General features: G+C 70.4%; 45 protein-coding genes and 1 tRNA gene (1 of these 46 only partly in view). 13 read left to right on the plus strand and 33 right to left on the minus strand.

The window, feature by feature from the left end:
- The 3 genes from ACFSNB_RS09060 to ACFSNB_RS09070 form a co-directional block, all read right to left on the minus strand.
- The coding region (locus ACFSNB_RS09060; protein ID WP_377315853.1) for an Hpt domain-containing protein at nt 1–427 on the minus strand (427 nt) is incomplete at its 3' end.
- On the minus strand, nt 427–792 hold the full coding sequence (locus ACFSNB_RS09065) for a response regulator (protein WP_377315854.1): 366 nt from the start codon (nt 790–792) through the stop codon (nt 427–429). The genes ACFSNB_RS09060 and ACFSNB_RS09065, both read right to left, overlap by 1 nt.
- Nucleotides 793–797: 5 nt before the next feature.
- The gene (locus ACFSNB_RS09070) at nt 798–1,118 is read right to left on the minus strand and encodes an STAS domain-containing protein (protein WP_377315855.1); all 321 of its coding nucleotides are present in this window, start codon (nt 1,116–1,118) and stop codon (nt 798–800) included.
- A gap of 969 nt (nt 1,119–2,087) precedes the next feature.
- Here ACFSNB_RS09070 and leuA point away from each other — a divergent pair.
- Complete coding sequence (gene leuA, locus ACFSNB_RS09075) at nt 2,088–3,752, plus strand: 2-isopropylmalate synthase (protein WP_377315856.1); 1,665 nt, start codon at nt 2,088–2,090, stop codon at nt 3,750–3,752.
- Nucleotides 3,753–3,890: 138 nt separating this feature from the next.
- Here the strand turns inward: leuA and ACFSNB_RS09080 are convergent, their stop codons facing one another.
- From ACFSNB_RS09080 to ACFSNB_RS09095, 4 genes are all read right to left on the minus strand, one after another.
- On the minus strand, nt 3,891–6,308 hold the full coding sequence (locus tag ACFSNB_RS09080; RefSeq protein ID WP_377315857.1) for a PAS domain-containing protein: 2,418 nt from the start codon (nt 6,306–6,308) through the stop codon (nt 3,891–3,893).
- Nucleotides 6,309–6,474: 166 nt separating this feature from the next.
- On the minus strand, nt 6,475–6,978 hold the full coding sequence (locus ACFSNB_RS09085) for a hemerythrin domain-containing protein (RefSeq protein WP_377315858.1): 504 nt from the start codon (nt 6,976–6,978) through the stop codon (nt 6,475–6,477).
- Entirely contained in the window at nt 6,975–8,306 is a 1,332-nt protein-coding gene (locus ACFSNB_RS09090) for a hypothetical protein (RefSeq protein ID WP_377315859.1), read from the minus strand. The genes ACFSNB_RS09085 and ACFSNB_RS09090 overlap by 4 nt, the downstream gene beginning before the upstream one ends.
- Nucleotides 8,282–8,827, minus strand: coding sequence for a DUF2249 domain-containing protein (locus ACFSNB_RS09095; protein ID WP_377315860.1), 546 nt, complete (start codon nt 8,825–8,827; stop codon nt 8,282–8,284). The genes ACFSNB_RS09090 and ACFSNB_RS09095 overlap by 25 nt, the downstream gene beginning before the upstream one ends.
- Nucleotides 8,828–9,038: 211 nt before the next feature.
- Here ACFSNB_RS09095 and nhaA point away from each other — a divergent pair, with 211 nt between their 5' ends.
- Entirely contained in the window at nt 9,039–10,214 is a 1,176-nt protein-coding gene (nhaA, locus tag ACFSNB_RS09100) for a Na+/H+ antiporter NhaA (protein ID WP_377315861.1), read from the plus strand.
- A 44-nt stretch (nt 10,215–10,258) separates the two neighbouring features.
- On the opposite strand, the gene ACFSNB_RS09105 is transcribed toward nhaA, so the two are convergent.
- The 3 genes from ACFSNB_RS09105 to ACFSNB_RS09115 all read right to left on the minus strand — a co-directional run bounded on the left by ACFSNB_RS09105 (nt 10,259) and on the right by ACFSNB_RS09115 (nt 15,686).
- Nucleotides 10,259–13,339 carry a class I SAM-dependent DNA methyltransferase gene (locus ACFSNB_RS09105; RefSeq protein ID WP_377315862.1) on the minus strand — a complete coding sequence of 1,027 codons (3,081 nt, stop codon included), beginning with the start codon at nt 13,337–13,339 and terminating at the stop codon, nt 10,259–10,261.
- A gap of 234 nt (nt 13,340–13,573) precedes the next feature.
- A tRNA-Thr gene (locus ACFSNB_RS09110) sits at nt 13,574–13,649 on the minus strand.
- Between the two features lie 72 nt (nt 13,650–13,721).
- The gene (locus ACFSNB_RS09115) at nt 13,722–15,686 is read right to left on the minus strand and encodes a sigma-54-dependent Fis family transcriptional regulator (RefSeq protein WP_377315863.1); all 1,965 of its coding nucleotides are present in this window, start codon (nt 15,684–15,686) and stop codon (nt 13,722–13,724) included.
- Between the two features lie 285 nt (nt 15,687–15,971).
- Between ACFSNB_RS09115 and adh the strand changes: the two genes are divergently transcribed.
- Nucleotides 15,972–17,495: an aldehyde dehydrogenase gene (gene adh / locus ACFSNB_RS09120; protein ID WP_377315864.1), complete on the plus strand. Its 1,524-nt coding sequence runs from the start codon at nt 15,972–15,974 to the stop codon at nt 17,493–17,495.
- Between the two features lie 32 nt (nt 17,496–17,527).
- On the plus strand, nt 17,528–18,679 hold the full coding sequence (yiaY, locus tag ACFSNB_RS09125; RefSeq protein WP_377315865.1) for an L-threonine dehydrogenase: 1,152 nt from the start codon (nt 17,528–17,530) through the stop codon (nt 18,677–18,679).
- 159 nt (nt 18,680–18,838) lie between these two features.
- Here the strand turns inward: yiaY and ftsY are convergent, their stop codons facing one another.
- Genes ftsY through dapF form a run of 3 tightly spaced genes read right to left on the minus strand, consistent with a single transcriptional unit; the run spans nt 18,839 to nt 22,571 of the window.
- Nucleotides 18,839–20,452, minus strand: coding sequence for a signal recognition particle-docking protein FtsY (ftsY, locus tag ACFSNB_RS09130; protein ID WP_377315866.1), 1,614 nt, complete (start codon nt 20,450–20,452; stop codon nt 18,839–18,841).
- A complete protein-coding gene (gene mtaB / locus ACFSNB_RS09135) occupies nt 20,449–21,708 on the minus strand; it encodes a tRNA (N(6)-L-threonylcarbamoyladenosine(37)-C(2))-methylthiotransferase MtaB (protein WP_377315867.1) in 1,260 nt (419 codons plus the stop codon). The genes ftsY and mtaB overlap by 4 nt, the downstream gene beginning before the upstream one ends.
- Nucleotides 21,705–22,571, minus strand: a complete 867-nt coding sequence (gene dapF / locus ACFSNB_RS09140) for a diaminopimelate epimerase (protein WP_377315868.1) — start codon at nt 22,569–22,571, stop codon at nt 21,705–21,707. Before dapF ends, mtaB begins: the two co-directional genes overlap by 4 nt.
- Before the next feature lie 472 nt (nt 22,572–23,043).
- Here dapF and ACFSNB_RS09145 point away from each other — a divergent pair, with 472 nt between their 5' ends.
- Nucleotides 23,044–23,514 carry a cache domain-containing protein gene (locus tag ACFSNB_RS09145; RefSeq protein WP_377315869.1) on the plus strand — a complete coding sequence of 157 codons (471 nt, stop codon included), beginning with the start codon at nt 23,044–23,046 and terminating at the stop codon, nt 23,512–23,514.
- 56 nt (nt 23,515–23,570) lie between these two features.
- Nucleotides 23,571–25,259 carry a methyl-accepting chemotaxis protein gene (locus ACFSNB_RS09150; RefSeq protein WP_377315870.1) on the plus strand — a complete coding sequence of 563 codons (1,689 nt, stop codon included), beginning with the start codon at nt 23,571–23,573 and terminating at the stop codon, nt 25,257–25,259.
- Nucleotides 25,260–25,278: 19 nt separating this feature from the next.
- On the opposite strand, the gene ACFSNB_RS09155 is transcribed toward ACFSNB_RS09150, so the two are convergent.
- Nucleotides 25,279–25,740: a hypothetical protein gene (locus tag ACFSNB_RS09155; RefSeq protein WP_377315871.1), complete on the minus strand. Its 462-nt coding sequence runs from the start codon at nt 25,738–25,740 to the stop codon at nt 25,279–25,281.
- Between the two features lie 203 nt (nt 25,741–25,943).
- Between ACFSNB_RS09155 and ACFSNB_RS09160 the strand changes: the two genes are divergently transcribed.
- Nucleotides 25,944–26,318 carry a hypothetical protein gene (locus tag ACFSNB_RS09160; RefSeq protein WP_377315872.1) on the plus strand — a complete coding sequence of 125 codons (375 nt, stop codon included), beginning with the start codon at nt 25,944–25,946 and terminating at the stop codon, nt 26,316–26,318.
- Between the two features lie 28 nt (nt 26,319–26,346).
- Here the strand turns inward: ACFSNB_RS09160 and parA are convergent, their stop codons facing one another.
- From parA to ACFSNB_RS09190, 6 genes are all read right to left on the minus strand, one after another.
- Nucleotides 26,347–26,994, minus strand: a complete 648-nt coding sequence (gene parA / locus ACFSNB_RS09165; protein WP_377315873.1) for a ParA family partition ATPase — start codon at nt 26,992–26,994, stop codon at nt 26,347–26,349.
- A 58-nt stretch (nt 26,995–27,052) separates the two neighbouring features.
- Entirely contained in the window at nt 27,053–28,645 is a 1,593-nt protein-coding gene (locus ACFSNB_RS09170; RefSeq protein WP_377315874.1) for a hypothetical protein, read from the minus strand.
- Nucleotides 28,642–29,337 (minus strand): class I SAM-dependent methyltransferase, encoded by a 696-nt coding sequence (locus ACFSNB_RS09175; protein ID WP_377315875.1) that lies wholly within the window; start codon nt 29,335–29,337, stop codon nt 28,642–28,644. The genes ACFSNB_RS09170 and ACFSNB_RS09175 overlap by 4 nt, the downstream gene beginning before the upstream one ends.
- A 75-nt stretch (nt 29,338–29,412) precedes the next feature.
- Nucleotides 29,413–29,820 (minus strand): bacteriohemerythrin, encoded by a 408-nt coding sequence (locus ACFSNB_RS09180; protein WP_377315876.1) that lies wholly within the window; start codon nt 29,818–29,820, stop codon nt 29,413–29,415.
- A gap of 59 nt (nt 29,821–29,879) precedes the next feature.
- Nucleotides 29,880–30,338 (minus strand): peroxiredoxin, encoded by a 459-nt coding sequence (locus tag ACFSNB_RS09185; protein WP_377315877.1) that lies wholly within the window; start codon nt 30,336–30,338, stop codon nt 29,880–29,882.
- Nucleotides 30,335–33,307, minus strand: a complete 2,973-nt coding sequence (locus tag ACFSNB_RS09190) for a bifunctional [glutamine synthetase] adenylyltransferase/[glutamine synthetase]-adenylyl-L-tyrosine phosphorylase (RefSeq protein ID WP_377315878.1) — start codon at nt 33,305–33,307, stop codon at nt 30,335–30,337. Before ACFSNB_RS09190 ends, ACFSNB_RS09185 begins: the two co-directional genes overlap by 4 nt.
- Before the next feature lie 127 nt (nt 33,308–33,434).
- On the opposite strand from ACFSNB_RS09190, the gene ACFSNB_RS09195 reads away from it, so the two are divergent.
- Complete coding sequence (locus ACFSNB_RS09195) at nt 33,435–36,569, plus strand: YhdP family protein (RefSeq protein ID WP_377315879.1); 3,135 nt, start codon at nt 33,435–33,437, stop codon at nt 36,567–36,569.
- 124 nt (nt 36,570–36,693) lie between these two features.
- Here the strand turns inward: ACFSNB_RS09195 and cobJ are convergent, their stop codons facing one another.
- The 3 genes from cobJ to ACFSNB_RS09210 are packed head-to-tail and all read right to left on the minus strand — an operon-like array spanning nt 36,694 to nt 39,260.
- Nucleotides 36,694–37,908 (minus strand): precorrin-3B C(17)-methyltransferase, encoded by a 1,215-nt coding sequence (gene cobJ / locus ACFSNB_RS09200; RefSeq protein WP_377315880.1) that lies wholly within the window; start codon nt 37,906–37,908, stop codon nt 36,694–36,696.
- Complete coding sequence (locus ACFSNB_RS09205; protein ID WP_377315881.1) at nt 37,908–38,633, minus strand: precorrin-2 C(20)-methyltransferase; 726 nt, start codon at nt 38,631–38,633, stop codon at nt 37,908–37,910. Before ACFSNB_RS09205 ends, cobJ begins: the two co-directional genes overlap by 1 nt.
- On the minus strand, nt 38,634–39,260 hold the full coding sequence (locus tag ACFSNB_RS09210) for a precorrin-8X methylmutase (RefSeq protein ID WP_377315882.1): 627 nt from the start codon (nt 39,258–39,260) through the stop codon (nt 38,634–38,636).
- A 209-nt stretch (nt 39,261–39,469) separates the two neighbouring features.
- Here ACFSNB_RS09210 and cbiE point away from each other — a divergent pair, with 209 nt between their 5' ends.
- From cbiE to ACFSNB_RS09225, 3 genes are all read left to right on the plus strand, one after another.
- Entirely contained in the window at nt 39,470–40,687 is a 1,218-nt protein-coding gene (cbiE, locus tag ACFSNB_RS09215; protein WP_377315883.1) for a precorrin-6y C5,15-methyltransferase (decarboxylating) subunit CbiE, read from the plus strand.
- A 95-nt stretch (nt 40,688–40,782) separates the two neighbouring features.
- Nucleotides 40,783–41,136 (plus strand): iron-sulfur cluster insertion protein ErpA, encoded by a 354-nt coding sequence (erpA, locus tag ACFSNB_RS09220; protein WP_377315884.1) that lies wholly within the window; start codon nt 40,783–40,785, stop codon nt 41,134–41,136.
- 18 nt (nt 41,137–41,154) lie between these two features.
- Nucleotides 41,155–41,526, plus strand: coding sequence for a response regulator (locus ACFSNB_RS09225; protein ID WP_377315885.1), 372 nt, complete (start codon nt 41,155–41,157; stop codon nt 41,524–41,526).
- A gap of 271 nt (nt 41,527–41,797) precedes the next feature.
- On the opposite strand, the gene dnaE is transcribed toward ACFSNB_RS09225, so the two are convergent.
- The 7 genes from dnaE to ACFSNB_RS09260 form a co-directional block, all read right to left on the minus strand.
- Nucleotides 41,798–45,268, minus strand: coding sequence for a DNA polymerase III subunit alpha (gene dnaE / locus ACFSNB_RS09230; RefSeq protein ID WP_377315886.1), 3,471 nt, complete (start codon nt 45,266–45,268; stop codon nt 41,798–41,800).
- A 41-nt stretch (nt 45,269–45,309) separates the two neighbouring features.
- On the minus strand, nt 45,310–45,792 hold the full coding sequence (locus ACFSNB_RS09235) for a flavin reductase family protein (RefSeq protein WP_377315887.1): 483 nt from the start codon (nt 45,790–45,792) through the stop codon (nt 45,310–45,312).
- Nucleotides 45,793–45,905: 113 nt separating this feature from the next.
- A complete protein-coding gene (gene rpoZ / locus ACFSNB_RS09240; RefSeq protein ID WP_377315888.1) occupies nt 45,906–46,289 on the minus strand; it encodes a DNA-directed RNA polymerase subunit omega in 384 nt (127 codons plus the stop codon).
- A 110-nt stretch (nt 46,290–46,399) separates the two neighbouring features.
- Complete coding sequence (locus tag ACFSNB_RS09245) at nt 46,400–46,732, minus strand: hypothetical protein (protein WP_377315889.1); 333 nt, start codon at nt 46,730–46,732, stop codon at nt 46,400–46,402.
- A gap of 2 nt (nt 46,733–46,734) precedes the next feature.
- Nucleotides 46,735–47,124, minus strand: coding sequence for a cyclophilin-like family protein (locus ACFSNB_RS09250; protein ID WP_377315890.1), 390 nt, complete (start codon nt 47,122–47,124; stop codon nt 46,735–46,737).
- 109 nt (nt 47,125–47,233) lie between these two features.
- The gene (locus ACFSNB_RS09255) at nt 47,234–48,445 is read right to left on the minus strand and encodes an acetate/propionate family kinase (protein WP_377315891.1); all 1,212 of its coding nucleotides are present in this window, start codon (nt 48,443–48,445) and stop codon (nt 47,234–47,236) included.
- Between the two features lie 66 nt (nt 48,446–48,511).
- Nucleotides 48,512–49,924, minus strand: coding sequence for a bifunctional enoyl-CoA hydratase/phosphate acetyltransferase (locus tag ACFSNB_RS09260; RefSeq protein WP_377315892.1), 1,413 nt, complete (start codon nt 49,922–49,924; stop codon nt 48,512–48,514).
- A gap of 247 nt (nt 49,925–50,171) precedes the next feature.
- Here ACFSNB_RS09260 and ACFSNB_RS09265 point away from each other — a divergent pair, with 247 nt between their 5' ends.
- Both ACFSNB_RS09265 and hcp read left to right on the plus strand, forming a co-directional pair.
- Nucleotides 50,172–52,874 (plus strand): bifunctional acetate--CoA ligase family protein/GNAT family N-acetyltransferase, encoded by a 2,703-nt coding sequence (locus ACFSNB_RS09265; RefSeq protein ID WP_377315893.1) that lies wholly within the window; start codon nt 50,172–50,174, stop codon nt 52,872–52,874.
- Nucleotides 52,875–53,036: 162 nt separating this feature from the next.
- Entirely contained in the window at nt 53,037–54,599 is a 1,563-nt protein-coding gene (gene hcp / locus ACFSNB_RS09270) for a hydroxylamine reductase (protein WP_377315894.1), read from the plus strand.
- A gap of 92 nt (nt 54,600–54,691) precedes the next feature.
- On the opposite strand, the gene ACFSNB_RS09275 is transcribed toward hcp, so the two are convergent.
- The 3 genes from ACFSNB_RS09275 to hpnC form a co-directional block, all read right to left on the minus strand.
- Nucleotides 54,692–55,288 (minus strand): superoxide dismutase, encoded by a 597-nt coding sequence (locus tag ACFSNB_RS09275; RefSeq protein WP_377315895.1) that lies wholly within the window; start codon nt 55,286–55,288, stop codon nt 54,692–54,694.
- A gap of 104 nt (nt 55,289–55,392) precedes the next feature.
- Nucleotides 55,393–56,637: a hydroxysqualene dehydroxylase gene (locus ACFSNB_RS09280; protein ID WP_377315896.1), complete on the minus strand. Its 1,245-nt coding sequence runs from the start codon at nt 56,635–56,637 to the stop codon at nt 55,393–55,395.
- 15 nt (nt 56,638–56,652) lie between these two features.
- Nucleotides 56,653–56,964: the 3' end of a squalene synthase HpnC gene (hpnC, locus tag ACFSNB_RS09285; RefSeq protein WP_377315897.1), read on the minus strand. The gene runs 531 nt beyond the window's last position; only the last 312 of its 843 coding nucleotides appear in the window; its start codon lies off the right edge, out of view — the gene reads right to left on this strand; the stop codon is at nt 56,653–56,655.

Raw genomic sequence — 56,964 nt, forward strand, 5'->3', positions numbered from 1 at the left:
CGGCGGCGGCCGGTCGCGCCGGGGGGGCGGCCGTGCCGGCGGTGGGGGCGCCGGCGGCGGTCAGGGCGGCGACCTCGGCCAGCAGCCGGTCGCCCAGCGCGGTGTCGGCCTCGGCCGGATGGTCGATCAGGGCGCGGATGTGGTCCCGCGCCGCCAGCGCCACCCCGATCAGGGCGGAATTGAGCGCGAACTCGCCGCGCCGGACCTGATCGAACGCGGTTTCGAGATGGTGGGTGAAGGCGGCAGCCGCCTCGAAGCCGAACATCGCCCCCGACCCCTTGAGGGTGTGCAGGGCGCGGAAGGCGCTGTCGAGCAGATCGCGGTCGTCCGGGCTCTGTTCCAGGCTGAGCAGCGCCGTTTCGAGCTCGACCAGCAGATCGGCCGCTTCCTCGCGGAAGACCTGGCCCGGATCGCTGCCGCCCGCCATCACCCCAGGACCTTTTTGACGACGCCGAGCAGCTGGCTTTCCTGGAACGGCTTGACGATCCAGCCGGTGGCGCCGGCGCTCTTGGCCTCCGCCTTCTTGCTCTCGTCCGACTCGGTGGTGAGGAAGATGATCGGCACCCCCTTGTAGGTCGGCAGGGCGCGCAGTTGGCGGATCAGGGTCAACCCGTCCATGTTGGGCATGTTGAGGTCGGTCAGCACCAGATTGACGGCGCCGGCGCGGGCCTTGTCGAGGGCGTCCCTGCCGTCGCAGGCCTCGATCACCTCGTATCCGGCCCCGTTCAGCGCCAGCTTGACCATCAGCCGCATGCTGGTGGAATCGTCGACGCAGAGAATCGTCTTCGCCATTGTGCTCACGTCCCTTCTGTCCAGAAGCTGGAATCCCCGCCGCCGGCGGGCAGGCCGGTCAGCCCGGCCGCCCGCAGGGCAGAGGCCAGGGGACCGTGCGCCGGGTGGCGCAGGCGCACCCGGCCGCCGCGCCGTTCCGCGCTTTGGCGGACGGCCAGGACCAGTTGAATGAAGCTGAGATCGACATCGGTGGCGGCGGAGCAATCGATCAGCAGATCGGGGCCATCCGCCAGCGCGGCCTGGAGCAGATCGCGCAGCTCGGCCGCTCGGGCCAGTCCAAGTGTGCCGGAACACACCACCACCTGTTCCTGACCGTTCTGGTCCATCGGGTCCGCCCCCCTGGTCTTTGCCCGGGGCGCCGTTCCGGCGCCGGGTATCGGCCCGCTCGGCCGTTCCGGGGGCGGGGCCGCTGCCGCGCCATTCGGAAAGGACCGCGTTTTCCTCGCCGGCTGCGGCGGGCCATGCCGCTGCCACTTCGGGCGAAGACACTATCCCCGCGCCCGACAACACCAAGCATCGACCCAATTCGCATCGGGTATCCGCCGGTATTCACTCAGATGTCGCCCAGGAAAGGCCATTTCAAGGGGGTAAGGTTCCCCACGGGCCGGCGACAAAATGTAAACAGGCCATATTCTCGTTTACAAAGTGTTCGCAATTATAGGGATTTGACCTGGGGTGAGTCAAGGAGATTGTGAAGTCATACACACAGAGCAATGGTTTACGGAAAGTAAAGATGGAGAGTCGGTTGGGATGGGCGAGGCTAAGTTTCCCCTTCCAGCGTCAGGGTTGCTGCTCCACTACCCGTTCAGACCGGCTTCTATACGATAGTTTATCAGTAATTAACGGTATCTTGATTCCTCAACGTGAAAAATTGACGACAAAAAACCAGGGCTGCGCGAAAGGGCCTGGTGCGGGACACGTCAGGAGGATCGCGGGAAACCCGGCCAAACTGGGCTTGACGCCGGCCGGCCGCATCGGGCACCATGCCGCCATGACCGCTTTCGTTGCATCCGTCCTGCTAGTGCTGCGCCGCCCGGTGTCGTAAATCGACGCCGGGGCTTGTGGTGTCGGTTCCGTCAGGGTTCGGGTGCGTGTCATGATCTCCTTTCCATCTTCGTCGTCCTGCCGCCGCGCGCCGCGCCGTGTTCCGGTGCCGCCGTCCGTCCTGCCGCCGCGCCTGCGACTAGGCCGCGGCCGCCGGGCCTGACCCCGCGTGGCCGCCCGGCGGCCGTGAACGGCGCCGCGCTGTTCCGAGATCCATCGCTGACATGCCTTTTTGACAGGAGGACGAGGCCATGATGCCCGCCGCCAAGGAAAAGTACCGTCCCTATCCCGCGCTCCGCCCCCAGACCCGCCGCTGGCCCGACGCCGAGATCACCCGTCCGCCGGTGTGGTGCAGCGTCGATCTGCGCGACGGCAACCAGGCCCTGATCGATCCGATGGGCACCGGCCGCAAGATGCAGATGTGGCAGACCCTGGTCGGGATCGGATTCAAGGAGATCGAGGTCGGCTTTCCCGCCGCGTCCCAGACCGATTACGACTTCATCCGGGTGTTGATCGAGGGCGGCCACATTCCCGAGGACGTCACCATTCAGGTGCTGGTCCAGTCGCGCCCCGAACTGATCGCCCGCACCTTCGAGGCGGTGCGCGGCGCCCCCCGGGTGATCGTCCATCTCTACAACTCGACCTCCGAGGTGCAGCGGCGGGTGGTGTTCGGCCTGGATCGCCAGGGCTGCATCGATCTCGCCCTCGCCGGCACCCGCCAGATCCGCGAATTGTCGGCGGCGCGGCCGGAGGGGGAGGTGGTGTTCCAGTATTCCCCGGAAAGCTTCACCGGCACCGAGCCCGATTTCGCGGTCGAGATCGTCGAGGCGGTGGCCCAGGCCTGGGGCGCCAGCCCGACCCGGCGGATGATCTGCAACCTGCCGGCCACGGTCGAGATGTCGACCCCCAACCATTACGCCGACGTGATCGAATGGTTCCTCGACAAGGTGTCGTGCCGGGACTCGCTGATCCTGTCGGTCCATCCCCACAATGATCGCGGCACCGGGGTCGCGGCGGCCGAGCTGGCGGTGATGGCCGGGGCCGACCGGGTCGAGGGCACCCTGTTCGGCAATGGCGAGCGCACCGGCAACGTCGATATCATCACCCTCGCCCTCAACCTGTTCACCCAGGGGGTCGATCCGCGCCTCGACCTGTCCGACATCGACGCGGTCCGCCACGTCGCCGAGGAATGTACCGGCCTGCCGGTCCATCCGCGCCATCCCTATGCCGGCGATCTGGTCTACACCGCCTTTTCCGGCTCGCATCAGGACGCGATCCGCAAGGGTTTCGCCGCCCGGCGCAAGGGCAACGACCCGGTGTGGGAGGTGCCCTACCTGCCGATCGACCCGGCCGATGTCGGCCGCAATTATCAGGCGGTGATCCGCATCAACAGCCAGTCGGGCAAGGGCGGCATCGCCGCGGTGCTCGAACGCGATTACGGCCTCGAACTGCCGCGTCCGTTGCAGGTCGAATTCGCCCAGGTGGTGCAGCGCATCGCCGACGCGGCCGGTCGCGAACTCGAACCGGCCGAGATCATGGCCGCCTTCACCGACACCTATCTCAGCCCCGGCCGGCTCGAACTGGTCGAATATTCGACCGTCCCGGTCGGCAACAAGGGCCAGAACCGGGCCCTGACCGCCACTCTGCTCAAGGATGGCGAGGAGCGGGTGTTGCAGGGCGTCGGCCCCGGCCCGGTGGCGGCGTTCGTCCAGGCGCTCGAAAAGGAACTCGGGGTGGCGCTGTCGCTGCGTGACTATCACGAGCACGCGCTCGGCAGCGGCGCCGACGCCCAGGCCGCCTGCTATGTCGAACTGGTGTTGCCCGACGGCACCGGCATCCACGGCGCCGCGGTCGAAGCCGGCATCACCATGGCCTCGCTGCGGGCGGTGGTCAGCGCGGTCAACCGGATGGGGTGAAAAAAGGGGACGTGGGCTCTGCCCACACCCGCCAAGGGCCGCAAGGCCCTTGGATCCCCTTGATGGTCGGGCGCGACGGATAGGGGAAGGGTTCCAAGGGCCCCCGGCCCTTGGCGGGTGTGGGCGGAGCCCACGTCCTCACCCTGCCGCCAGCAGCGGCCGCAGGGTCTGCTCCAGCGCATTGAATTCGGCTTCGAGTTCGGCGAAGCGGGTGGCGAGGGCCGGCGGCGGCGACTCGCTTGCCAGCATTTCCCCGATTTCGGCGCCGATCCGCCGCAGCGCGACGGCCCCGAGGGCGTCGGCGGCTTCGGTCAGGGCGCGGGCCCGGGCGCGGGCGGTGACGAGGTCGGCGGCGCCCAGGGCGTCGCGCAGCGCCTCGACCCCGCCGCTGGCGAGGAAATCGCCCAGCCGGGTCAGGAAGCGGCCGACCTCGCCATCGGCGGCGCGCAGGCCGGCGGCGAGATCGAGTCCGGCCGGCGCCTCGGGCGCGGGGGGCGGCGGCTCGGCGGCCGGCGTCGCCAGCCGGGCGAGCTGGATATGGCAGGCTTCAAGCTCGCGCGCCAGCCGGCGCTGGTCGGTGACGTCCTGCTCGAACGCGGCGTAATGGCTGACGGTGCCGTCGGGCCGGCGCAGCGGCAGGATCAGCGCGGCGAAGATCCGCTCCTCCCCGTCGCGGGTGCGGTTGATCAGCTCGCCCTGCCAGCTTTCGCCCCGGGCCAGGGCCTCCCACAGCGCCCGATGGGTCGCGGCCGGGGTCCGCCCCGAGCGCAGCAGGCGCGGGGTCTGCCCGATCGCGGCGTCACGGTCGAAGCCGGTGGCGGCGACGAAGGCGTCGTTGATTTCGACGATGGTGCCGTCGGGCGCGGTCACCAGCACCGCCAGCGGGCACTGCCCGACCAGTTGCGCCAGCCGGGCGATCTCGCCCTCGGCCGAATCCGTCTCGGCGCGGTCACGCCAGCTCGCCACCAGATAATCGCGGCCGTCGTGACGGGTGGGGGCCAGCCGCAGTTCGACCGGGATCAGGCCGCCGTCGCGGTGGCGGCGGCGGGTGTCGATCCGGGCCTCGCCCCGCGTCTGCGCCTCGCGGGCCAGTTCGGGCAAAGCGGCGGCGGTCGCCTCGTCGATGCTGTCGGCCAGCGGCCGCCCGGCCGGATCGGCGGGGTCCTGGCCGAGCGCGGCGGCGGCGGCCGGATTGGTCGCGGCCAGGGTCAGCGTCGCCGCGTCGATCAGTTCGAGCGGGCAGGGGGCGGCGGCGAACACCGCCGCCCGCAATTCCAGCTGGTCGCGGTCGCCGGCGCCGTCGTCCCGCCGCGCCAGGGTGCCGGCGAGGCGGTCGGCGATCGCCCCGAGCAGGGTGCGTTCCTCGGCCAGGAAGGCCGGTCCGGCCTCGGCCGGCACCGGGGCGCGATAGGCGGCGATCACCCGTCCCACCCCGCCGCCGGGGATCGGGAAGGGCACGGTCAGACGTTCGCCGTCGGCCGCTTCGCCCCAGCCGGCCTCGCCCAGTTCGATCCGTCCCGCCACCAGGGTGGGATGACGCAGCGCCGAGGGCAGACGCTCGGCGACGGCGGCAGCGAGCGCCTCGGGGGCGAGGTCGTCGCGTTCGGTCAGGCACACCACGTCATGCAGGCAGGCGATGTGGCGGATCCGGACATCGAGCGCGTCCTGGCTGCGGCGCCCGGCGGTCACCGCGCCCTGGAGCGCCAGCAGCCGCTCCGCCAGCGGCCGCAGCGGCGAGCCGCGCTCGCCGGCCAGGGCGGTTGCCGCCGCCTGGGCGGTGTCGGCGTCGCCGGCGGCCAGCGCGTCGAGCGCCCCGCTCGCCCGCCGCAGACGGGTATGCAGCCACCACGCCGCGCCGCCCCACAGCAACAGCAGCGCCGCCGCCAGCGCGGCGGCGATTGCGGCGTCGCGCCCCGCCAGCCGATGCCGCTCGGCCGCCGCGTCGTCGTCGCGTTGGCTGGCCTCGGCGGCCAGGGCCAGGGCGGCGGTGCGGGCCGCGTCATTGAGCCGGGCGGCGTTGGCGGCGGCGGCGGCGAGGAAACGGTCGCCCCGGGGCGGGGCGTTGCGGGCGGGGGCCCGGGTCGCCTGGAGCAGCGCGCTCCGGAAGCCGTCGAACAGGCGGGGGGCCTCGGCGCGCCCCGAGGCGGTGGCGATTTCGGCCAGCGCCCCCCGGTCCACCGCCGCCAGCCGTGCCACCAGGGCGGCATGCAGCCGGGCCAAGCCGGCGCGGTCCGTGCCGTTGCCGGCCTGGGCCAGCCCGTCCGAGGCCTGGAGCAGGATCTGGCCGATGTCCTGGCTGAAGCGGGCGATCCGGGTCTGTGCCGCCTGATCGGCCGCCTGACGCTGCTGGTCGAGGCGAAGGGCCTGCTCGGTCCGGGTCAGGGTGGCGAGACCGTGGCCGGCCCCGGCCAGGGCCAGCACCGCCGCCGGCACCAGGGCCAGCGCCAGCGGCGGCAGCGGGCGGGTGGGCCGCCAGGGAAATCTCAGGGAAAGCCGCTTCAGTTTCGGCAGGATGTGAACGTGGCGCGTCTCGTCCGGGCCGGGTTCCGGCGGCATCCTGTTCCCCCCTCGACGTCGATTCCGGGGCATTGTCGCATGGCGGTTGGGCCAATTCTAGCGCCGAGGTGGGCCCCGCCCGGTCCTGTCCGCGCCCGACCGTCGAAGGGATCCAAGGGCTCTGCGGTCCTTGGCCGGGGGGCGGGGGCGCCGCTCCCCGCGTTTCTCAGCCGCGCAGGGCGGCGAAGGCTTCGGCCAGCCGGCGGTCCTGGTCCGGGTCGAGCAGGGCGGCGATGCCGGCCAGCAGGCCCATCTCCTCCTTCTGGATATGGAACATCTCGCGCTCGATCAGTTCGCCGCCCAGGGCGCGGAAGGCGTCCCAGCCGGCCGGCTCGAACCGGCCGCTGGCCGTCGCCGCCTCGGCCAGCGCCGCCACCTGTTGCGCCAGCGGCAGGATGGTCTGGTGCTCCTGGCCGAGGATCTCGACGATCCCGGTCTGGCCGACCGCCAGGAACAGCGGGAACAGCCGGGTTTCCTCGAAGTCGAAATGCTCGGCGACCTCGCGCCGCAGCCGGGCGGCCAGATCGGCCAGCCACGCCGTCAGGGTCGGATCGAAGGCCGGCGGCTTGCGGTTCTTGCGCAGTAGCAATTCGAGTCCTTCCAGGGTCTCGACGGTGGCCATGTGGTCGCGGTGCAGCAGCCCGCCGACCTGGGTGGTGGCAACGTTCATCGCGGGGTTCCTTTGTGCGGAGGGGAGGAAAGGGCCGGACGCCGGGCCTGAAGGGCGCGCCAGGGTACCGCGGCGGCATAAAGAAGGAAGGCGGCGGCTCCGACCAGCCCGGCGGCCAGCCCGAGCCGGACCGCCAGCGTCAGGCCGCCGGCCAGCCCGAGGGCGAGCAGGACGACGGCGGCGAGGTGGCAGGCGCCGTGCAGGGTGGCGGCCCAGGCCGGGGCGAGGCGGGACGGCAGCAGCGGCGGCCGGCCGGCGCCGGCGGAATGCATCGCCGCCAGGAACGGCAGGATCCGTTGCAGGATGGCGAGGACGAAGCCGAGCAGCCAGCCGATCACCAGCACCAGCCCCCACAGCCCGGCCCACGGATCGGCCGGGGCGCCCAGCGCCAGGGCGAGGCCGAGGCCGAGGCTGAGCCCGAGCATCGCCCAGGCCGACACCAGCAGCAGGAAGAACGGTTCGAGCCGGCGCCGCATCCGCCGCCGCAGGCAGGCGGCGACGGCGCGCAGATGGAGCAGCAGGGCGGCGGCGCCCAGCCCCGCGCCGAGGGCGGCCAGCCAGGACAGGCCGGTGGCCGCCCCGATGGCACCGCAGGCGAGGGCGGGGGCGGCGAGGGCCAGCGCCCGCCGGCTGGCCGCCTCGGGGATCGCCGGGCCGAGCACGAACATCGGCAGCAGCAGGGTCGAGAAGCCGAAGGCCAGCATCCCCATGAAGCCATAGGCGCCGAGCACGGCATGGGCGGCGGCGACGGCGCGGTGGTCGCCCAGCCAGCCGGTGGAGAAATCGGCCAGCAAGGCGAGGCCGAGCCCGGCCAGCGCGGCCAGCGCGGCCAGGGCCAAAGCGAGGTGGCGGCCGAGCGCGTCGAGCCCCCCGCCCCGGCGCAGATGTCCGGCCACCAGCAGGGCGAACAGGGCCAGCGCGGCCGAGACCATCCCGCCGCCCGCCGCCATCAGGCGCGGCGCCGGCAGGGCCAGACCGGACGACAGCAGCGCCACCCCGCCGGCCTGGAGCCAGAACAGGCCGTGGCACAGCCCGACCCCGGCCAGCGGGCGGTTGGTGATCACCGGCAGCATCTGGATCGCCGCGCCGATCGCGGTCATCGCCAGGGTGCCGAGGGTGATCAGATGCAGGGCGGCGGCGACCGGCCCGGCCCCGCCGGAAAAGCCGATCAGTTCCTCGGGACCGGCCCAGGCCAGCAGGGCCCAGGCGGCGAGATGGAACAGCACGGCGGCGGCGAAGAAGCGGCCGGGCAGGGCCGGCGGCAGCAACTGGTCGGCGGCGCCCGGGGGCAGGCCGGGCAGCATCAGCGCCGCTCCGGTTCGAGCCACAGCCGCAGATCGGCCGGGGCCGGCGCGACCCGGACGATCCGCCAGCCGCGTTCGGCCAGTTCGGCCGGCAGGAACAGCGGGTCGCGGTCGTGATGGACCACCACCGGGCCGCCGGTCGGGCCCAGCGAGTCGATCAGGCCGAGGATCAGCCGCAGCGGCTCGGGCGGGGACAGGCGGCGGACGTCGAGATGGATCCCGTCCTCTTCCTGCCAGCGCATCGCCCCTTCCGGCAGCAGGGTGGTCTCGGCCTCGGCCGCCCAGTCGGCGGCGCCGTCACGGACGAAGCGCACCCGCCACCAATCGGTGGCGAGCCGGGCTGCCCGCGACGAAAAACCGTGGCGCGCCATCACCCGCCGCAGCGGGGTCGGATTGAACGGGGCGTCGATCTCCAGCGCGCCGCCCTCGGCGATCGCCTCGGCCAGCGCCAGCACGCTGTCATAGGGGTCGATGCCCTCGGCCAGCATCGGCCGCACGTCGAGGCGTGGCGGCGCGGCGGGGGATGGAAGCGGGGGTGCGGTCACGACATGGCCCTCCTGGTCGGCTGCGGCCAGTGTGGCAGGGCGCCGCCGCCGGGGCCTTGATCCTGGTCAAGACCCCGGCGGCATGCATTGAAACGGCGGGAGGCCGGGCGCATATCCTCAGCCGATGGACGTGTTTTGACCGCCTTGGTGCCGCCGCATTGTGCGGTCAGGCTGATCCGCCTCTTTCTTCGCCGTCACAGGAGCCCGGCCCGTGCCGTTATCGACCATCCGAGCCTTTCTCCGCCTCGAAGTCGCCGGCGGCGTGTGTCTGCTGGCGGCCTCGCTGGCGGCGCTGGCGCTGGCCAATTCCCCGGCCCAGCCGTTCTACCAATCCCTGCTCGACCTGCCGGTGTCGGTGCGGATCGGCGAGATCGGGCTGGGCAAGCCGCTGCTGCACTGGATCAATGACGGGCTGATGGCGGTGTTCTTCCTGCTGGTCGGGCTCGAGATCAAGCGCGAGGTGGTGCAGGGCGAGCTGTCGAGCCTGCGCCGCGCCACCCTGCCCGGGCTGGCGGCGCTGGGCGGGATGGTGGTGCCGGCGCTGGTCTATCTCGCCGCCACCTGGGGCGATCCGGTGCTGATGCGCGGCTGGGCGATCCCGGCGGCGACCGACATCGCCTTCGCCGTCGGGGTGCTGGCGCTGGCCGGCCGTCATGCCCCGCCCTCGCTCCGGATCTTCCTGCTGGCGCTGGCGATCATCGACGATCTGGGCGCGATCGTGATCATCGCCCTGTTCTACACCGACCAATTGTCGCTGCTGTCGCTGGGGCTGGCGGCGCTGGCGCTGGCCGGGCTGGTCGGGCTCAACCGCGCCGGGGTGGCGCGGACGGCGCCCTATGTCCTGCTCGGGGTGCTGCTGTGGCTGTTCGTGCTGAAATCGGGGGTGCATGCCACCCTGGCCGGGGTGGCGATCGGCTTCGCCCTGCCGCTGCGCACCAAGGATCCGGCGCGGCCCTCGCCGCTCAAGCGGCTCGAACACGCGCTGCATCCCTGGGTGACCTTCGCGATCCTGCCGCTGTTCGCCTTCGCCAATGCCGGGGTGCCGCTGGCCGGGGTCGGGCTCGGGCAACTGGCCGACCCGGTGACGCTGGGGGTGGGGCTCGGTCTGGTGTTGGGCAAGCCGCTTGGGGTGATGCTGGCGATCGGGGTGGCGGTGGGGCTGCGGGTGGCCCGGCTGCCGGCCGGCGCCTCGTGGCCGCAGGTTCAGGCGATGGCGGTGCTGACCGGGATCGGCTTCACCATGAGCCTGTTCATCGGCGGTCTGGCCTTTCCCGACGCCGGGCAGGACGTTGCGGTGCGGGTCGGGGTGCTGGGCGGCTCGCTGCTGTCGGCGCTGATCGGCATCGCCCTGCTGCGGCTGGCGCCGCCTGCGGCGGCGAAGCGGTAGGGCGGGAACCTGAGTGGAGGCTCGACATCGGCGGCGGGCCGGGATCAGGCCCGATGACGACGGCGAGGCCGGGTGGGCTCTTCCCGCGGTATCTTGGCGTCAGCGTCCTGTTCCAGCTGCCGGTCGTCGCTGGCTTTTCCTCCCTGCATCGGCAGGAGGAGGCTCCGTTGGCGCCGGTCCTGGGTGGCCATCCTCGCCAAGCGGTCTTCCGCTTCGGCACGGGCGCGGTTGAGGGCGAACAGACGCGCCAGCGCCTCGTCATCCGAGATGTCGGCGGTCCAGCCGTAGGCGCGGGCCACGGCCTGATCGAGTTCCCGATGGGCGTTGACCAGCCACGTCGGGCGCAGGTTGTAGAGGTTGGTCAAGGTCCGCGTTTTCAGTTCCGCCTCGGCCCTGCTGCTGACGGGGATCAGGCGATCGGGAAATCCCGGCACCACCTCGGGCACCACCTTGACCAGATCCGGCGGGTTCAACCAGTTGCGCCGCAGTTCGTCGAGTCGCCGCGCCGCAGCCGCGATCGCCTGGGCGCGCGGGTCGTCGGCGTAGGCGGTGGCAGGAATGTCGAGCGTCAGGCCCTCGGGGAAGGGGAACGTCTCGAAGGTCGTGCTTGGGGTGTAGCGGGGACGGTCTTCAAGGCTGGTGCCCAGGCGTAGAGCCCACGCTTCATGAAAGCGGCTGTGCAGGATGCCAAATGTTACGTTATCGTCGCGGGTTATAACTATTAGCTGATGATCTGGGCAGGCAGTTTTATCGATAAAAGAGAAAAATCTGTATTTTGATACGGTGTTTGTAACTATGAATTGAGATGAACCCCCTATAGCTCGCCACATCCCAGGTCGGGGTTCTGCATGACGCCACCAAAACTTTCGATAGAGATCTCTACGATTTTTTAACCTATCAGATTTAACCATCCGCTCGATATACGTGAATGGCGCTTCATATAATGCCGCATCATTCTCTTTCATCTCCCACCCGAAATTGATAATCCATTTGTCGGCGGGGCGGCGTGTCACATCCATGCCGTTGACCCAGGGGCGGAGCACATCGGCGTTGGGGCGGCCGTGAGGGTTCGAGGGAAGCTCCAGCCAAGCGCGGGCGAGGCTGCCGGGAATGTCGAAGGCTCCGCCTTTCGTATCGCCCATGAAGGCCACCCCAGCATTCTGGCGTAGGCGCCGCGCTCGGGTCAGATCGGTGGCGGCCGCAGTCAGGTCGGAGTGAATGCGCGGCACCGGGGATCCGTCGAGAATGGCGTCTTCCTTCGGCTGAGCCGCTGCAAACGCCACCAGGGAGACCCGCACCGCCGCGCCGTCGATTACCCAAGGCTCATCGCTCCAGGCGGAAAAAATCCTTCCTTGGGTGACGATCGAGTCCAGAACGCGGCGGTTCGCCCCGCCACGGATCGAGTTCGTTGCGACCAGTCCCGCCGCGTTGGCTGGCCCCTCCTGCACACGTTCCCAGGACCGCACGAACCAATAGGCCACCAGATCAGCCTCCGCCGGAACGCGGCCGCGATAGACCGAGAACAGGCGATCGACGTAGGCATCGCCGAGCGAGCCGCGCAGCTTCTTCCCGCCCAGGAATGGCGGGTTGCCGACGATCACATCGGCCTCGGGCCACGGGGCTTCCTTGCCGTTGTCGTCCAGCAGGGCGTCGCGGCATTCGATCGCGTCGAGCCGCCCCAGAACCGGCTCTCGAAAAAAGGCAAGATCCGAGGCATTTTTCAACTGCCATTGCAGCTCGCCGATCCAGATCGTCGTCCGGGCCAACTCGGCGGCATAGGGGTTTACCTCGATTCCACGCACCGCCTTGGTCGTCACCAGTTGACCGATGAGGGGCAAACCGAGTTCCCCTGCCTCCTTGATCAGGCTTTGCTCGAAGTCTTTCAGGTGCAGCAGCGCCAGATAGAGGAAGTTGCCCGAGCCGCAGGCGGGATCAAGGACCCGAAAATCCCCCAGCCGTTGGCGAAACCGGTGCCAGATCTCGCGAGCCTCGTTTTCGGCCCGGGTCCGGGCTGAATCAGAGGCCGCCTTGTCGCGGCTCTTGCGGTACCGCTCAATCTTCCCCCGCGCCTCTTGCCACTCTTGTCGCAACGGGTCCAGCACCACCGGCTCAATGATCTTCATGATCGTATCTGGGTCGGTGTAGTGGATGCCGATCCCCTTGTCGGTCTGCTCGACCGCGCCGGATGCCCCACCGGCGGGGGGATCGAACAGCGCCGCCATCAGGTCGCGTTTTTCGGGATTGAGCCCGGCCTCGAACAGGGTGCCGAAAATCGAGGGCTCGATGGCGCTCCAGTCCAGCAGGGAAGCTTGATGCAACTCCCTGATTTCCATCCAGCCGAGCGGGAGCACGTCGTCATCGTCGAACAGCCCGCCGTTGAACCAGCGGATGCTGACCATGCCGAACATGCCGCCCGGGCTCTTCATCGCGCCGAACAGGGTTTTCAGGCCCGGCTCGAACTTGTCCGGCACCTTGACACATTCTTCCAATATGTCGGCGAACAGCCGGTTCGGCAGCAGTTCCACATCCTGGACGAACAGGCAGAACACCAGCCGATTGAGGAAATGGGCCACCCGGCGTGGGTCATATCCTCGCGTGCGGAGGCGTCCCGCGATCGTTCCGAACGCCCGTGCCGCGTCGCGGGTCACGCTGACCCGCGTCAGGCTCTCTCGCCTCAACATCTCCGGCTTGGAGAAGCAGTGCCGCAAGAGTTGGCGTGCCTCGACGCTCATCAGATCGGGCAGGCGGATGCAATGGGTCTCGACGATCGCGTTGGTGAAGTTGGTGTGGACCCGAATCTCCTCCATGTCCGAAACGATGAGGAGGGGAGGGTTCTCCAGTGCGCCCGAATATTCCTTGAGCTGGGCGTAGGCGGCGACGAGGTTGCGCTTGTCGCGTTTGTATTCCCAGGCAAAACAGCCCTTTTTCCAGACATCGGCCCGTCCCGGCCGACCATTGGCCTTCGGGATGGTTTTCTCGAAAGTATAGAAATCGCCGCGTCTGTCCAGTTCCTGTGGCTTGGAGACGTCGAGCAACTCGCACAGATCGAGGAAGTGTTCGTGCGCCGCCGACTGCTCGGACCGGGAGGTTCCCCGCCACCGCTCGATGAACTGTTCTGGGGTCATGGCTGAGCCCGCGTCCCCAGGTGCCACCACGATTGCTCGCTATGTTCCTGTTTGCAATGCAACCCAGGCATCGCCTTCCCCCCTCAAGAGAGCGACCTTGGTTGATTTTTAACTCGTAAAGTAGAAAAGTAAATATACTTCAGCAGGCTAAAGCTGTGGCTGTGAACGTTTTACGGCTATCGACACCGGTCAGTTCTTCCAAGCCTGGACGGAGAGGACGTAGGGCGGGGGGGATGGTGCCGGTTGCAGGATTCGAACCCGCGGCCCCCTCATTACAAGTGAGGTGCTCTACCACCTGAGCTAAACCGGCGCTACCGCCTGAACCTAACGGGCGGGGCGGGCGGGCGCAAGAGGTCCGCGCGTCCCGCCCGCCCCGCCGCGATCACAATCGTGCCGGGCGGCGCTGGCCCAGCCGGCGGTACAGCGTGTTGCGGCTGATGCCGAGCCGGCGGGCCGCCTCCGACAGGTTGCCGCCGGCCGCCTCCAGCGTGTGTTCGATCACCGAGGCCATCGCCACCCGCAGCGGGGCCGGGTCAAGCCCGGCGGTCGGTGGCGGCGGCGGCGGGGCGGCCAGATCCTCCGCCAGATCCTCCGGCAGGTGGATCCAATCGATCTCGGTCTCGCCCGGGTCCAGCATCGCGCAGGCGAAGCGCAGGGCGTTGGCGAGCTGGCGCAGGTTGCCGGGCCAGCGGTAGCGGGCCAGCGCCACCGCCAGTCCGGGGGCAAGGCGCGGGGTGTTGCCCGGAGCGAACTCGGCCAGCAGGCGGGCGGCGAGGGCGGCGAAATCGCCGCGTTCCCGCAACGGCGGCAGGGTCAGGGTCAGGCCGTTGAGGCGGTAATAGAGATCGGCGCGGAAGCGTCCGGTGTCGATCTCGGCCTTCAGCGGACGATGGCTGGCGGCGATCAGGGCGAAATCGACCGCCACCGGCTTGCCGCCGCCCAGCGGCACCACCCGCCGCTCCTGCAACACCCGCAACAGCCGCCCTTGTAGGCTGAGCGGCATGTCGCCGATCTCGTCGAGGAACAGGGTGCCTCCGTCGGCCTCGCGGATCCGGCCGGGGGCGCCGTCCCGCCGCGCCCCGGTGAAGGCGCCGGGGGCATAGCCGAACAGTTCGGCCTCGATCAGCGGCTCGGGCAAGGCGGCGCAATTGACCGCCACCAGCGGCCGGTCGCGGCGGGGGCCGGCGGCATGGATGGCGGTGGCGAACAATTCCTTGCCGACGCCGGATTCGCCCTGGAGCAGGATCGGGATCGGCTTGCCCAGCACCCGGCGGGCGCGGTCGAGCAGGGTGCGCATCCGCGCGTCGCCGGTATCGAGCGCGGCCAGGGCGTCTTCCGGCGCCGACGCCACCGGCTGCGGCACCGGCGCGGGACGGGACGGGCGGGCGGCGGCCGGGCGCGGCGGCACCAGCGCCACCGCGTGCCGGCGCAGCGGATCGACCCGGACGAACAGCGGCCGCCCGGCGCGGGTCCGCCCGGTCAGCGGCCGGTCGGCCCCGGCCTGGGCCTGGTCGAGCAGCCGGGCGGCCGGCAGTCCCAGCAGCGGCTCGATCCGCGCCCGGCCGAGATCGCCGCAGCAGAGCCCGAGCAGCGTCCGTCCGGCCGGGGTGGCGGCGATCACCGTGCCGTCCTCGCTCAGCGCCACCAGTCCCTCGGCCAGGGTGCCGAGCCCCTCGGCCTGGGGATGCAGCCGCAACCGCACCGCCCCGGCCGCCTCGGCCTCGAACAGCGCCCGCTCGATCATCTGCCCGGCGGCGGCGATCAGCCCGAGGGCATGGGGCGGGCGGGCGCGGTGCGGACCGGAAATATCGATCACCCCGAGCAGGGTGCCGTCCGGTCCGGCCAGCGGGGCGGCGGCACAGGTCAGGAAACGGTGGGGGGCGAGGAAATGCTCGGCGCCATGCACCGATACCGGCGCCGCCTCGGCCAGGGCGGTGCCGATGGCGTTGGTGCCGCGCGCGGTCTCGTCCCAGCAGGCGCCCGGCCGCAGCGCCACCCGGTCGGCCCGTTCGAGGAAGGCGGCGTCGCCCAGCGCGTCGATCACCAGCCCGGACTGGTCGGCCAGCAGCACCACGCTGCCGGAATCGCGCAGATGGGCGTGCAGGTACTCCATCACCGGCCGCGCCCGCCGCAGCAGGTGGTGGCGGCGGTCGATCGCCCCGTCGAGGCCGAGACGGCTGCTTTCCCCGGCGGGGGCCGAGCCGGGATGCAGCCCGGCGGCGAGGCAGCGTTGCCAGGAACGGCAGACGGCGGGGTCGATCGTCCCCGGCGGCGGCAACTCGCCATGGTCGAGCAGGGCGCGGGCGTCGCGCAGCCGGGACGGTGCCCGGCCTCCGGTCTGGGTCATCGTCTGGAACCTCCCTGTGGGGTCGGGTCTTTGCCCTTCCCTCGTGCTTTGTCCGCCAGTTTCGGCAAGGAGGGGCGACCAAGGCAAGAAAAACCTGACCGCGTCGCCCGTTGTTCCGTTTTGCCACACTGTCCCGCGATGGAACGGCGCGCCCGGCGGCGCACTTGGGGGCCTGATTCTTGAAAAACAACGAAAAAAGCGTTTGGCACGCCGAGTGCTGTACGAAAGGGGCGCCCCCGGACCGATCACGGGGGCCAAGACCGAAAAAACAGGGAGGACCCCTTCATGACCCATCTGTCCCCCGCCACCGCCGCCGCCACGGTGGTGTCGATCAAGAGCCGCTACGACAATTTCATCGGCGGCGCCTGGCGCGCGCCGCTCGATGGCGCCTATTTCGACACCGTCACCCCGATCACCGGACAGGTGATCAGCCAGGTGGCGCGGTCGCAGGCCCATGACGTCGAACTGGCGCTCGATGCCGCCCACGCCGCCGCCGATGCCTGGGGCCGCACCAGCGTCGCCGAGCGGGCGCTGATCCTCAACCGCATCGCCGACCGGATGGAGGCCAACCTCGAAAAGCTGGCCACCGCCGAGACGATCGACAACGGCAAGCCGATCCGCGAGACCCTGGCCGCCGACATTCCGCTGGCGATCGATCATTTCCGCTACTTCGCCGCCTGCATCCGCGCCCAGGAAGGCACCCTGGCCCAGATCGACGAGAACACCGTCGCCTACCATTTCGCCGAGCCGCTCGGGGTGGTCGGCCAGATCATCCCGTGGAACTTCCCGATCCTGATGGCGTCGTGGAAGCTGGCCCCCGCTTTGGCCGCCGGCAATTGCGTGGTGATGAAGCCGGCCGAGCAGACCCCGGTCAGCATCCTGGTGCTGATGGAGTTGATCGCCGATCTGCTGCCGCCCGGGGTGCTCAACATCGTCAACGGCTTCGGGCTGGAGGCGGGCAAGCCGCTGGCCTCGAGCAGCCGCATCGCCAAGATCGCCTTCACCGGCGAAACCTCGACCGGGCGGCTGATCATGCAATATGCCAGCCAGAACCTGATCCCGGTGACGCTGGAGCTGGGCGGCAAGTCGCCCAACATCTTCTTCGCCGACGTCGCCGCCGAGGATGACGCCTTCCTCGACAAGGCGGTCGAGGGCTTCGTGCTGTTCGCCCTCAACCAGGGCGAGGTCTGCACCTGCCCGTCGCGCGCGCTGATCCAGGACAGCCTGTACGACAAGTTCATGGAACGGGCGCTGGCCCGGGTCAAGGCGATCCGCCAGGGCAACCCGCTCGACCCCGCCACCATGATCGGCGCCCAGGCGTCGAGCGAGCAGATGCACAAGATCCTGTCCTACATCGAGATCGGCCGCGCCGAGGGGGCCGAACTGCTGACCGGCGGCGCCCGCGCCGACCTCGGCGGCGATCTCGCCGACGGCTATTACGTCGAGCCGACGGTGTTCCACGGCGACAACCGGATGCGGATCTTCCAGGAGGAGATCTTCGGGCCGGTGGTGGCGGTGACCACCTTCAAGGACGAGGAGGAGGCGCTGCACCTCGCCAACGACACCCTCTACGGCCTGGGCGCCGGGGTGTGGAGCCGCGACGGCAACCGCGCCTACCGCTTCGGCCGGGGGATCAAGGCCGGGCGGGTGTGGACCAATTGCTACCACCTCTATCCCGCCCATGCCGCCTTCGGTGGCTACAAGCAGTCGGGCATCGGCCGCGAGACCCATCACATGATGCTCGACCATTACCAGCAGACCAAGAACCTGCTGGTCAGCTACTCCCCCCAGGCCCTCGGCTTCTTCTGAGCCCCGCCCTCCGTCACGCAAAGGATCGCCCGATGACTCAGACCGCTTTCTTCATCCCCTCGCTCAACCTGATGGGGGCGGGGTGCCTCGATGGCGCGATGGCCGAGATCGCCCGCCACCGCTTCACCCGCGCCTTGATCGTCACCGACCCGGTGCTGCACGGGCTCGGCCTCGCCGACCGCGTCGCCGGCCTGCTGCGGCGCGAGAACATCGCCAGCGCGATCTTCTCCGGCGCCCAGCCCAACCCCACCGTCGCCAATGTCGAGACCGGGCTGGCCCTGCTCCAGGCCGAGCAGTGCGATTGCGTGATCTCGCTCGGCGGCGGCTCGTCGCATGATTGTGCCAAGGGGATCGCCCTGACCGCCACCAACGGCGGCAGCATCCGCGATTACGAGGGGGTGGACCGCTCGGCCCGGGCGCAGCTGCCGCTGATCGCGATCAACACCACCGCCGGCACCGCCAGCGAGATGACCCGCTTCTGCATCATCACCGACGAGGCCCGCCAGGTGAAGATGGCGATCGTCGATCGCCACGTCACCCCGCTGCTGTCGGTCAACGACCCGGAACTGATGCTGGGCAAGCCGAAGCTGCTGACCGCCGCCACCGGGATGGACGCGCTGACCCATGCGGTCGAAGCCTATGTCTCGGTCGCCGCCACCCCGATCACCGACGCCTGCGCCCTCAAGGCGGTGGCGATCATCGCCTCCAACCTGCGCACCGCTGTGGCCGAGGGCAACAACCTCGCCGCGCGCGAGGCGATGGCCTATGCCGGCTTCCTCGCCGGGATGGCCTTCAACAACGCCTCGCTCGGCTATGTCCACGCCATGGCCCACCAGCTGGGCGGGTTCTACGACCTGCCGCACGGCGTCTGCAACGCGGTGCTGCTGCCCCATGTCGAGGCCTTCAACGCCGAGGTCGCGGCCTCGCGGCTGAAGGATGTCGCCCACGCGATGGGGGTCGAGACGGTCGGCCTCAGCGACCGCCAGGGGGCCGACGCGGCGATCGCCGCGATCCGCCGCCTGTCGGCCGACATCGGCATTCCGGCCGGGCTGACCGAACTGGGGGTGCGGGATCAGGACGTGCCGATCCTCGCCAGCAACGCCCTCAAGGACGCCTGTGGCCTGACCAATCCCCGGCAGGCCAATCAGCAGGAGATCGAAGGCATCTTCCGCGCGGCGGCGTAGAACGGCGGGGCTGCCGCCCCGCACCCCGCCCGGGGCGATGCCCCGGACCCCCTTGATTTTCAAAAACAAAGGGGGTTTGGGGCCTCGCCCCAAGCGGGTGCGGGCGGCAGCCCGCGTAGCTTGGTGGTATCGCGCGCAAGGCGCGCGGGCGGCAGCCCGCTATTTTGTTTCCATCCCGACCAGCGACTGGGCGAAGGCGCGGGGATCGAACGGGCGGAGGTCGGCGGCCTGTTCGCCGACGCCGATGGCGTGGACCGGCAGGCCGAATTTCTCGGCCAGGGCGACCAGCACGCCGCCCCGGGCGGTGCCGTCGAGCTTGGTCAGCACCAGCCCGGTGACGGCGACCATATCGCGGAAGGTCTCGACCTGGGAATGGGCATTCTGGCCGACGGTGGCGTCGAGCACCAGCAGCACCGAATGCGGCGCGGTTTCGTCCACTTTCTTGATCGAGCGCACCAGCTTGGCCAACTCGGCCATCAGGTCGCTCTTGTTCTGGAGCCGGCCGGCGGTGTCGATGAACAGCAGGTCGTCGCCCTGCTTGCCGGCCTGAGTGACCGCGTCGAAGGCGAGAGCGGCGGCATCGGCGCCGGTGTCGCGGGCGATCACCGGGCAGCCGGTGCGCTCGCCCCACACCTTGAGCTGTTCGACCGCGGCGGCGCGGAAGGTGTCGCCGGCGGCGAGGCTGACCGCAAGACCGGCCTGTTTGTACTGGGTTGCCAGTTTGCCGATCGTGGTGGTCTTGCCGGCGCCGTTGACGCCGACCACCAGCACCACATGCGGCTTGCGGGTCGGGTCGATTTCCAGCGGCCGGGCGACCGGTTCGAGGATCGCGGTGATCTGGTCGGCCAGGATCGTCTTGATTTCCTCGGCGGTGATGTCCTGGTCGAGCCGGGTCTTGCTGAGATGCTCGGTGACGCGGGCGACGGTGCCGACGCCGAGATCGGCGGTAATCAGCAGATCCTGCAGGTCTTCCAGCGCCTCGTCGTCGAGCTTGCGCTTGGTGAACAGGTCGGCCAGCCCCTGGGTCAGGCGCGACGAGGATTTCGACAGGCCGGCCCGCATCCGGCCGAACCAGCCCTCGTCCCCGGCCGGGGCGGCGGCGGGCGCCGGGGCGCCGAGCAGGGTGTCGAGGTCGGGGGCGGCGGCGCGGGCGGTGACGGCGGCGGGGGCCAGATCGCGCAGCAGCAGCAGGTCGATCCGTTCGCGGCCCTCGCCGCGCGGGGCGCGCAGGCCGCTGACATGGAGGCGGCGGCCGGGCTGGCGCAGCGCGACCTCCATCTCGAAGCCGAGCCCGTCGCCGCGCAGATGGCGCACGGCGAGGTCGAGCCGGGCTGAATCCTGCGGGGTCAGCCGGCCCAGCACCGCGGCGAAGCCGGGCGGCAGGGCTTCGTCATCGAGTCCGAGCAGCGCGGTCAGGCGGGCCGGGCGCAGTTCGCGCTCGCCCACCCAGGCGTGGAAGGCGTCCGGTTCGGCCAGCAGGCCGCGCAGCAGCCGTTCGCCCGCCTCGTCCTGGCGCGACAGCGCCTGGAGCGCGGTGCCGAGCATCCGCCGGGTCGCCACCAGCAGCAGCAGCAGCGGCAGGCCGGCCAGGACGATGCCGACCGACAGCGACAGCGGGTCGAGCCGGCCCGGCTGGGTCAGGGTGGCGAGATCGGCCAGCAGGGCGGCGCCGGGGTCGGCGTGGGCCAGGGCCGGCGCCGCCAGCGTCAGAACGGCGGCGGCCGAAGCGGCGAGATGGCGGCCCCCCGCCGCCGGAATCCATGCGTTGCTCATCGTTCCTCTTCGGCGCACAACACGCCGTCCTCCACTGCGATGATCCGCGCCCGCGTCACGCTGCCCGGCGCGGCGGGGTCCCCCCCCATTTTAACCGGCAGATAATACTCACAATGCCCCTTGCCGTCGCGTTCGATCACCACCGTGGCGGTCTGGCCGACCCGTGAGGCCAGCAGCGTCGCCATCGCCGCCTCGCCCGCCGCGCGCAGGCGGGCGGCGCGGGCCTTGACCACCGGGCCGGGCAGGCGGGGGAAGCCGGCCGCCGGGGTGCCGGGGCGGGGCGAGAACGGGAAGACGTGCAGGTGGGTCAGTCCGATCTCCTCGACCAGATCGAGCGAGCGCCGGGCCATTTCGTCGTCCTCGCCGGGGAAGCCGGCGATCAGGTCGGCCCCCAGCACCAGATCGGGCCGGGCGGCGCGCAGCCGGGCGGCGAGGCGCAGCACGTCGGCGCGGCGGTGGCGCCGCGCCATCCGTTTCAGCACCGCATCGTCGCCGGCCTGGATCGACAGATGGGCGTGGGGAGCGAGGCGCGGCTCCTCGGCGAAGCAGGCGATCAGTTCGTCATCGACCTCGACCGGGTCGAGCGAGGACAGCCGCAGCCGGGTCAACTCGGGCAGTTCGGTCAGCAGCCGGCGCACCAGCGCGCCGAGGCCGGGGTGGTCGGGGCGGTCGGCGCCATAGGCGGTGACGTCCACCCCGGTCAGCACCAGTTCGGGCAGGCCGGCGGCGACCAGTTCGCGCGCCTGGGCGATCACCCGCTCGGGCGGCACCGAGCGGTTGGGGCCGCGCCCGAACGGAATGATGCAGAAGGTGCAGCGGTGATCGCAGCCCTGCTGCACCTCGACGAAGGCGCGGGCCCGGCCCTCGAAGCCGGACAGCAGATGCGAGGCGACCTCGCGCAGCTGCATGATGTCGCCGACCACGATCCGCTCGGCCGGCGGGGTGGCGAAGATCTCTGGCCGCAGCTTTTCGGCATTGCCGAGGATCTGGTCGATCTCGGGCATCGCCGCATAGACCTCGGGATGGGCCTGGGCGGCGCAGCCGGTGACGACGATGCGGGCGTCGGGATGGTCGCGCCGCGCCTTGCGGATCGCCTGGCGGACCTGCCGCTCGGCCTCGGCGGTGACGGCGCAGGTGTTGACGATGATGGTCTCGACCCCGCTGGCCGCCGCCGCCGCATGCTCGCGCATCACTTCGGATTCGAAGCTGTTGAGCCGGCAGCCGAAGGTCAGGATCGTCGGCTTGGGGGCGCTCATGCCGACAGCAAAGCGGGCGCCGCCGCGCCGGTGAAGCTGGTCGCCACCGGGCCGGTCATCAGGACGTGGCCGTCCTCGCCCCAGGCGATCTCCAGGCTGCCGCCATCGAGGATCAGTTCGGCCCGGCGCGGGGTCAGGCCACGCCGCGCCGCCGCCACCAGGGTGGCGCAGGCGCCGGTGCCGCAGGCCGGGGTGATCCCGGCGCCGCGTTCCCACACCCGCATCCGGATCCGGCCGCATTCGGGCGCGGCGGCGGGCAGGATCTGCGCCACCTCGATGTTGCAGCGGGCCGGGAACAGCGGGTCGTACTCCAGCCCCGGCCCCAGCGCGGCCAGATCGATGGCCTCGGCGTCGGCGACGAAGAACACCGCGTGCGGGTTGCCCATCCCCACCGCGACCGGATCGGCCAGCGGCCCGGCGGCGAGCGGCAGGTGCAGGGTGTCGAGCGGCCGGGCCAGCGGGATCTCGTCCCAGCCCAGCCGGGCCGGCCCCATGTCCACCGCCACCCGCTCGCCGCCGCGCGCTTCGGCCCGCAGCAGGCCGGCGGCCGTTTCGATCGTCACCCGGGGGGCGTGGTTCTGCTCCATCAGCAGCCAGGCGACGCAGCGGGTGGCGTTGCCGCAGGCGGCGACCTCGGAACCGTCGGCGTTGAAGATCCGCATCAGCGCGGCGGCGGCGGGGTCGCGCGGCGGGGCGATCACGATCAGCTGGTCGCAGCCGATGCCGGCGCGGCGATCGGCCAGGGCGCGCACCCGGGCCGGGTCGAGGGCCAGGGCACGCGGGTCGGTCCGGCCGTCCAGCACGATGAAATCGTTGCCGAGGCCGTGCATCTTGCGGAAGGGCAGGGGGGCGGAATCACTCATGGTCCGGTTATAGGATCCGGCGGGCCGAAAAGTCCACCCGGTCGCGGCGCGCGTCCCACGGCCACGGGCGGGTCGGATGCGGCCCGTTGAAAACGCAAGCTGTTTTTTGTCGCGAACGGTGGCGGCATCAGCACCTGTATCACGATCATGGCCTCCGGCGGCCACGATCGATCGTGGAGGAAGGTCGCGCTGTTTTTCGTCCATTCGCAAAGCAGACGCAAAAATGAAAAGGTTTGTGAAAACCCCTGCTCTGTTGACGCTGTAGTTCCATTGTTAAAAATTTATTTAAAAACGGGGGCCATGCCCTCGTTGTGGCGGCGGAATCATTGTTAACCTCGTCCCCGTTTTGTGCTATCTTTCGCCTGTGACATCACAACATCCCTCCACTTCCCGTGGCACGCATCCTGGCGTTGACCTGTCGGGAGGGGTGTTTCCACCCGATGTCACACTTGGATTAACCGGAGATCGCTGGATGAAACGGACTATTCGTACCCTGACGCTGACGGCGGCCATGCTGGCTCTGTCCGTTCCGCCGCTGTTCGCCCAGGTCGCCCAGCCGACGGCGGAAGACGTGGTGGCCTTCGTCGGCAAGATGCAGGCCCACGTGACCGAGGTCGGCACCGACAAGGCCTTCGCCGATTTCAGCGACCTCAAGGGGCCGTGGGTGAAGGGCGAGCTGTACGGCTTCTGCCATTCGCTCGAGGGCATCAATGTCGCCCATGGCGGCAATCCCGCCCTGATCGGCAAGAACGTGCTGGGCTTCAAGGATCCCGACGGCGTGCTGGTCAACGTCGCGGTGGTCGACAAGGCCAAGACCGAGGGCAAGGGCTGGGTCGAGTACAAATGGCCGAACCCCACCACCCGCAAGGTCGTGACCAAAAAGGTTTATGTCGAAAAGGTCGCCGACAAGTTTGTGTGCGGCTCGGGTTATTACGTCCAGTAATGGGCGTCTTTGGTTATTTTTGACTTCATTACGACCGGTAAAGGGATGCCCCCGAGATGAAAGCTTTCTGCGATCTTCCTCTTTTTCAGAAAGTCGTCATCGCTCCAGCGGTGGGCATCCTCGCCCTGGTGGTGCTCGCCGGACTGGTGGTGGGCAATGCCCGCCAGCAGAACGCGGCGGTCGCCCGTCTCAACGACGTGGTGTTCACCCAGACCGAGCGCAGCCTCGACATCAAGGACGCGGTCGCGGTCTATCATTCCCATCTGTTCGGGCTGATGTCGGCGGCGATCAACGAGTCGGACCCGTCCAAGCAGGCCAAGACCATCGCGGAGATCAACGCCGAGATGGCCGCCCTGAACGGCAAGATCGCCGCCGCCTTCCCGGCCGGGTCCGGCCCGCGCCAGCAGCAGATGGCCAAACTGTTCCAGACCTATCGCGACGCGGCCCAGCAGGCGGTCGACATCGGCAGCGGCGAGGCCTCCTACGGGGTGATCATGATGGGCGAGGCCGACACCCAGTTCCGCGCCCTGCGCGCCGAACTGGAGGCCTGGGCCCGCGACCTCCAGGCCGAGCGGGTCCGGGTGGTCGAGCAGATCCGCGCCGACAATGAAACCGGCTGGCAGCGCACCGTGGCGGTCGTCGGGCTGGTCTCGGTGCTGACCCTGATCGTCACCCTGGTGATCTCGCGTCAGATCACCCGCCCGATCCTGCGCCTGACCCGGACGATGAGCGCGCTGGCCGACGGCCAGATCGACATCGGCATCGAGGACGGCCATCGCGGCGACGAGGTGGGGGCGATGGCCCGCGCCGTGCTGGTGTTCAAGGAGCAGGCGGTCGAGAACCGCCGGATGGAAGGGGCGCGCCATGCCGCCGAGCAGCGCGCCGCCGACGAGAAGAAGCAGGATCTGCAACGGGTGGCCTCGGCGCTGGAAACCAGCGTCGGCAGCGTGATCGGTTCGGTCAGCCGCGCCGCCGCCAACATGCAATCCTCGGCCCAGGCGATGGCCGACACCGCCGCCAGCGCCAATTCCGAGGTCTCCAACGTCGCCGCCGCGATCAATCAGGCCTCCAGCAACGTCCAGACCGTCGCCAGCGCCGCCGAGCAGATGTCGGCCTCGGTGTCCGAGATCAGCCGGCGCATCCAGGAATCCTCGGCGATCGCCCAGCAGGCCGCCGCCGAGGCCGAGCGCACCCGCGCCAAGGTCCAGGTGCTTGACGAGGCGGCGCAGCGGATCGGCGACATCGTCAACCTGATCAAGGCGGTGGCCAACCAGACCAACCTGCTGGCGCTCAACGCCACCATCGAGGCGGCGCGGGCCGGCGAGGTCGGCAAGGGTTTCGCCGTCGTCGCCGCCGAGGTCAAGGATCTCGCCCGCCAGTCCTCCACCGCCACCGAGGGGATCGCCGCCCAGGTCCAGGAGATCCAGAACGCCACCCAGGAGGCGGTCGCCGCGATCCACGGCATCGACGGCACCATCGCCACCATCAACGAGAACGCCACCGCCGTCGCCGCCGCGATCGAGCAGCAGAGCGCGGCGATCCGCGAGATCACCCGCAACACCCACGAGGCCGCCACCGGCACCCAGCACGTTGCCGACACCATGCAGACCGTCAGTCAGGTGGTGACCTCGAGCGGCCAGTCCGCCAATCAGGTGCTGTCGGCCTCGCGCGAACTCGACGAGCAGGCCCAGGTGCTGAAGGACGAGATGAGCCGCTTCGTCACCCGGATCCAGACGGCGGCCTGAGGCGGTCCCCCGGCCTTTCTCATTCGGGGGGACGGGGGATCCACACCACGGTGGCGCTGTCCGACTGGTTGCACAGGTCGGCCAGCCGGGCCGCCGATACCCGGGTCGGGGTGATGCCGTTGATGCTCAGCATCCCGCGCCGGACCAGTTTCCAGCCGGCGGAGACGCAGGGGCCGGGCGGCACCCTCTCGGCGGTGACCACGATCTGGCCGTTCGATTTGCGTTCGACATGGAACACCGGCCCGCCGGGGCTGGGCGGCGGGGCCACCCCGCCCGCGGCCGCCACCATGTGGTCGAGAAACTGTTCGGCGCCGGCGGCGGAAGGGACGCCATGATCGGCGCGGATCAGCAGCCACACCGTCGCCGCGGCCAGCAGGGTTGCCGCCAGTCCCCCGGCCAGGGCATAGCGTTTGAGCCGGGCGCGGCGGCGGGCGGCGCGGCGTCGGTCGGAAAAAGTTCTGCTCGGCGGCGGCGCGTTCATGGGCGTTTTTTCAGGCTGAAGCCAAGAACCTGAAAAGGATGGCAAGAAAGTTTTAACGGACCATTAGCCGGACGGGAAATTATCCCGGCGGTGATCTCTTGCCGGAAACGCCGTCCATGATACCATGAGCCCGGTCCGAACGGTCTGGGCAAGGCCTGACGTGACTGTTTTGTTAAGTCGGGGATCGTCTGGGGAGGATGATGATGGATTTCCGCCGTTTTGCCGTTCCCGTGGTGGTGTCGCTGGTGGTCGGGGGGGTGGTCTATGGCCTGTCGCTGGCCGGCCAGCAATCCTTGCGCGCCGAGATCGAGCAGATCAAGCAGCTGAAGGGCGAGGCCGACCGCCGCTTCGCCGATGTCGATGCCCTGGTCAGCCGGGTCGAGTCGATCGACCACCGCGTCAGCAGCGTCGAGAAGACCCTGCCGGCCAGCGCGGCGGCTCCGGCCGAGGAACCCGCCCCGGCGGCGGCGGCGGCGGCGGCGGCTCCGGCTCCGGCTCCGGCCGAACCGGCCGCGCCCGCGCCCGCACCCTGTCGGGCGGCCGCCCCGGCGGCCGCGCCGGCTCCCGACAAGCCCTGACCGGGCGGCCGTCGCCCGGATCGGCCGGTCAGGATTCCGGCAGGCCCAGCCTCGCCGCCAGCTCGGCGGCGAGGGCGGCGATCTCGGCGGCGGCGGTGCCGCGCGGCTCGGTTTCACTGACGCCGCGCCCCTCCAGCATCGCGCCGGCGAAGGCGATGCGGTTGCCGAGGCCGGTCTCGGCCAGCGTCACCCCCTGGGCCACCAGTTCGGCGCGGATCCGTTCCACCAGCCTGCCCCGGGCCGGGGCGCGGTTGAGCAGGACCAGGGCGGGGCTCTTCTCCCGCCGGGCGATCTCCAGCGTCGGCGCGGTCGCCCACAGATCCATCGGCGAGGGCTGAACCGGCACCAGGATCAGGTCGGCGGCGCGCACCGCGATCCGCACCTCGGTTTCGGCATGGGGCGGGCTGTCGATCAGCACCAGATCGCGGTCGGCGCGCAGCCGGTCGAGTTCGGTGCCGAGCCGCCAGCCGGCAGCCTGGACGAAGGCGAGGCCGTCCTCCTCGCCGAGCGCCTGCCGCCGCAGCGCGAACCACGCCGCCAGCGAGCCCTGCGGATCGATGTCGAGCAGCCCGACCCGGCGTCCGGCGCGGGCCCAGGCCACCGCCAGTTGGGCGGCGAGGGTGGTCTTTCCGGCGCCGCCCTTCTGCTGGGCGATGGTGAGGATCCGGGCCGGCATGGTGCCTCCTGCTGACGGGCTGGCGGGAACGATCTCGCCCGAGGCTAGCCGAGCCGTGTCATTTTGCAAGCGTCGGCGGTTGCTCCGGCGCGGTTCCGGCGCAGGTGATCCCCATGGTGAAGATGGTTTCCTCCCCCACCTCGCAGCGATCGTCGAGGCGAAAGCCGGGAATCTCGCGCAGCGCGGTCGGCAACGCGAGGTGCGGCTGGCTGCCGCGCAGCACCAGACAGCGATAGCCGGCGAAGGCGGTGGCCGGGTCGAGCCGGTGGCCCCAGCGCATCAGCCCGCGCTTCCACCAAGTATGGTCGTTGATGAACCAGGCGTAGGTGTCGGGGGGCATGATCGCCTCCAGTTGCGCCGAATAGCGTCCCTGGGCGTTGAGGTCGCCGCGCAGCAGGGCGTAGGAGGGCGACGAGGCGGAATCGTAATCGATCCGGGCGCAGCCGGCGAAGCGGCCCATGTCGAACGCCTGGGTGGCGCGGGTCCAGCCGGCCAGCTCGTTGGTCTGGCGCGTCACCGCCGGCAGGGTGAGCCCCACCAGCGCCAGCCCCAGCGCGGCCCAGCCCCAGCGGTGGGCGGCGGCCGGGGCGGCGGCGGCTGAGCGCAGATGCAGCAGCGCCAGCGCCGGACCGGTCAGCAGCAGCGCCGGTTCGAGATAATGGGCCGCCGGCTGCTTGGCCACCAGCAGCACGGTGGCGATCTGGGCCAGCGCCAGCCCGGCCAGCAGCCGCGCCGACGGGTCGAACCGCCGGTGCCGCAGCGCCGCCGCCAGTACCGCCAGCGAGGCGACCAGGGTCAGGGTGAAGATCAGCTTCGAGCCGAACAGGGCCAGCACGGCGCGGGGATAGCGGGCGGGGTCGATCACCGTCGCCGCGCCATCGCCATAGGCGCCGCTGTGCAGCACCATCCGCCCGACCCAGTCGACCCAGATCCCGGCCGAGGGCCAGGCCGGCAGGGTGCAGAGCAGGAAGCCGCCGACACTCGCCAGCCCCAGCACCGCCAGCCGGCGGCGGTCGAGCAGGAACAGCGGGATCAGGCCGAAGGTCAGCGCCTGGAGCTTGCAGGCGATGGCGAAGCCGACGGCGAGGCCGAGCCGGGCCGCCGGGCCGTCGCGCCGGGCCGCCTCGGGCCGCAGCAGCGGCAGGACCGCCGCGATCACCAGCGCCCAGGCCAGGATCAGGAACGCCTCGGGCTTGGGGTGCAGGGCGAATTTGGGGATGATCATTGACAGCAGCGGCGCCGCCTGGGTCAGCAGCGCGGCGGCGAGGCTGCCGCTGGCCCGCCACACCGCCCAGCCCAGCCCGGCCAGCGCCAGCCCGAGCAGCGGATAGAGCAGCCCGGTGACCCGGGCCAGCGCGCCCTCGGGATCGGCCAGCACCGCCGCGACCAGATCGGCGGCGGGGGCCAACGGGTCCGACAGCCGCAGCACCAGGGCGACGAAGACCTGGATCGGGGTGCCGGGATGGCTGACGTCGGTGGGCGCCAGCCCCTCGATCAGGCGCAGCCCGTTCAGCAGGTAATAATAATCCGGATCGAGATTGAACACCTGCCACAGCGGGCCACTGGCGGCGCGCATCGCGAACAGGGTGGCGACCAGCGCCAGCGGCAGCGCCAGCAGCGCGGCCGGGCTCAGCCGACGGACAGGGTTCATCGCCGGGGTTCCTCCGGGCGGGGGGTCAGGAAGGCGTAGAAATTGGCGGTCCAGATCTCGGGCGGGGTCAGCAGCGCCCAGGACAGGAAACGGTGCAGCAGGGCGTCGGTCAGCCGGCGGCGGGGCGAGCCCTGGCGTTGCGGCCGCACCTCGGCGTCGAAGCCGGCGGCGTCGGCCAGCTGGCGCAGGGCGATCGGGGCGAAGGCGGTGCGGTGGGTCAGGTCGCCGAACTGATAGCCGAGCCCCCACGGACAGCCGGCATTGGGCACCTTGATCACCACTCTGCCGCCCGGGGCCAGTCTGTCCCGCGCCGCCCGCAGCAGCGCGCACCCGGCGGTGGGGGAGAAATGTTCCAGCACGTCGAGCAGGACGATGCGGTCGAAACTGCCGAGGTCGGGATCGCCCAGCAGCGCCAGCGCGTCGCCGCAGCGGAAATCGTCCCGCACCGCCGCGGGCAACACCTCGGCCAGGGCGGGATCCTGGTCGATGCCGACCCGGCGGTGGACCCCCTTGGCGGCGAGATAGGCGAGAAACGCCCCGGTGCCGCAGCCGAGTTCGAGGAAGGCCATCCCGCTGTCGCAGCCGGCGGGCCGCCAGATCTCGCGATCGAAGCGGCGAAGCTCCTTGCGGCCGATGGTCGGGCAGCGGTAGCGCTTGTGGCTGGCATAGCTGCGGTAGAAATCAGTGGGCACGGAATGGTTCCTGTTGCGGGTCCTGACCCGGGCGGTGTAGCCGATTGCCCGGTCGGCCGGCAAGCCCTCCCCGGTTCACGAGGACGTCCGTTCCTGGCGCACATAGCTGGCGAGGCGGAGGTCGTCGCCGGCGGTGTGGAAGGCGAACCATTCGATCAGGAACCCGACCAGATCACGGTCGCGCAGGCTGGCGACCGACAGCGAGCGGGTATAGCTGGCGAGGTCCTCCAGCAGCAATTGGTGGGTGCGGCGGTGGGGGATCAGGTCGGGGTAATCGACCTCGACCATCAGGCTCTCTTCGCTGAAGAAATGAAAATCGGCGTATTTGTACAGCTCGATCAGGTGACGCTGCACCCGTTCGAACGGCCGCCCCTCGGTCAGGTCACGCTCGATCTGGAGAATCAGGTCGAGAAAGATCCGGTGTTCCCCGTCGATCCGGGGATGACCGATCTCGTAGGATGCTTTCCATACCGCTCGCACCATCGGCGCTGGTTCCTCGTCGTGTTGCCGCGTCCCCGGGCGGGGACGCGGCGGATCCGGCTCTACCGGGTCGCTTCCTTCAGCACGGCGGCGACATGGCCGGGCACCTTGACCTTGCGCCAGACGGCGCGGATCGTCCCGTCGCCGCCGATCAGGAAGGTGGCGCGCTCGATGCCGAAATATTTGCGCCCGTACATGCTCTTCTCGACCCATACCCCGTAGGCCTCGGTGACGGCGCCGTCACTGTCGGCGCCGAGCGGGAAGGGGAGATCGAGCTTGGCGCGGAACTTGGCATGGCTGGCGACCGAATCCCGCGACACGCCCACCACCTCGATCCCGGCCTGCCGAAAGGCGGGATAGGCATCGCGGAAGGCGGCGGCCTCGGCCGAGCAGCCCGAGGTGTTGTCCTTGGGATAGAAATACAGCACCAGCGTCCGGCCGGCGAAATCGGCGAGGCGGAGCGGTCCGTTCTCGCTGTCGAGGGTGAAATCGGGCGCGGGCTGGCCGGGCTCCAGGGTCATGGCGCGGTCTCCTCGGAGGTGGGGGGAAGCGTTTGCCCGGCCGGTGCGACGATCAGCCGCTCGAACACCGCCCGGGCGGCGTCGGCGCATTCCTCCATCCGATCGACCAGACTCTTGAAGTCGCCGACCCCGGCGGCGCTGACCAGCAGGCTCTTGAGGCCGGGCGGGGCGTTGCTTTCGTCGAAGCCGGCCGGCAGGGTCTGGCGCAGCACGGTCTGCACCGCTCCCCACAGCGCCAGCGCCTCATCGAGGGTCTGGGCGTCGCCGTCATCGAGCAATCCGGCGGAGCGGGCCCGGCTCAGCGCCTCGGCGGTGTTGGCGGCGAGGATGGCGGGATGGTCGGCGGCGTGGGCGAGCTGGAGGGTCTGGGCGATGAACTCGATGTCGACCAGCCCGCCCGGGCGGTATTTGACGTCCCAGCCGCTGGCCGGCTTGTGCGTCTGGGCGATCTTGTCGCGCATCGTTGCCACGTCGCGCAGCAAGGCGACCGGATCGCGCCGCCGGGTCAGGGTGTCGCGCCGCACCGCCTCGACCCGGGCGGTCAAGCCGGGGTCGCCCGCCACCACCCGGGCCCGGGTCAGCGCCATGTGCTCCCAGGTCCAGGCCGCCTCGGCCTGATAGCGGCGGAACGCCTCCAGGCTGGAGGCGACCGGGCCGGAATGGCCGGACGGCCGGAGCCGCATATCGACCTCGTAGAGGATGCCCTCGCCGGTCTTGGCCGACAGCGCGTTGATCAGGCGCTGGGTGAAGCGGGCGAACCACACCGGTACCGCCAGCGCCTTGGCGCCGTCGGATTGCTCGGCGTCCTCGGGGGCGTCATAGACCAGGATCAGGTCGAGATCCGAGGTGGCCGACATCTCGCGCCCGCCGGCCTTGCCCATCGCCAGCAGCACCCAGGCCCCGCCCGGCACCGTGCCGTGGGCCTGGGCGAACTCGGCCTCGACCCGGGGGGCGAGGGTCGCCAGCACCGCCTCGGCCAGATCGGACAGGGCGCGGCTGGCTTCGGCCGGGCCGATCACCCCGCGCAGGGTCAGCACCCCGATCTGGAACTTGCGGTCGTTGGTCCAGCGGCGGGCGAGATCGAGCAATTGCTGGAAATCGTCGGCGCGGTCGAGGGCGCGGTCCAGTTCGGCGGCGAGGGCGTCGCGGCCGGGCGGCGGGGCGAAGAAGCCGGCCTGGAGCACCGCGTCGAGCAGCACCGGATGGCGGGCGAGATGGGCGGCCAGCAGCGGGGCGTCGCCCATGATCTCCGCCACCAGATCGAGCAGGGTCGGGTTGGCGTGGAACAGCGAGAACAACGCCACCCCGGCCGGCAGCCCGCGCAGGAACTCGTCGAAGCGCAGGAAGGCCTGATCCGGGGCGGCGGTGTCGGCCAGCGCGGCGAGCAGGGTCGGCGTCAGCTCGGTCAGCAATTCGCGCGCCCGGGTCGAGCGGGTGGCACGCACCCGGCCGTGATGCCAGCCGCGAATCGTCTCGCACAGCACCGCCGGATGGGCGAAGCCCATCTCGCCCAGGGTGTGGAGGGTCTCGGGATCGTCCTCGCCACCGGTGAACACCAGATCGCCGCGCGGGGCCAAGGCCGGGGCGTCCTCGAACAAGGCGGCGTAATGGGTCTCGACGGTGTGGAGGGTGGCGAGCAGCGCGGCGCTGAACGAGTCGACGTCGGGATGGCCGAGAAAGGCGGCGAGCTGGGCCAGCCGCTCGGGATCGTTCGGCAGGGTCTGGGTCTGCTTGTCCTCGATCATCTGGAGGCGGTGTTCGATCCGCCGCAGCTCGCGATAGGCTTCGGTCAGGGTTTCGGCCACCGCCGGCGCGACATGGCCGGCGCGGGCCAGGGCGGCCAGGGCGGCGACGGTGCCGGATTCGCGCAGTTCCGGCTGGCGGCCGCCCCAGATCAGCTGCTGGGTCTGGGCGAAGAACTCGATTTCGCGGATGCCGCCGCGCCCCAGCTTGATGTTGTGGCCGGCGACGGCGATGGTGCGGCCGCCCTTGTGGGCGTTGATCTGGCGCTTGATCGAATGGATGTCGGCGATGGCGGCGAAATCGAGCGACTTGCGCCAGATGAACGGGCGCAGGAACTTGAGGAAGGCGCTTCCGGTGTCGGGGTCGCCCGCCACCTGCCGGGCCTTGATCATCGCCGCCCGTTCCCAGTTCTGGCCGAAGCTCTCGTAATAGGTCTCGGCGGCGATGATCGACACCGCCGCCGGGGTCGAGCCGGGATCGGGGCGCAGGCGCAGGTCGGTGCGGAAGACGTAGCCGTCGCCGGAATGGCTTTCCAGCACCCGGCACAGGTCGCGGGTCAGCGCCACCATGAATTCCGGCACGCTCTTGGTGCCGCGATACTCGATCTTTTCGTGGTCATAGAACACGATCAGGTCGATGTCGCTCGAATAGTTCAGTTCGTGGGCGCCGAGCTTGCCCATCCCCAGCACGACGATGCCGGAGGCGCGGCCGGGCGACTCGCCCGCCGGCAGCACGATGTCGCCCTTGAGGGCGGCGCGGCGCAGCAGGGTGTCGAGGGTCAGGGCGATCGCGGTGTCGGCATAGCGCGACAGGGCGCCGGTCACCTGCTCCAGCGTCCAGGCCCCGGACAGGTCGGCCAGCGCGGTCAGCAGGGCGACGAAGCGCTTGCCGACCCGCAGCGGCTTCATCAGCGCGGCCGGGTCGTCGCAGGTGCCGATCTCGGCCTGCAACTGCTCCAGCAGGTCGGCGAAGGCCTCGTCGGGGCCGACCTCGAGCAGCCAGGCGACATAAGGCGGCTCGGCCTCGAGGCAGCGGGTCAGGAACGGACTGTTGGCGAACACCCCGTCGAGCAGCCGGCCATAGAGGGGATGGTCGGGCAGCTCGGTCAGCCCCTGGGCGGATTCGCCGAACAGCGACACCGCCTGACGCCAGCGGTCGCGGCCCAGCGACAGACGGAACGGATCTGCCACACGTGGCAGCAAAGCGCTGACGACCGGAAAACCCACCTTGTGTCCCTCCCGACGCTATGGTTGCTTCACACTGCGAAATGCGGACCGGGGGGTCAAGCCCTACCGCCCCGGGCGGGGCGGGGCGCGGCGGGATCGGGACAGAACGGAAAGGGCCGGGCTTTTGGTGCATGATGCCGTCGGGGTATTGTTCCGGGTGCTGTGGGGCTCGCTGCTGCTGCTGGTGGTGGCGGTGCCGCTGCTGGCATGGCGGCTCGAGCGGGAGCCGATCGGACTCGACGCGCTGACGCCGATGATCGAGCGGGCGCTGTCCGACGAGCGTTCCGGGCTGCGGGTCACCCTGGGCCGCACCGTGCTGACGGCGGGCGAGGGGGCCCGGCTGCTCGATTTCCACGCCTTCGACCTTGCCGCCTATGGCCCAGACGGCGACCAGCCGATCCTGACCGTGCCCGACGTCTCGTTCAGCCTCAATTTCCGCGCCCTGCTGGCCGGGCGGATCGCGCCCGACACCATCAGCCTGACCGGGGTGCGGCTGGCGCTGGTGCGCGAGGCGGGCGGGCGGGTGCGGCTCGGCATCAATGGCGGCGGGGCGGAACCGACTCCGGCTTCCGGCGCGGTGGGCGACCTGATCCGCGATGCGCTGCTGGGCGAGCCCGACCCGGCCAAGCCGGGCCGCACCCTCAACGCCTTCACCATTACCCGGGCGATGGTGACGATCGAGGATCGCGGCCTCGGCCGCTCCTGGCAGGTGCCGGAAGCCGACCTGACCTTCCGCCGGGTCGAGGCCGGCCTGACCGCCAGCGGCCGCCTGCGACTGGAGATCGAGTCCGACCGGGTCGATCTCGCCCTCGACGCCGATTACCACAAGGGCGACGGCAGCCTGGGTCTGGCCGCCCGGGTGGCCGGGCTGCGGCCGGCCCGGCTGGCCGGGCTCGATCCGGCGCTGGCCGGGCTCGCCGCCGCCGACCTGCCGGTATCGGGCGCGGCGCGGGCGCGGCTGGCCGCCGACGGCCGGCTCGACCGGCTCGATCTCGACCTCGCCGCCGGGGCAGGGCGGCTGGTGCTGCCGGCGCCGCTGGCCGGCACCCTGCCGCTGACGGCGGCGGTGGTGAAGGGATCCTATCAGCGCGAGCGCGACCGGCTCGACCTCAGTGAATTCCGGGTCGAGTTCGGCGGGCCCGCCCTGACCGCCAGCGGCGCGGTCGAGGGGCTGCTGGGCGGTGGGGCGGTGCGGCTCGAGGCCGCGCTGCGCGACGTGCCGGTCGATCGTCTGGGCGAATTGTGGCCGCAGGGACTGGCCCAGAACGCCCGCGACTGGGTGGTGTCCAATCTGTCGAAGGGGATGGCGCGCGAGGCGACGCTGGCGCTGGCCGGCCGGCTGCCGCCCGGGGGCGATCCGGCCGGACTGACGCTGACCCGGCTGGGCGGGACCATCCGCGCCGATGGCGTCACCGTCGATTACCTGCACCCGATGCCGCTGGCGCGCGGGGTCAAGGCCGAGGTCACCTACGACGCCCACAGCATGCGGATCGTCCTGCGCGAGGGCGAGGCGCCCGGCCTGCGCCTGCGGGGGGGCGAGGTGCTGTTCACCGGGCTTGATCAGGTCGATCAGTTCGCCGAGATCACCCTTGATCTCGGCGGACCGCTCGCCGCCGCGCTGCGGCTGCTCGACAGCCCGCCGCTGCGCTACGCCCAGGCGCTGGGGATCGATCCCGGCCGGGTCGGCGGCGACACCACCACCCGGGTCGGCTTCAAGTTCCCGCTGTTGCAGGCGCTGCGGCTCGACGACCTCGACATCCATGCCGAGGCGTCGGTCAAGGGGCTGATGCTGCCCAAGGTGGCGCTGGGGCAGGACATCGAGGGCGGCCAGCTCGATCTGACCGTCGATGCCAAGGGGCTGGACGCGGTCGGTTCGGTGGTGCTGGGGGGCGTGCCGGCCAGCCTGTCCTGGCGCGAGAATTTCGCCGCCAGGGGGGCGCCGTTCCGCAGCCGCTATCACATCAAGGCGGCCCAACTGGGCGAGGAGCAGCGGCGGCGGTTCGGGCTCGATGCCGCGCCGTTCGTCGCCCCGCTGCTGGCCGGGCCGGTCGGGGCCGATGTCACCGTCAGCCTGGGCGATGGGGGGAAGGGCGAGATCGCCGCCCGGCTCGACCTTGCCCCGGCGCGGATGGCGCTGGCCCCGCTCGGCTGGAGCAAGGAGGAGGGCAAGCCCGGCAGCGCCGAGGTCGAGGTCCGGCTGGAGCGGCGCCAACTGGCGGCCGTGCCGCATTTCGCGGTCCAGTCGGCCGGGCTCGACGTGCGCGGCACGGTCGGGTTCGACGGCGAGGGCGCGGCGCGGCGGATCGAGTTCACCCGGCTGGCGGTCGGGCGCAGCGAGGGCGGCGGGGTGCTGACGCTGCCGCCCGGCGGCGGGCTCGATTTCAGCTTCAGCGGCGCCAGCCTCGACCTCGCCCCCGCGCTGGCCGACAAGAGCGAGGACGGCCAGGACAAGGATCACGGTCCGCCGCTGACGCTGTCGGCCCATGCCCGGCGGCTGTGGGTGTCGGAGATGGGGGCGCTCGGCGACGCCAGCCTGTCGGTCCGGCGCGAGGGGGGGGATTTCCGCAGCCTCGCGCTGCAAGGCGGGCTGGAGGGCGGCCACAAGCTGTCGGTCACCATCGCCGGCGATGCCGCCTCGCGGCGCAGCCTCGCGGTCCATTCCGACGATGCCGGCGCGGTGGCCCGCGCCTTCGATCTCTATCCCGATCTGGTCGGCGGCGAGCTGACCGTCAGCGGGGCCTATGACGATTCCGTTCCCGGCCATCCCCTGACCGGCCGGCTCAAGGTGACCGATTATCAGGTGCGCAACGCTCCGGCGCTGGCCCGGCTGCTGACGGTGGCGGCGCTGACCGGGGTGCTCGACCTGCTGCGGGGCGAGGGGGTCAGCTTTTCGGCGCTGGAGGCCCCGTTCGTGTCGAAGGGCGGTCTGCTGGAGCTGAAGGACGCCCGCGCCTGGGGGCCGGCGCTGGGGATCACCGCCAAGGGCCAGATCGACCTCGACCGCTCCCGCCTCGCCATCGAGGGAACGGTGGTGCCGGCCTACGTGCTCAACAGCGCGCTGGGCCAGATTCCGCTGCTGGGCTGGCTGGTGACCGGCGGCGAGGAGGGCGGCGGGGTGATCGCCTTCCGCTACACGATGAAGGGGCCGGCCGACGACCCGTCGGTGACGGTCAATCCGCTGTCGGCGCTGACCCCGGGCTTCCTGCGTCGGCTGTTCAATCTGTTCGACGACGGCAGCGGCACCGAGGCCCGTCCCCGCTGACCCCGGTGCCGGCCTTTCGTGGGCTCTGCCCACACCCGCCAAGGGCCGCAAGGCCCTTGGAACCCATTAATGGTCGGGCACGGAAAGGCCGGTCAGCTTGGGCGCGGGCAGAGCCCGCGTCTTTTCAGCTCGCCGCCTGGGCGGTTTCGCCGTACCAGCGCGGGGTGTAGACCCAGGCGCCGCCATCGGGGCGATGGAAGGCCTGGGTGGTGGAGGAACCGACGATCACCACCGTGCGCATATCGACCTGATCCGGGGTCAGGGCGTCGAGGCGGACGGTCCACACCTTCTCGTCGGGGCGGCCGACGTCGCGGCCGAGCACCACCGGGGTTTCCGGGGCGCGGTGGCGGCGCAGCAGGTCGAGCGCCTCGCCCAACTGCCACGGCCGGGCTCGCGAGATCGGGTTGTAGAGGGCGATCACCAGATCGGCGGCGGCGGCGTGGCCGAGCCGGTCGAGAATCACCGGCCAGGGCTTCAGATTGTCCGACAGCGACAGGATGCAGAAATCATGGCCGATCGGCGCGCCGGCCCGGGCCGCCGCCACCTGGGCGGCGGAGATGCCGGGCACCACCACCAGTTCGACGTCGCGGTGCCAGCCGGGTTCGTCGGCCTGATGCAGCGCCTCCAGCACGGCGGTGGCCATTGCGAAGATGCCGGGATCGCCCGACGACACCACCACCACCGATTCGCCGGCGGCGGCCAGGGTGAAGGCATGGCGGGCGCGGTCCATCTCGACCCGGTTGTCCGAGGCGTGGATGATCTGGTCGGCGCGGAACGGTCCGGCGAGGCGGACATAGGTCTCGTAGCCGATGATGTGGCGGGCGCGGCGCAGTTCCTCGCGCGCCTCGGGAGCCATCAGCCCGCCGCAGCCGGGGCCGAGCCCGACCACGGCGAGGCGGCCGCGCCGGGCGGTGCCGGTCGGACGCTGGGCGGAGGAATCGCAGTCGGGCAGGGTGATCGCCGGGGTGACGCCGAGCGCCGCGCCGACGATGCGGGCCAGCCGGTTGGCGCCCCGGCGCAGGCCGAGCAGCGGCACCACCGCGCCGCCGTCCTCGGCCACCGCCAGCACCGGCGGTTCGGGCTGGTCGGGCTTCAGCAGCGGGCCGAGGGCGCGGAACACCGTCGCCGCCGCGCACAGGGCGACGATCGGCTGGTCACGACGGTAAAGGTCGCGCAGCGCCGCCTCGACGCTGTCATGCAGGATCTCGGCGCCTTCGACCGGGCCGGCGAGGCCGCTGATCGCCGCCTCGGGACAGCCGGAACGGATCCGTCGCGCGGTTTCCTGACCGTCGGGACCAAGGCAGAGGATGGCGGGCGCCAGCAGCGGGTCGAAATCCATCATGCCTCCCAACGCGGTCCCGGCACCAGGATCATCGCGAAATAGGGGACCGTGGCCGGGTCGATCCCGTCGAGCGGCAGGGTGCGCTGCTCGGCCATCGTCGCCCGCTCGACATAGCGGGCGCGGTCGAGCAGGCCGAGTTCCGCGATCACGCCGCGCACCTTGGCGAAATTGGTGCCGAGCTTCATCACCACCGCCGCCTCGGCCCCGGCGAGCTGGCGGCGCAGATCCTCGGCCGGCAGCACCCCCGACAGCACGGTCAGGGTCTGGTTGCGGTAGACCAGCGGGGTGCCGGCCACCGCGGCGCAGGCCAGCATCGAGCAGACGCCGGGCACCACCTCGGTGGCATAGCGTTCGGCGAGGCGGTCGTGCAGATACATGAACGAGCCGAAGAACAGCGGGTCGCCCTCGCAGATCACCGCGACGTCGCGGCCGGCTTCCAGCTCGGCCGCCACCGCCCGCGCCGAGTCGTCGTAGAAATCGCGCATCGCCGTCTCGTAGCAGAACGGCGCCGGCAGCTTCTCGGTGGTGACCGGATAGATCAGCGGCAGCAGCGCCTTCGACGGCGGCAGATGGCCCTCGACGGTGGTGAGGGCGTTGCCCTTGCGGCTCCGGGCGGCGAAATAGGCCACCACCGGCGCTTCGCGCAGATGGCGCAGCGCCTTCAGGGTGATCAGTTCAGGGTCGCCCGGGCCGACGCCCAGGCCGAACAGACGGCCGGCCATTCACTCCTGCTCCGAGGCCAGGGCGTTGATCGCCGCCGCCACCATCGCGCTGCCGCCGCGCCGGCCGCGCACGATCACGAACGGCACCCCCCGGCTGTTTTCGGCCAGGGCGTCCTTGGATTCGGCGGCACCGACATAGCCGACCGGGATGCCGAGGATCAGCGCCGGATGGGGCGCGCCCGCGTCAAGCATTTCGAGCAGGCGGAACAGGGCGGTCGGGGCATTGCCGATCGCCACCACCGCCCCGGCCAGATGCGGCCGCCACAATTCGAGCGCGGCGGCGGAGCGGGTGGTGCCGAGCGAACGGGCCAGCTCGGGCACCGACGGGTCGTAGAGCGGGCAGAGGATCGGGTTGGCGGCGGGCAGCCGGGCGCGGGTGATGCCCTCGGCCACCATCTTGCAGTCGCACAGGATCGGCGCGCCGGCCAGCAGGGCGGCGCGGCCGGAGGCGCCGGCGCCGGGCGAGAACACCAGATCGTCGATGATGTCGGGCATGCCGCAGGAATGGGCGACGCGCACCGCGAGTTTCTCCAGGTCGGGCGGAATCCGCGACAGGTCGGCCTCGGACCGGATGATGGAGAAGGACTGGCGGTAGATCTCCTGGGCGTCGCGGGTGTACTCGATCATCTTGCTCCTGAACCGCGGGAAAAGCCGGATCATGTTCCTGTTTTAGCCCAGGGGGCGCCCGCCGGTGCGCTCTCATACACCAAAGGAGAGGGGGAGGAAAGACGCTAGCGGGCGGTTCCGGCGGCGACGCGGGCGTTGCCGGAGCCCCGCCCGCTGGATTATCACCCCGGCGCGGCGACATTCCGACAGGCGAGAGGGGAGCACGGGCGATGAGCGCATGGCTGACGGTGGTGGGACTGGGCGAGGACGGCCCGGACGGGCTGGGCGCCGCGGCGCGGGCGGCGCTTGACGGCGCGGCGGTGCTGTTCGGCGGCCGGCGTCATCTCGATCTGGTGCCGGCCCGGCCGGGGCAGGAGCGGGTGGCGTGGCCGAGCCCGTTCGAGCGGGCGGTCGAGCTGGTGCTGGCCCGGCGCGGCCAGCCGGTCTGCGTGCTGGCCAGCGGCGATCCGATGTTCTACGGGGTCGGCGCCACCCTGGCCCGCGCGGTCGGCGCGGACGAGATGCGGGTGCTGCCGGCACCGTCCTCGCTGTCGCTGGCGGCGGCGCGGCTGGGCTGGCCGTTGCAGGAGGTGACGGTGGTCAGTGTCACCGGCCGGCCGCTCGAACTGGTTCACCCCCATCTGGTGCCTGGGGCGCGGCTGCTGGTGCTGTCGGCCGATGGCGGGACGCCGGCCCAACTGGCGGCGCTGCTGGCCGGGCGCGGCTTCGGCGCCAGCCGGCTGACCCTGTTCGAGCATCTGGGCGGGCCGCGCGAACGCCGCGTCGAGGCCAGCGCGGCGGGGTGGGGCGATGCCCCCGCCGCCGATCTCAATCTGATGGCGGTGGAATGCCGCGCCGATGCCGGGGCGGTGCCGCTGTCGCGTCTCGCCGGCCTGCCCGACGACGCCTATCAGAGCGACGGCCAGTTGACCAAGCGCGACATCCGCGCCGTCACCCTGGCCCGGCTGGCGCCGCTGCCGGGCGAGCTGCTGTGGGATGTCGGCGGCGGCAGCGGTTCGATCGGGATCGAATGGATGCGGGCCCATCCGTCGTGCCGGGCCATCGCGGTTGAGTCCGATTCCGGGCGGCAACAGACCATTCTCGTCAACGCCGCCGCGCTGGGGGTGCCGGGGCTGCGGCTGGTTGCCGGGGCGGCGCCCGAGGCGCTGGCCGGGCTGGAGCCGCCCGACGCGATCTTCATCGGCGGCGGCCTGACCGTGCCCGGGGTGGTCGAGGCCTGCTGGGCGGCGCTGAAGCCGGGCGGGCGGCTGGCCGCCAACGCCGTCACCCTCCAGACCGAGCTGGCGGTGGCCGGCTGGCGCGAACGGCTGGGTGGCAGCCTGACCCGGCTGTCGGTGGCCCAGGCCGGGCCGCTGGGCCGCTTCGACGTCTGGCGCACCGCCCTGCCGGTGACGCTGTGGGTGGCGGACAAGCCCCGGCAGGCCTGATTGGCGGGGGAGGGGGGTGTTCCCACCCTTTCCCTCGGGGCTGGGTTGATGCTAAAGTCGCCCGGTTGACGTTGATTTTTTTTAGAGGTGCCGTGATGTCCGAAGCCGTGTCCGCCTCCGCCCCTTCGATCGGCCTTACCGCCAGCGCCGCCGAGCGGGTGCGCAGCCTGATCGCGGCCGAAGGCAAGCCGGATCTGCGCCTGCGGGTATCGGTGTCGGGTGGGGGCTGTTCCGGCTTCCAGTACGGGATCACCCTCGACGACGCGGTCAACGAGGACGACCAGTTGTTCGAGCGGGAAGGGGTGGAAGTGGTGGTCGATCACACTTCGCTCGACCTGCTCAACGGCGCGGTGGTCGATTTCGTCGAGGACCTGATCGGCGCCTCGTTCCAGATCAAGAATCCGAACGCCACTTCGACCTGCGGCTGCGGCAATTCCTTCACGGTCTGACCGGCGCGAGAGGCGAGGATGACCCGGATTCTGGTGGTCGAGGACACCGCGCTGATGCGCGAATCGCTGGTCGATGTGCTGTCCGCCGCCGGCCATGACATCACCACCGCCGGCGACGGGCTCGCCGCGGTCGAAACCGTGGCGGCGGGCGAGTGCTTCGACGTCATCGTCACCGACATCATCATGCCCGAGATGGATGGGATCCAGACCATCCTCGAACTTCAGACCCTGCTGCCGGAGGCGCGGATCATCGCCATCTCCGGCGGCAGCGCCCGCCTCGACAAGGTGCGGGGCTTGGAGACCGCTGCCCGCCTCGGTGCGGTGGCGGTGCTGGAAAAACCGTTCGAGGTTGATGCCCTGCTCGACGCGGTCGCGCGCGCCGCAGGCTGAGATTACGGGCTCCGCCCGTACCCGCCAAGGGCCGCAGGCCCTTGGATCCCATTCCTTTTTCCATCGAGATCGCGGCACCGCCGTTTCCCGACCATTGACGCAGGTCCAGGAGCCGCTGGCTCCTGGCGGGTGCGGGCAGAGCCCGCGTCTTTTTTAAAAAAACAACATTATGCGACAACGACGATTCCATAATTCAGAATGAATGAAAGAATGAATCCCCCCAACAACCCCTCATCTTGCCATCAGACCTGAAGATCAAAGGTTGTGTCTATTATATCTCCTCAACCTCAGCGATGCCGGCGATCGAGCGGAGCGACGACATGAAGGCGGGGGTGATGGTGATGGTTGAATCGAGACCGATCTCGACCTCGCGATGCTCGATGCGGGCGACGATCGAGACGCGGTTGCGGCCCCGGCCGACGCCGTCGAGCAGGCCGCGCAGGGGAGGGATCGCCGCCGGATCCTCGAGGAAGACACGGATCCCGGCGGCGGCGCGGGCGGCTTCCTGATCGAGCGAGGCGATGCGCTGACAGGTCATCCGCAGCTGGTCATCTTCCAGCCGGGCATCGACCTCGATCAACAGCGGCCCGCCGGCGTCGAGGATGTCGCGGCCGGCGGCGAGGGTCTCGGAAAAGCAGGTGACCTCGAACAGGCCGGAGGAATCCGAGAACTGAAGGAAGGCGTAGCGCGAGCCCTTGGCCGAGGTGCGTTCCTGCTTGGCCAGCAGGGTGCCGGCGAGGCGGATGCGGCCCTTGCCGCCCGAGGTGAGGTGGCGGGGCAGTTCGGCCACCTTCAGCACGTTGAGGCGCTTGAGGCTCTTGGCGTAGGCGTCGAGGGGGTGGGCGGAGAGATAGAACCCGACCGCCTCGAATTCCATGTTGAGCTTCTCGTGCGGCGACCAGTCGGGGCCGGCTTCGAGCTTGAGGCGGGGCTGGTCGCCGCCGCCGAGCAGGCTCATCTGGCTGCTGGCGCGTTCCTCGGCGGCCTGGGCGGCGGTGCGGACCAGGGTATCGGCGTTGCGGAACAGCCGGCCGCGATTGCGGTCGAGCGAGTCGAACACGCCGGCCTTGATCATGTTTTCGAGCTGGCGGCGGTTGATCTGGCGGGCGTCCATCCGGGCGACGAAATCGACCAGATCGCGGAAGGGGCCGCCCTTGTCGCGTTCGGCGTCGAGGGCGCGCATGCCGCCTTCGCCGACATTCTTCAGCGCGGCCAGGGCATAGCGCACGGCGAGGCTGCCGTCGGGCTGGCGTTCGACGGTGAAGTCGGCGCGCGAGGCGTTGATGTCGGGGGGGAGGAGGGGGATCTTGAGCCGGTCGAGTTCCTGCCGCAGGCTGTTGAGCTTGTCGGTGTTGTTGATGTCGTAGGTCATGGTCGCGGCCATGAACTCGGCGGGGTGATTGGCCTTCAGCCAGGCGGTCTGATAGGCGATCAGGGCGTAGGCGGCGGCATGCGACTTGTTGAAGCCGTATTCGGCGAACTTGGCGACCTTGTCGAACACCATCGAGGCCTGGGCGGCCTCGACCCCGCGCGCCACCGCGCCCTCGACGAAGGTCTTGCGCTGGGCCTCCATCTCCTCGCGGATCTTCTTTCCCATCGCGCGGCGCAGCAGGTCGGCGCCGCCGAGCGAATAGCCCGACAGCACCTGGGCGATCTGCATCACCTGCTCCTGATAGACCATGATCCCGAAGGTTTCCTTCAGGATCGGCTCCAGCAGCGAATGCATGTAGTCCGGCTCTTCCCGCCCGTGCTTGCAGGCGATGTAGCGCGGGATCTGGTCCATCGGGCCGGGGCGGTACAGCGCCACCACCGCGATCAGATCCTCCAGCCGGTTGGGGATCATCTTGCGCAGCACGTCGCGCATGCCCGAGCTTTCCAACTGGAACACCCCGGCGGTGTCGCCCCGGGTCAGCAATTCGTAGCTGGCGGCGTCGTCGAGCGGGATCGCCGACAGATCGACCTCGATTCCCTTCACCGTCTTGATGTGGCGCACCGCCGCCTGCATCACCGACAGGGTCTTGAGGCCGAGGAAGTCGAACTTGATCAGGCCGGTGGATTCGACCCACTTCATGTTGAACTGGGTCACCGGCATGTCGGAGCGGGGATCGCGGTAGAGCGCGACCAGCTCGTCGAGCGGGCGATCGCCGATCACCACGCCGGCGGCATGGGTCGAGGCGTGGCGGTAGAGCCCCTCCAGCTTCATCGCCAGCCCGAGCAACTGGGCGACGTTCTCGTCGCGGTCGCGCGCCTCGGCCAGCAGCGGCTCGCTTTCCAGCGCCTGTTCCAGCGTCACCGGGTTGGCCGGGTTGTTGGGCACCAGCTTGCACAGGCGGTCGACCTGGCCGTAGGGCATCTGGAGCACGCGGCCGACGTCGCGCAGCACGGCGCGGGCCTGGAGCTTCCCGAAGGTGATGATCTGGGCGACGCGGTCGTGGCCGTAGCGGTCCTGGACGTAGCGGATGGTTTCCTCGCGCCGGTCCTGGCAGAAATCGACGTCGAAGTCGGGCATCGACACGCGTTCCGGGTTGAGGAAGCGTTCGAACAGCAGGCCCCAGCGCAGCGGATCGAGATCGGTGATGGTCAGCGCCCAGGCCACCGCCGAGCCGGCGCCCGAGCCACGGCCCGGCCCGACCGGGATCCCGTGCGCCTTCGACCATTGGATGAAGTCTGACACGATCAGGAAGTAGCCGGGGAAGCCCATCTGCTCGATGATGCCGAGTTCGTATTCGACCCGTTCGCGGTAGGGGCGGGCGATCGCCGCGCGCTCCTCCTCGCTCATGCCGGGCTGGAACACATGCTTCCACAGCCGCTTGTCCAGCCCCTCGTTGGTCTTCTTGCGCAGCACCTCGGGCTCGGTCAGCCCGTCCATGTGGTAGGGCGGCAGCAGCGGCTTGCGCTTGGTGACCATGAAGGCGCAGCGGCGCGCCACCACCAGGGTGTTGTCGATCGCCTCGGGCAGGTCGGCGAACAGCGCCCGCATTTCGGCCGGGCTCTTGAAATAATGCTCGGGGGTGAGGCGGCGGCGGTTGTCCTCGGCGACATAGGTGCCGCCGGCGATGCACAGCAGGGCATCGTGGGCGGGATACATCTCGCGGTCGGGGAAGAACGCCTCGTTGGTGGCGACCAGCGGCAGATCGCGCTGATAGGCAAGGTCGATCAGGGCCGGCTCAATCCGGTCCTCGACCTCCAGCCCGTGGCGCATCAGCTCGACATAGAGCCGGCCGGGGAAGATCTCCTCGAGCCGGGACAGCAGGGCGGCGGCGAGATCGGTCTGGCCCTCGGCCAGGGCGCGGCCGACTGGCCCGGCCGCGCCGCCGGTCAGGCACAGCAGGCCGTCGGCATGGGGGGCGAGGTCGCCCAGGGTCACCTGCGGGGTCTCGCCGCCCTCGGTTTCGAGGAAGGCTTTCGACACCAGCTTCAGCAGGTTGAGATAGCCGGCCTCGCTCTGGCACAGCAGCACCACGGTGTCGGGCTCGGGGCGGCGGCCGTCGCGATTGGGCGGGCCGTCCTCGCGCCGGATCGCCAATTGGACGCCGATGATCGGCTGCACCCCGGCATCGGCGCAGGCGGTGGAGAATTCGAGCGCGCCGAACAGGTTGCCGGTGTCGGTGATCGCCACCGCCGGCATCCCCATCTTGTCGCACAGCTTGACCAGCGGCTTGACCTTGATCGCCCCCTCGGACAGCGAGTAGGCGGTATGGACGCGCAGATGGACGAAATCGGCACAGGCGGCGGCAGCCATCGGCTCAGCTCAGCTCGGATCGCAACGCGGGGCGGCGGAGATCAGGGGGCGAGATCGAGATAGGCGCCGCGATGATGCAGCAGCGGCCGCTCGCCGCCGCCGGGATGGATCCCCTCGACCTCGGCGATGAAGATCAGGTGATCGCCGCCGGGTTCGGTCCGCACCAGCCGGCAATCGAGGGTGACCAGACAACCGGGCAGGGCAGGGGCGCCGCCGGGCAGCGGCGACCAGGACTGATCGACCCAGCGCGCGGCGACCGGGCCGGCGAAGCGGTTGGACAGGTCGCGCTGGGGTTCGGCCAGGATGTTGATGCCGCAGCGGCCGGCGGCTTCGATCGCCGGCAGGCAGGAGCCGTCGCGGCCGAGACAGAACAGCACCAGCGGCGGATCGAGCGACAGCGAGGCGAAGGCGCTGACGGTGACCCCGACCGGATTGCCGCCGGCGGGATCGATCGCGGTGATGACGGTGACGCCGCTGGCGAAGGCGCCGAGCGCCTGCCGGAAGGATCGTGGATCGAGGCTCATCCCGCCGGTCTCCCTCCTGGCGCCGTCTCAGTCCCCGCGCAGGGGCGGGCGGGGCGGCGCGATTGCATGGTCTGACCGGTCCCCCCGGGGAGGGACCGGCGCGTCAGCCGAGGTCAGTCGGCGTCGGGGGCGTCCTCGAACCCGCCGGCATCGGTGCCGTCGCTGATCGACATGCCGTCCTCGATCATCTCGTCCTCGTTGGCGACCGCCTCGAAGGCGAGTTCACGGTCGGCGAAGCCTTCCATCTCGTCTTCCTCGGGCTCATCGACCTCGACATGCTTCTGCAGGCCCTGGATCAGGGCGTTCTGCAACCCGTCAAGCGGCACGGCATCCTCGGCGATCTCGCGCAGCGCCACCACCGGGTTCTTGTCGTTGTCGCGATCGAGCGTCAGCTTGGCCCCGCCCGAAATGTCCCGCGCCCGCTGACCGGCCAGCAGCACCAGCTCGAAGCGGTTGGGAATCTTCAGTACACAATCTTCAACCGTGACACGGGCCATTATCAAAATCCGCCATGATTTTTCCGAAACGGAACGACCTTTATAGCCAGCCGGGCGCGCGCGGCGCAAGCACCCTGCGCCGCGCCGGCCGCTCTTTTTGCGGTCAGGGCTCAGCGCGCCGGCAGTTCCTCGACGGTGATCGGACCGGAGGGGGTGCCGGCGGCGCGGGAGGGCGGGGTGTAGACCGGGGTGTCATCGGGAACGGAATCGCCGCCGCCGCTGCCGCCGCGCAGCGCGGCCGCCGGGGGCGGGGGTTCGGCGGCGGCCTCGGCCGGCGTGGCGGCCGGCGCCGGGCCGGCCTGCTGGGACGAGGCCGGCGCATTCTGGCTCTTCTCGATCACCTTGACGGTATGGGCGATCAGGTCGGGCACGCCGCAGCCGGACAAGGCCGGCGCCAGCCCGGCCAGGATCAGGGCGGCACGCAGGGAAGCGATCCGGGTCATGATCAGGCCGGCTCCACCTCCACCACCGGCTCGACCCGGACCAGCTCGCCGCCTTCGAGCGCCGCCAGCCGGGTGAGGTCGTCGCCGCTGCGGCCCCAGACGTTGGCGCGGCTGGCGAAGCGGATCTCCTCGGCCTCGGAGCAGGGGGTGGGACCATAGCCGATGATGATCACCTCGCCCTCGGGGCGGAAGGCGATTTCGCCCGGCTCGACCACCTCGCGGGCGTCGTCCTCGCGCCCCGCCCGGAGCGGAGCCTGGAAATAGATCTCGCCCGGCCACAGGGTGACGCGGGATTCGAACGGGGCCGCCGCCAGCACCGCCTGCGCCGTCGGCGTGGCATACAGATCGACGTGAAGCACGATCCGGCCGACGCTGATTTTCACTTTTGCCATCTCGCCCGCGTTCCCTCGAGGTTGCTGGTGCCGCGCCAGTTTGCCCGTTCCCGCCCGGCTTGACCAGACCCAGCCGTCAGGCCGGCGCGGGCGGCGCCCGCGTCCGGCGTCAGATATGCTCGCCCCGGCTGCGCAGGGCGCGCAGCACCTCGCGGGTATGTTTGGCGATCATCATCTCCTCGTCGGTGGGGATCACCCAGATCGACACCCGGCTGTCGAGCGCGCTGATCAGGGGGGCGTTCTGCTCGTTGGCCTCCTCGTCGATCTTGAGCCCGAGCCATTGGCTGAGGGCGCAGACCCGGGTGCGGATCCGGGCGGCGTTCTCGCCGATGCCGCCGGTGAACACCAGGGCGTCGAGCCCGCCCAGCGCCGCCGCCAGCGAGCCCAGTTCGCGGGCGATGCGGTAGACGAACAGTTCGACCGCCTCGGCGGCGCGCGGCTCCAGGCTGTCGAGCAGCACCCGCATGTCGCTGCTGACCCCGGACACCCCGAGCAGGCCGGACTTGCGGTAGAGCAGGTCCTCGATCTCGGCGGCGCTCATCCCCTTCTGCTGCATCAGGTACAGCACCACCCCGGGATCGAGCGCGCCCGAGCGGGTGCCCATCGGCAGGCCGTCGAGCGCGGTGAAGCCGAGCGAGGAGGCGACGCTCTTGCCCGAATCGATCGCGCACATCGAGGTGCCGTTGCCGAGATGGGCCGCCACCACCTTGGCCCGCGCCGTCGCCGGGGCATAGGCCTTGAGGGTGCGGGCGATGTATTCGTAGGACAGGCCATGGAAGCCGTAACGCTTGACCCCCTCCATCGTCAGGCGGCGGGGCAGGGCGAAGGTCTGCGCCTGCCACGGGTTGGAGCGGTGGAAGGCGGTATCGAAACAGGCGACCTGGATCAGGTCGGGATGGACCTGGCGCAGGGCGCGGATCGGGGCGAGGTTGTGGGGCTGGTGCAGCGGCGCCAGCGGCACCAACTCCTCCAGCTCGTCGAGCAGGGCGTCGGTGATCAGCATCGGCGCCGAATAGACCGCGCCGCCATGGACGACGCGATGGCCGGCGGCACGCAGCCGCACCTCGCCGAGATGGTCCTCGACCCAATCGATCAGGTGCTTGAACAGATCCTCGTGGCTGATGTCGGGACTATCGAGCCAGCGCCGCTCGTGCAGCACCTGCCCGGTCGGCGCCTTGACCAGGAAATGGGGGGAAACGTCGATCCCCTCGACCTGCCCCTTGCAGGTCAGGATCGGCTTGATCCCCTCTTCCGACAGATAAAGCGAGAACTTGATGCTGGAGGAACCAGCATTGATCACCAGCACGCCGTCCTGCTGCATGGAGCCCCCCTTGCCCTGTTGTGGCCACGGGGGGCCCGCCGGCCCCCGGCGGCGGTTAGCCGATGGTCATTCGGCGGCGATCGCCTTGCCGCCCTTGCGCCGGGCATGGGCCACCCGCACCGCCACCGCGCAGGAGGCGAGGCGGGCGCGGGCGCTGTCGGCGCGACTGGTCAGCACGATCGGCAGACGGGCGCCCAGCACGATGCCGGCGGCGTCGGCCTCGGCCAGATAGCACAATTGCTTGGCCAGCATGTTGCCGGCCTCGAGATCGGGCACCAGCAGGATGTCGGCCTTGCCCGCCACCGGTGAGACGATCTTCTTGATCCGCGCCGCTTCCTCGTTGATGGCGTTGTCGAAGGCGAGCGGGCCGTCGAGCACCGCGCCGCTGATCTGACCGCGATCGGCCATCTTGCACAAGGCGGCGGCGTCGATGGTCGAGGCGATCTTGGGATAGACCGTCTCCACCGCCGACAGGATCGCCACCTTGGGCTTGTCGATCCCCAGCACATGGGCCAGTTCGATCGCGTTCTGGAGGATGTCGGCCTTGTCCTCCAGCGTCGGCTGGATGTTGATCGCCGCGTCGGTGATCAGCAGGGTGCGGGGATAGGTCGGCACGTCCATGATGAAGACATGGCTGATCCGCCGCGCCGTGCGCAGGCCGGTATCGCGCGCCGCCACCTCGTGCATCAGCTCGTCGGTGTGCAGCGAGCCCTTCATCAGCACCTCGGCCTCGCCGGCGCGGCACAACTCGACCGCCCGCTTGGCCGAATCATGGCTGTGGGCGGTATCGACGATGCGCAGGCCGGCGATGTCGATGTCGAACTCGCGCGCCACCTGCTGGATCTTGGCCTCGGGCCCGACCAGGATCGGCCGGATCAGGCCGAGATGGGCCGCCTCGACCGGTCCTTCCAGCGAGACCTGATCGCAGGGATGGCACACCGCCACCGACACCGGCTCCATCCCGGCGCAGCTGAGGATGATGTCCTCGAACACATGGTGGGCGCGGTGCAGCCGGGCCTCGTGCAACTGGATCCGGGGCTGGACGAACTTGACGGTGGGGGCGGTGACCCGGGCGCGGCCGGTGAACACCGTCTCGCCGGTCTGCTTGACCGCGAGGCAGTCGAACACCACGTCCTGCGGCGGCACCAGCTCGGCCACGGTGACGGTGACGGTGACGGTGTCGCCGATGCTGATCGGGGTCAGGAACGAGATGTCCTGGCTGCGGTAGGCGGCGCCCGGCCCGGGCAGCTCGTTGCCGAACAGCGCCGACAGCAGCGACGCTCCCCACATCGAATGGGCCTTGACCTTGCCGCCCAGGCTGAATTTCTCGGCGACCTCGGGACTGAAATGGATCGGGTTGAGGGCGCCGACCGCCACCCCGAACAATTCGACGTCGTCTTTCTGGCAGGTCCGGGTCAGGGTGGCGCTGTCGCCGACCCGAATTTCGTCAAACGTCCGGTTTTCCATCATATCGGCCATGATCGGCTCCGTGTCGGTCCTGGGCCCCCTATTTTGCAATGCACAATATAGGCACGCGGCGGGATTTGCACAATGACCGCTTGGCGACGATGTCGGGGGGGCCGGCGCATGGCTCGGGGGGATGGGATCGCCCCTTGGCGGGGGTGGGGGGAACCCACATCTGTGCGCAGGAGGGGCGATTGCAACGCCTTCCCACCCCCTCTATCCTGTTCGGCCAGCGCAAAGCGCACAGCCCGGAGAGGTATGGATGAGCGTCCGCAGTCTCAAGCCGTTGTTGCATCCGCAATCCGTGGCTGTCGTCGGCGCCTCGACCAAGCCCAAGAGCATCGGCTGGGTAGTGATGCGCAACCTCCTGCGCGAGGAATTCGCCGGCCCGGTGATGCCGGTGACGCCGGAGCATCCCTCGGTCGCCGGGGTGCTGGCCTATCCCGACGTGTCCTGTCTGCCCCAGCCGCCCGACCTCGCCCTGATCTGTTCTCCGCCCGAGACGGTGCCCCGGGTGCTGGAGACGCTGGGCAAGCGCGGCACCCCGGCCGCCTGCATCATGAGCCAGGGTCTGCACCGCGCCCGCACCCCGGAGGGGGACAGCGCGCTGGAACGCACCCTGGCGGTGGCCCGCGCCCACGACATGCGGATCCTCGGCGGCGGCAGCATGGGGATCCTGGTGCCGGGGATCGGGCTCAATGCCAGCTCCGCCCATCGCGGCGCGCTGCCGGGCAAGCTGGCCTTCGTGTCGCAATCGGGCGCGCTCTGCACCGCCGTGCTCGACTGGGCCCGGCCGCGCGAGATCGGCTTTTCCCACTTCATCCATCTCGGCGACACCGACGGGGTCGGGTTCGGCGACGTGCTCGATTATCTCGGCAGCGATCCCTCGACCCGGGCGATCCTGCTCTACATCGAGACGATCCAGCAGCGCCGCAACTTCATGTCCGCCGCCCGCGCCGCCGCCCGCAACAAGCCGGTGCTGGCGATCAAGGCCGGGCGCAGCATGGAGGGCGGCCGCGCCGCCGCCTCGCATACCGGGGTGCTGGCCGGGTCGGATCTGGTGTTCGACGCGGCACTCCGGCGTGCCGGCATGCTGCGGGTGCGCGACATCGACGAGATTTTCGGCGCGGTGGAAACCCTGGCCCGCGCCCGTCCGGTCAAGGGGCGGCGGCTCGCCATCCTCACCAATGGCGGCGGCATCGGCGTGCTGGCCGCCGACGATCTGGCCGAACTCAACGGCGAACTGGCCGCGCTGCCGGAGGAGGTGATCGCCCGGCTCGATTCGGTGCTGCCGCCGACCTGGTCGCATGGCAATCCGGTCGATATCGCCGGTGACGCCGACGGCGAACGCTACGTCAAGGCGCTGACCATCCTGATCGAGTCCAAGGTGGTGGATTCGATCCTGGTGATGCATGCGCCGAGCGCGATCAGCGACCCGTCCGAGGTGGCGGCGGCGGTGATCCGCTGGTGCAAGGACCGGCCGCGCGCCAACATCATGACCTGCTGGGTCGGCAGCGAGGCGGTCGAGCATGCCCGCCACCTGTTCTCCGGCGCCGGCATTCCCGCCTACGACACCCCGCGCGCGGCGATCCAGGCGCTGATGCATCTGATCGAGTACCGCCGCAACCAGACCCTGCTGATGGAAGTGCCGGCCTCGGCCCCGACCGATTTCGTCCCCGACACCGCCCGCGCCCGCGCCCTGATCGACCGCGCTTTGGCCGAGGGCGGCGGCACCCTCAACGAGCCCGAGGCCAAGGCGGTGCTGGAGGCCTACGGCATTCCGGCGGTCGAGACCCGGGTCGCGTCTACCCCGGCCGAGGCGGCGGAGATCGCCGCGACGATGAAGGGCCGCCTCGCCCTCAAGATCCTGTCGCCCGACATCGTCCACAAATCCGACGTCGGCGGGGTGGTGCTCAATCTGCCCGGCCCGGCCGAGGTCGAGAAGGCGGCGCGCGAGATGCTGGAGCGGGTGATCCAGATCTCCCCCGAGGCCCGCATCTCCGGCTTCACCGTCCAGACCATGGCCCGCCGTCCCGGCGCCCAGGAACTGATCGTCGGCGTCGCCACCGACCCGGTGTTCGGCCCGGTGATCATGTTCGGCCAGGGCGGCATCGCCGTCGAGGTGATCGCCGACCGGGCGATGGCGCTGCCGCCGCTCAACACCACCCTGGCCAACGAGCTGATCTCGCGCACCAGGGTGTCGCGCCTGCTTGAGGGCTATCGCGGACGCCCCCCGGCCGACCGCGAGGCGATCGCCCGCTCGCTGGTCCATCTGTCGCAATTGGTGGTCGATTTCCCCGAGATCGTCGAACTCGACATCAACCCGCTGTTCGCGGATTCGAAGGGGGTGCTGGCGCTCGACGCCCACATCACCGTCGCCCCGGCCCGGCCCGGCACCGAGCATCTGGCGATCCGGCCCTATCCCAAGGAACTGGAGGAATTGTTCGCCCTGCCGGACGGGCAGCGGGCGCTGCTGCGGCCGATCCGCCCCGAGGACGAGCCCAACCATCATGTCTTCATCTCGCGCCTGACCCCCGAGGACATCCGCTTCCGCTTCTTCGGGCTGGTCCACGAACTGCCGCACAGCGAGATGGCCCGGCTGACCCAGATCGATTACGACCGCGAGATGGCCTTCCTCGCCGAGGTGGCCGGCGGCAATGACGGGCGCGAGACCGTCGGCGTGGTCCGCACCGTGACCGATCCCGACAATGACAAGGCCGAATTCGCCATCGTCGTGCGGTCCGACCTTAAAGGCAGCGGGCTGGGCAAGCGGCTGCTGACCAAGATGATCGCCTATTGCCGGTCGCGCGGCACCAAGGTGATCGCCGGGCAGGTGCTGAAGGACAATCCCCGCATGCTGGCCTTCGTCCAGCATCTCGGCTTCGTCCCCACCCGCACCGTCGATGGCGACATCGTCGAGGTCGAACTCGATCTGCACAGCGCGGCGGCGGCGCGGATCGAGTAGCCCCCCTCCGGGGGGCTGCCGAGAGGCGCTGCCTCTCGGCGCTCTCCGCGAAGGGCCACGGGCCCTTCGAACCCCAAGGCAGGCTTGACCGGCGTCAAGGCGTGGGCCGGTGGGGTGGGGCAGGGTGGGGACAGAGATCCTCATCCGGGAAAGGACGATCCGATGTTCTGTTATCAGTGCGAACAGACCGCCCACGGCACCGGCTGCACCGAAATCGGCGTGTGCGGCAAGAATGCCGAGGTGGCCGGGCGGCAGGACCTGCTGCTCGACGTGACCAAGCAACTGGCACTGCACCTGTCCCGCCGTCCGGCCTCGGAACGCCGCGCCGCCGCCGGGCTGATCGAGGAGGCGCTGTTCGCCACCGTCACCAACGTCAATTTCGAGGTTGAACGGCTCGACGCGCTGATCCGCACCGTCGCCGCCGCCGCCGGAAGCCGTCTGCCCGAGGCCGGGGACGACCTCAGGGCGCTGGCCGACGCCGCCGGGATCCCGGCGCGGCGCGAGCGTTACGGCGCCGACGTCACCGGCTTGCAGGAGCTGCTGACCTATGGGCTGAAGGGGATGGCCGCCTATGCCCACCATGCCCGCCGGCTGGGCCAGGTCTCGGCCGCGGTCGATGATTTCACCCTGACCGCGCTGGCGGCGCTGGCCGACGGCGAGGCCGATCCCGACCGCCTGCTCGACCTCAACCTGCGCTGCGGCGCCGCCTCGGTCGAGGTGCTGGCCTGTCTCGACGCCGCCAATACCGGCGCGTTCGGCGCGCCCTCGCCGGCCCCGGTCCGACTGGGCCATCTGCCGGGCAAGGCGATCCTGGTGTCGGGCCATGACCTCGGCGACCTCGCCGCCCTGCTCGAGCAGACCGCCGGCACCGGCATCAACATCTACACCCACGGCGAGATGCTGCCGGCGCATGGCTATCCCGAACTGCGCCGTCATCCCCATCTGGTCGGCCATTACGGCGGGGCGTGGATGCGCCAGCGGGTCGAGTTTGACGCCTTCCCCGGCGCGATCCTGATGACCACCAACTGCATCCAGAAGCCGGCCCCCAGCTATGCCGAGCGCCTGTTCACCTGCGGCCCGGTGGCTTGGCCCGGGGTGGGGCACGTCGCCGGCCAGGATTTCAGCGCGGTGATCGCCGCCGCCCAGGCCGCCCCCGGCTTCACCGATACCGTCAGCCAGGGCGAACATTGGGCCGGCTTCGGCCACCATGCGGTGCTCGGCCTCGCCGACACGGTGATCGCGGCGATCAAGAGCGGCGACATCCGCCGCTTCGCGGTGATCGGCGGCTGCGACGGCAGCGACACCGCCCGGTCCTATTACACCGACCTCGCCACCGGCCTGCCCCAGGATTGGGTGATCATGACCCTCGGCTGCGGCAAGTTCCGGGTGATCGGCCATGATTACGGCCAGATCGGGGCGGTGCCGCGCCTGCTCGACCTCGGCCAGTGCAACGACGCCTTCTCGGCGATCCGCATCGCCCAGGCCCTGGCCGGCGCGTTCGAGTGCGACCTGAACGACCTGCCGGTGCGCCTGATCCTGTCCTGGTACGAGCAGAAGGCGGTGTGCGTGCTGCTGGCCCTGCTGCATCTCGGCCTGCGCGACATCCGCATCGGACCGAGCCTGCCGGCCTTCGTCACCCCGGCGCTGTTGCAGATCCTGGCCGACAAGTTCGCCGTCCACCCGGTCGGCACGGTCGAAGCCGATCTCGAAGCCCTGGTGGCGTAACGGGATCCAAGGGCCTACCGGCCCTTGGCGGGCGCGGGCAGAGCCCGCCCAAACGGGGCGTTGCCGCGATGCGGCAACGCCCCGTAGCCCTGTCAGCCGAGATTGGCCTCGGCGAAGGACCAGTTGGCGAGATGGTCGAGGAAGGCCTGAACGAAATCGGGCCGGCGGTTCTGGTAATCGAGGTAGTAGGCGTGCTCCCACACATCGATGGTCAGCAGCGCCTTCTGCCCGTGGGCCAGCGGCAGATCGGCGTTGGCGGTCTTGACCACCTTCAGCTTGCCCTGGTCCTCGACCAGCCAGGCCCAGCCCGAGCCGAACTGGCCGGTGGCAGCGGTCTTGAACTCGGTCTTGAAGGCGTCGAACGAGCCGAAATCGGCCTCGATCCGGGCCAGCAGCTTGGCGCCGGGCTGGCCGCCGCCGCCCTTGGTCAGGCTGTTCCAGAAGAAGGTGTGGTTCCACACCTGGGCGGCATTGTTGAAGATCGCCTGCTTGGCCGGCAGATCGGCGGCGGCGGCGAGGATGATCTCCTCCAGCGTCTTGCCTTCGAGATCGGTGTCCTTGATCAGCCCGTTGAGGTTGGTGACATAGGCGGCGTGATGCTTGCCGTGGTGAAACTCAAGGGTCCGGGCATAGATGTAGGGTTCGAGGGCATTGGGAGCAAAGGGAAGCGGCGGAAGCTCGAAAGCCATGTTACACCTCGCGTTATCAGGCTTTTGTGAAACGGCCTGGAATTCATCTAAACCACTGACGCGAAGATAGGCATTTTCCCCCTGGTTGTGAAGGGTCTTATGCCTTATGGACCAAAGACCAGGGCGGGGCGGCCGAGCGCCCACCGCGCGGCATCGAGCCCGCTGGAAATCGCCGCCTCGATGGTGCAGGGCCAGGGCGAGCGCAGCCAGTCGCCGGCCAGCATCACCCCGGCCAGCGGGGTCTCGGGGCCGGGGCGGCGGGGCAGGGTGGCGGGATCGTGGGCCAGGGTGGCGCGGCGCTCCTTGATCACCCGCACCGGCGGGATCGCCGCCGGGTCGCGGCCGAGGACGCGGGCGATCTCGCCCCACAGCACGGCGGCGACCGCGTCGGCGGGACGATCGACCAGCGGCTCGGCCGCCGACACCGTCACCGACAGCACGTCGCCGCGCGGAAACAGCCAGTGGCCGAAGCCGTTGACCAGCCCGAGGAACGGCGCGCCACCCGGCAGGGCCACCGCCGCCTCCAGCCGGAAATGGGCGTTGACGATGGTGCGGGTCGGCAGCGGCGGGATCCAGCCGGGCAGGATCGGCGCCACTGCCCAGGGCGGCAGGGCCAGCACCACCCGATCGGCCTCGCCCAGCACCTCCGGCCCGTCCTCGAACAGCAGCCGGCCGCATTCGATCCCGGTCAGGCGGCGGCGGAACTGGATCTCGGCGCCGTAGCTGGCCAGGGTCGCCAGCGCCGGTGCCACCAGTGCCGCCGACAGGCCATGCGGGAACAGCCAGGGCGACAGCGCCGGGGCGCCGCCCAGCAGCGCCCGCCGCATCGTCCAGGCAAACATCCGCGCCGAGGCTTCCTCGGGCGCGGTGTTGAGGATCGCCTCGCACAGCGGCTTCCACAGCCGGACGAAGCCGCGTCGGCTTCCCAGCCGCTCGGCGACACTGGCCTCGCGCCGGGTCCAGGGCAGGCCGAGGGCGCGCAGGATCTCGCCCGGCCCGGCGGGAATCCGGGTCGGGCTGACCTCCCAGCGTTCGCCGCTGGCCAGATCGTGGAACGGGAAGCGGGGCGCGACCGGGCGCATCGCCTCCAGCCCGCCGGTGGCGCGGGCATAGGCCAGCGCGGTACGGTTGGCACCCAGCACCAGATGACTGCCATTGTCGATCACCCGGTCGAGCTTGTCGTCGCGGAACGAGCGGCAGCGCCCGCCGGCGTGACCGGCGGCTTCATACAGACGGACCCGCACCCCGGCGCGGGCGGCGGCGGTGGCGGCGGCCAGCCCGGCGAGGCCGGCGCCGACGACGTGCAGGGTCTGGGGCTGGGGGGTCTGGGGCAGGGCAGGGGCGGACATCGGCCGGGCGGCTCCCTACACCACCAGACCGCGCACCAGCCCGACCGCGCCGAGCTGGGCATAATCGGCCGGGGTCAGCTTGACCGCCTGGGCCAGCGGGTCCTCGCGGCGCAGCCGCCCCGACAGCCGCGCCGCCACCTCGACGGTGATCGCGGTCTGCAACCGCAGCCGGAGGTCGCGCACCTGCGGCACCAGCAGGCGGGCGCGCAGGATCAGCCCATCGGTCAGATCCAGGATGCGGTCGAACACCCGGCGCAGTTCGGGCGGGCTGGCCTTCTGGTGCAGCACCGAGCGGTCGAGCCCGACCGCCGCCAGCATGTCGACCGG

It is taken from the genome of Phaeospirillum tilakii (assembly GCF_042683125.1).
GTDB lineage: Bacteria > Pseudomonadota > Alphaproteobacteria > Rhodospirillales > Magnetospirillaceae > Phaeospirillum > Phaeospirillum tilakii.

Bases quoted from the DNA above. Each gene is read 5' to 3' on its own strand.
- ftsY (WP_377315866.1), bottom strand. From the start codon at position 20,452: ATGAGCAACGCATGGATTCCGGCGGCGGGGGGCCGCCATCTCGCCGCT.
- ACFSNB_RS09245 (WP_377315889.1), bottom strand. From the start codon at position 46,732: ATGACCCGGATCGCTTCCCTGCGTGCCGCCCTGATCCTGGCCGGGCTG.
- ACFSNB_RS09225 (WP_377315885.1), top strand. From the start codon at position 41,155: ATGACCCGGATTCTGGTGGTCGAGGACACCGCGCTGATGCGCGAATCG.
- erpA (WP_377315884.1), top strand. From the start codon at position 40,783: ATGTCCGAAGCCGTGTCCGCCTCCGCCCCTTCGATCGGCCTTACCGCC.
- ACFSNB_RS09115 (WP_377315863.1), bottom strand. From the start codon at position 15,686: ATGACCCAGACCGGAGGCCGGGCACCGTCCCGGCTGCGCGACGCCCGC.
- ACFSNB_RS09080 (WP_377315857.1), bottom strand. From the start codon at position 6,308: ATGCCGCCGGAACCCGGCCCGGACGAGACGCGCCACGTTCACATCCTG.
- ACFSNB_RS09210 (WP_377315882.1), bottom strand. From the start codon at position 39,260: ATGATCGAGTACACCCGCGACGCCCAGGAGATCTACCGCCAGTCCTTC.
- ACFSNB_RS09260 (WP_377315892.1), bottom strand. From the start codon at position 49,924: ATGGCCGATATGATGGAAAACCGGACGTTTGACGAAATTCGGGTCGGC.
- ACFSNB_RS09180 (WP_377315876.1), bottom strand. From the start codon at position 29,820: ATGGTGCGAGCGGTATGGAAAGCATCCTACGAGATCGGTCATCCCCGG.
- hcp (WP_377315894.1), top strand. From the start codon at position 53,037: ATGTTCTGTTATCAGTGCGAACAGACCGCCCACGGCACCGGCTGCACC.
- adh (WP_377315864.1), top strand. From the start codon at position 15,972: ATGACCCATCTGTCCCCCGCCACCGCCGCCGCCACGGTGGTGTCGATC.
- ACFSNB_RS09205 (WP_377315881.1), bottom strand. From the start codon at position 38,633: ATGGCCGGCCGTCTGTTCGGCCTGGGCGTCGGCCCGGGCGACCCTGAA.
- rpoZ (WP_377315888.1), bottom strand. From the start codon at position 46,289: ATGGCCCGTGTCACGGTTGAAGATTGTGTACTGAAGATTCCCAACCGC.
- leuA (WP_377315856.1), top strand. From the start codon at position 2,088: ATGATGCCCGCCGCCAAGGAAAAGTACCGTCCCTATCCCGCGCTCCGC.
- yiaY (WP_377315865.1), top strand. From the start codon at position 17,528: ATGACTCAGACCGCTTTCTTCATCCCCTCGCTCAACCTGATGGGGGCG.
- ACFSNB_RS09085 (WP_377315858.1), bottom strand. From the start codon at position 6,978: ATGAACGTTGCCACCACCCAGGTCGGCGGGCTGCTGCACCGCGACCAC.
- ACFSNB_RS09250 (WP_377315890.1), bottom strand. From the start codon at position 47,124: ATGGCAAAAGTGAAAATCAGCGTCGGCCGGATCGTGCTTCACGTCGAT.
- ACFSNB_RS09185 (WP_377315877.1), bottom strand. From the start codon at position 30,338: ATGACCCTGGAGCCCGGCCAGCCCGCGCCCGATTTCACCCTCGACAGC.
- cbiE (WP_377315883.1), top strand. From the start codon at position 39,470: ATGAGCGCATGGCTGACGGTGGTGGGACTGGGCGAGGACGGCCCGGAC.
- ACFSNB_RS09265 (WP_377315893.1), top strand. From the start codon at position 50,172: ATGAGCGTCCGCAGTCTCAAGCCGTTGTTGCATCCGCAATCCGTGGCT.
- dnaE (WP_377315886.1), bottom strand. From the start codon at position 45,268: ATGGCTGCCGCCGCCTGTGCCGATTTCGTCCATCTGCGCGTCCATACC.
- ACFSNB_RS09275 (WP_377315895.1), bottom strand. From the start codon at position 55,288: ATGGCTTTCGAGCTTCCGCCGCTTCCCTTTGCTCCCAATGCCCTCGAA.
- parA (WP_377315873.1), bottom strand. From the start codon at position 26,994: ATGCCGGCCCGGATCCTCACCATCGCCCAGCAGAAGGGCGGCGCCGGA.
- ACFSNB_RS09255 (WP_377315891.1), bottom strand. From the start codon at position 48,445: ATGCAGCAGGACGGCGTGCTGGTGATCAATGCTGGTTCCTCCAGCATC.
- ACFSNB_RS09155 (WP_377315871.1), bottom strand. From the start codon at position 25,740: ATGAACGCGCCGCCGCCGAGCAGAACTTTTTCCGACCGACGCCGCGCC.
- dapF (WP_377315868.1), bottom strand. From the start codon at position 22,571: ATGAGTGATTCCGCCCCCCTGCCCTTCCGCAAGATGCACGGCCTCGGC.
- ACFSNB_RS09145 (WP_377315869.1), top strand. From the start codon at position 23,044: ATGAAACGGACTATTCGTACCCTGACGCTGACGGCGGCCATGCTGGCT.
- ACFSNB_RS09150 (WP_377315870.1), top strand. From the start codon at position 23,571: ATGAAAGCTTTCTGCGATCTTCCTCTTTTTCAGAAAGTCGTCATCGCT.
- ACFSNB_RS09235 (WP_377315887.1), bottom strand. From the start codon at position 45,792: ATGAGCCTCGATCCACGATCCTTCCGGCAGGCGCTCGGCGCCTTCGCC.
- ACFSNB_RS09065 (WP_377315854.1), bottom strand. From the start codon at position 792: ATGGCGAAGACGATTCTCTGCGTCGACGATTCCACCAGCATGCGGCTG.
- ACFSNB_RS09170 (WP_377315874.1), bottom strand. From the start codon at position 28,645: ATGAACCCTGTCCGTCGGCTGAGCCCGGCCGCGCTGCTGGCGCTGCCG.
- ACFSNB_RS09070 (WP_377315855.1), bottom strand. From the start codon at position 1,118: ATGGACCAGAACGGTCAGGAACAGGTGGTGGTGTGTTCCGGCACACTT.
- ACFSNB_RS09160 (WP_377315872.1), top strand. From the start codon at position 25,944: ATGGATTTCCGCCGTTTTGCCGTTCCCGTGGTGGTGTCGCTGGTGGTC.
- ACFSNB_RS09280 (WP_377315896.1), bottom strand. From the start codon at position 56,637: ATGTCCGCCCCTGCCCTGCCCCAGACCCCCCAGCCCCAGACCCTGCAC.
- mtaB (WP_377315867.1), bottom strand. From the start codon at position 21,708: ATGAGCGCCCCCAAGCCGACGATCCTGACCTTCGGCTGCCGGCTCAAC.
- cobJ (WP_377315880.1), bottom strand. From the start codon at position 37,908: ATGGATTTCGACCCGCTGCTGGCGCCCGCCATCCTCTGCCTTGGTCCC.
- ACFSNB_RS09105 (WP_377315862.1), bottom strand. From the start codon at position 13,339: ATGACCCCAGAACAGTTCATCGAGCGGTGGCGGGGAACCTCCCGGTCC.